50 protein-coding genes (1 of these 50 cut by a window edge) are annotated in these 57,671 nt (G+C 39.4%); 18 read left to right on the forward strand and 32 right to left on the reverse strand.

Translation table 11 applies throughout. The features are described from left to right. Positions 1-42: 42 nt before the first annotated feature. Positions 43-1,464: a deoxyribodipyrimidine photo-lyase gene (phrB, locus tag CAP51_RS14665; protein ID WP_087621505.1), complete on the forward strand. Its 1,422-nt coding sequence runs from the start codon at positions 43-45 to the stop codon at positions 1,462-1,464. 44 nt (positions 1,465-1,508) lie between these two features. On the opposite strand, the gene bioD is transcribed toward phrB, so the two are convergent. The 7 genes from bioD to CAP51_RS14700 form a co-directional block, all read right to left on the reverse strand. Beyond that, positions 1,509-2,150, reverse strand: coding sequence for a dethiobiotin synthase (gene bioD / locus CAP51_RS14670; protein WP_087621506.1), 642 nt, complete (start codon positions 2,148-2,150; stop codon positions 1,509-1,511). Positions 2,151-2,165: 15 nt separating this feature from the next. After that, positions 2,166-2,582 (reverse strand): type II toxin-antitoxin system VapC family toxin, encoded by a 417-nt coding sequence (vapC, locus tag CAP51_RS14675; RefSeq protein ID WP_087621507.1) that lies wholly within the window; start codon positions 2,580-2,582, stop codon positions 2,166-2,168. After that, positions 2,569-2,781 carry a type II toxin-antitoxin system VapB family antitoxin gene (locus CAP51_RS14680; protein ID WP_087621508.1) on the reverse strand — a complete coding sequence of 71 codons (213 nt, stop codon included), beginning with the start codon at positions 2,779-2,781 and terminating at the stop codon, positions 2,569-2,571. Before CAP51_RS14680 ends, vapC begins: the two co-directional genes overlap by 14 nt. A gap of 86 nt (positions 2,782-2,867) precedes the next feature. Next, positions 2,868-4,025 carry an 8-amino-7-oxononanoate synthase gene (locus tag CAP51_RS14685; RefSeq protein ID WP_087621509.1) on the reverse strand — a complete coding sequence of 386 codons (1,158 nt, stop codon included), beginning with the start codon at positions 4,023-4,025 and terminating at the stop codon, positions 2,868-2,870. A 294-nt stretch (positions 4,026-4,319) separates the two neighbouring features. Next, a complete protein-coding gene (locus CAP51_RS14690) occupies positions 4,320-5,162 on the reverse strand; it encodes an MBL fold metallo-hydrolase (protein WP_087621510.1) in 843 nt (280 codons plus the stop codon). Positions 5,163-5,179: 17 nt separating this feature from the next. Next, complete coding sequence (locus CAP51_RS14695; protein WP_087621511.1) at positions 5,180-5,506, reverse strand: hypothetical protein; 327 nt, start codon at positions 5,504-5,506, stop codon at positions 5,180-5,182. 14 nt (positions 5,507-5,520) lie between these two features. Further along, positions 5,521-6,051, reverse strand: a complete 531-nt coding sequence (locus CAP51_RS14700) for a sugar ABC transporter (protein ID WP_087621512.1) — start codon at positions 6,049-6,051, stop codon at positions 5,521-5,523. A 157-nt stretch (positions 6,052-6,208) separates the two neighbouring features. Between CAP51_RS14700 and CAP51_RS14705 the strand changes: the two genes are divergently transcribed. After that, on the forward strand, positions 6,209-7,117 hold the full coding sequence (locus CAP51_RS14705; RefSeq protein WP_087621513.1) for a LysR substrate-binding domain-containing protein: 909 nt from the start codon (positions 6,209-6,211) through the stop codon (positions 7,115-7,117). A gap of 129 nt (positions 7,118-7,246) precedes the next feature. Here CAP51_RS14705 and CAP51_RS14710 read toward each other — a convergent pair whose 3' ends face one another. The 4 genes from CAP51_RS14710 to bioA form a co-directional block, all read right to left on the reverse strand. Then, positions 7,247-7,942 carry a methionine ABC transporter permease gene (locus tag CAP51_RS14710; protein WP_087621514.1) on the reverse strand — a complete coding sequence of 232 codons (696 nt, stop codon included), beginning with the start codon at positions 7,940-7,942 and terminating at the stop codon, positions 7,247-7,249. Further along, positions 7,939-8,964: a methionine ABC transporter ATP-binding protein gene (locus CAP51_RS14715; protein ID WP_087621515.1), complete on the reverse strand. Its 1,026-nt coding sequence runs from the start codon at positions 8,962-8,964 to the stop codon at positions 7,939-7,941. The genes CAP51_RS14710 and CAP51_RS14715 overlap by 4 nt, the downstream gene beginning before the upstream one ends. A gap of 74 nt (positions 8,965-9,038) precedes the next feature. Beyond that, complete coding sequence (locus CAP51_RS14720) at positions 9,039-9,905, reverse strand: MetQ/NlpA family ABC transporter substrate-binding protein (RefSeq protein ID WP_087621516.1); 867 nt, start codon at positions 9,903-9,905, stop codon at positions 9,039-9,041. A gap of 362 nt (positions 9,906-10,267) precedes the next feature. Then, a complete protein-coding gene (gene bioA, locus CAP51_RS14730; protein WP_087621518.1) occupies positions 10,268-11,593 on the reverse strand; it encodes an adenosylmethionine--8-amino-7-oxononanoate transaminase in 1,326 nt (441 codons plus the stop codon). Positions 11,594-11,753: 160 nt separating this feature from the next. On the opposite strand from bioA, the gene CAP51_RS14735 reads away from it, so the two are divergent. Further along, positions 11,754-12,317 carry a peroxiredoxin gene (locus tag CAP51_RS14735; protein WP_087621519.1) on the forward strand — a complete coding sequence of 188 codons (564 nt, stop codon included), beginning with the start codon at positions 11,754-11,756 and terminating at the stop codon, positions 12,315-12,317. A gap of 55 nt (positions 12,318-12,372) precedes the next feature. Here the strand turns inward: CAP51_RS14735 and ftn are convergent, their stop codons facing one another. Then, positions 12,373-12,837 carry a heteropolymeric bacterioferritin subunit Ftn gene (ftn, locus tag CAP51_RS14740; RefSeq protein WP_087621520.1) on the reverse strand — a complete coding sequence of 155 codons (465 nt, stop codon included), beginning with the start codon at positions 12,835-12,837 and terminating at the stop codon, positions 12,373-12,375. 374 nt (positions 12,838-13,211) lie between these two features. Between ftn and CAP51_RS14745 the strand changes: the two genes are divergently transcribed. Beyond that, positions 13,212-14,264, forward strand: a complete 1,053-nt coding sequence (locus CAP51_RS14745) for an SDR family oxidoreductase (RefSeq protein WP_087621662.1) — start codon at positions 13,212-13,214, stop codon at positions 14,262-14,264. 246 nt (positions 14,265-14,510) lie between these two features. Continuing rightward, complete coding sequence (locus CAP51_RS14750) at positions 14,511-16,121, forward strand: subtype B tannase (protein ID WP_087621521.1); 1,611 nt, start codon at positions 14,511-14,513, stop codon at positions 16,119-16,121. Positions 16,122-16,183: 62 nt separating this feature from the next. Here CAP51_RS14750 and CAP51_RS14755 read toward each other — a convergent pair whose 3' ends face one another. From CAP51_RS14755 to CAP51_RS14790, 8 genes are all read right to left on the reverse strand, one after another. Beyond that, the gene (locus tag CAP51_RS14755) at positions 16,184-16,735 is read right to left on the reverse strand and encodes a DUF2799 domain-containing protein (protein ID WP_171294804.1); all 552 of its coding nucleotides are present in this window, start codon (positions 16,733-16,735) and stop codon (positions 16,184-16,186) included. Between the two features lie 10 nt (positions 16,736-16,745). Continuing rightward, positions 16,746-18,770, reverse strand: coding sequence for an NAD-dependent DNA ligase LigA (gene ligA / locus CAP51_RS14760; protein ID WP_087621523.1), 2,025 nt, complete (start codon positions 18,768-18,770; stop codon positions 16,746-16,748). Between the two features lie 521 nt (positions 18,771-19,291). Beyond that, complete coding sequence (locus CAP51_RS14765) at positions 19,292-20,992, reverse strand: flotillin family protein (protein WP_087621524.1); 1,701 nt, start codon at positions 20,990-20,992, stop codon at positions 19,292-19,294. A 55-nt stretch (positions 20,993-21,047) separates the two neighbouring features. Further along, entirely contained in the window at positions 21,048-21,701 is a 654-nt protein-coding gene (locus tag CAP51_RS14770; RefSeq protein ID WP_087621525.1) for a YqiJ family protein, read from the reverse strand. A 304-nt stretch (positions 21,702-22,005) separates the two neighbouring features. Then, the gene (locus CAP51_RS14775; RefSeq protein ID WP_087621526.1) at positions 22,006-22,740 is read right to left on the reverse strand and encodes an HAD family hydrolase; all 735 of its coding nucleotides are present in this window, start codon (positions 22,738-22,740) and stop codon (positions 22,006-22,008) included. 66 nt (positions 22,741-22,806) lie between these two features. After that, the gene (ypfJ, locus tag CAP51_RS14780; RefSeq protein ID WP_087621527.1) at positions 22,807-23,715 is read right to left on the reverse strand and encodes a KPN_02809 family neutral zinc metallopeptidase; all 909 of its coding nucleotides are present in this window, start codon (positions 23,713-23,715) and stop codon (positions 22,807-22,809) included. A 21-nt stretch (positions 23,716-23,736) separates the two neighbouring features. Continuing rightward, positions 23,737-24,681, reverse strand: coding sequence for a DUF808 domain-containing protein (locus tag CAP51_RS14785; protein ID WP_087621528.1), 945 nt, complete (start codon positions 24,679-24,681; stop codon positions 23,737-23,739). Positions 24,682-24,774: 93 nt separating this feature from the next. After that, entirely contained in the window at positions 24,775-25,182 is a 408-nt protein-coding gene (locus CAP51_RS14790) for a hypothetical protein (protein ID WP_087621529.1), read from the reverse strand. A 158-nt stretch (positions 25,183-25,340) separates the two neighbouring features. Here CAP51_RS14790 and trpS point away from each other — a divergent pair, with 158 nt between their 5' ends. Beyond that, complete coding sequence (trpS, locus tag CAP51_RS14795; protein WP_087621530.1) at positions 25,341-26,354, forward strand: tryptophan--tRNA ligase; 1,014 nt, start codon at positions 25,341-25,343, stop codon at positions 26,352-26,354. A 497-nt stretch (positions 26,355-26,851) separates the two neighbouring features. On the opposite strand, the gene mmsB is transcribed toward trpS, so the two are convergent. The 3 genes from mmsB to chvE form a co-directional block, all read right to left on the reverse strand. Next, positions 26,852-28,057 carry a multiple monosaccharide ABC transporter permease gene (mmsB, locus tag CAP51_RS14800; protein WP_171294805.1) on the reverse strand — a complete coding sequence of 402 codons (1,206 nt, stop codon included), beginning with the start codon at positions 28,055-28,057 and terminating at the stop codon, positions 26,852-26,854. Between the two features lies 1 nt (position 28,058). After that, complete coding sequence (gene mmsA, locus CAP51_RS14805; protein ID WP_087621531.1) at positions 28,059-29,588, reverse strand: multiple monosaccharide ABC transporter ATP-binding protein; 1,530 nt, start codon at positions 29,586-29,588, stop codon at positions 28,059-28,061. A 100-nt stretch (positions 29,589-29,688) separates the two neighbouring features. After that, entirely contained in the window at positions 29,689-30,753 is a 1,065-nt protein-coding gene (gene chvE, locus CAP51_RS14810) for a multiple monosaccharide ABC transporter substrate-binding protein (protein ID WP_087621532.1), read from the reverse strand. A gap of 459 nt (positions 30,754-31,212) precedes the next feature. Between chvE and iolG the strand changes: the two genes are divergently transcribed. The 3 genes from iolG to CAP51_RS14825 all read left to right on the forward strand — a co-directional run bounded on the left by iolG (position 31,213) and on the right by CAP51_RS14825 (position 34,526). Further along, the gene (gene iolG / locus CAP51_RS14815; RefSeq protein ID WP_087621533.1) at positions 31,213-32,259 is read left to right on the forward strand and encodes an inositol 2-dehydrogenase; all 1,047 of its coding nucleotides are present in this window, start codon (positions 31,213-31,215) and stop codon (positions 32,257-32,259) included. Positions 32,260-32,354: 95 nt separating this feature from the next. Continuing rightward, the gene (locus CAP51_RS14820; RefSeq protein ID WP_087621534.1) at positions 32,355-33,632 is read left to right on the forward strand and encodes an MFS transporter; all 1,278 of its coding nucleotides are present in this window, start codon (positions 32,355-32,357) and stop codon (positions 33,630-33,632) included. A 30-nt stretch (positions 33,633-33,662) separates the two neighbouring features. After that, positions 33,663-34,526 (forward strand): sugar phosphate isomerase/epimerase family protein, encoded by an 864-nt coding sequence (locus CAP51_RS14825; protein WP_087621535.1) that lies wholly within the window; start codon positions 33,663-33,665, stop codon positions 34,524-34,526. Between the two features lie 573 nt (positions 34,527-35,099). Here CAP51_RS14825 and CAP51_RS14830 read toward each other — a convergent pair. From CAP51_RS14830 to CAP51_RS14840, 3 genes are all read right to left on the reverse strand, one after another. After that, positions 35,100-36,512 (reverse strand): sugar porter family MFS transporter, encoded by a 1,413-nt coding sequence (locus CAP51_RS14830; protein WP_087621536.1) that lies wholly within the window; start codon positions 36,510-36,512, stop codon positions 35,100-35,102. Between the two features lie 164 nt (positions 36,513-36,676). Beyond that, positions 36,677-37,750 carry a Gfo/Idh/MocA family protein gene (locus CAP51_RS14835; protein ID WP_087621537.1) on the reverse strand — a complete coding sequence of 358 codons (1,074 nt, stop codon included), beginning with the start codon at positions 37,748-37,750 and terminating at the stop codon, positions 36,677-36,679. 305 nt (positions 37,751-38,055) lie between these two features. After that, positions 38,056-38,985 carry a LysR family transcriptional regulator gene (locus CAP51_RS14840; RefSeq protein ID WP_087621538.1) on the reverse strand — a complete coding sequence of 310 codons (930 nt, stop codon included), beginning with the start codon at positions 38,983-38,985 and terminating at the stop codon, positions 38,056-38,058. A gap of 118 nt (positions 38,986-39,103) precedes the next feature. Here CAP51_RS14840 and CAP51_RS14845 point away from each other — a divergent pair, with 118 nt between their 5' ends. From CAP51_RS14845 to CAP51_RS14885, 9 genes are all read left to right on the forward strand, one after another. Continuing rightward, a complete protein-coding gene (locus CAP51_RS14845; protein WP_087621539.1) occupies positions 39,104-39,985 on the forward strand; it encodes a dioxygenase family protein in 882 nt (293 codons plus the stop codon). Beyond that, positions 39,978-40,661 carry a 3-oxoacid CoA-transferase subunit A gene (locus CAP51_RS14850; protein WP_087621540.1) on the forward strand — a complete coding sequence of 228 codons (684 nt, stop codon included), beginning with the start codon at positions 39,978-39,980 and terminating at the stop codon, positions 40,659-40,661. The genes CAP51_RS14845 and CAP51_RS14850 overlap by 8 nt, the downstream gene beginning before the upstream one ends. 2 nt (positions 40,662-40,663) lie before the next feature. Then, on the forward strand, positions 40,664-41,317 hold the full coding sequence (locus CAP51_RS14855) for a 3-oxoacid CoA-transferase subunit B (RefSeq protein WP_087621541.1): 654 nt from the start codon (positions 40,664-40,666) through the stop codon (positions 41,315-41,317). A 10-nt stretch (positions 41,318-41,327) separates the two neighbouring features. Further along, positions 41,328-42,542: a 3-oxoadipyl-CoA thiolase gene (gene pcaF, locus CAP51_RS14860; RefSeq protein WP_087621542.1), complete on the forward strand. Its 1,215-nt coding sequence runs from the start codon at positions 41,328-41,330 to the stop codon at positions 42,540-42,542. Between the two features lie 332 nt (positions 42,543-42,874). After that, complete coding sequence (locus tag CAP51_RS14865) at positions 42,875-43,681, forward strand: sugar phosphate isomerase/epimerase family protein (RefSeq protein WP_140404452.1); 807 nt, start codon at positions 42,875-42,877, stop codon at positions 43,679-43,681. Positions 43,682-43,695: 14 nt separating this feature from the next. Beyond that, positions 43,696-45,072, forward strand: coding sequence for a sugar porter family MFS transporter (locus CAP51_RS14870; protein WP_087621544.1), 1,377 nt, complete (start codon positions 43,696-43,698; stop codon positions 45,070-45,072). A gap of 638 nt (positions 45,073-45,710) precedes the next feature. Continuing rightward, on the forward strand, positions 45,711-46,076 hold the full coding sequence (locus tag CAP51_RS14875; RefSeq protein WP_087621545.1) for a nuclear transport factor 2 family protein: 366 nt from the start codon (positions 45,711-45,713) through the stop codon (positions 46,074-46,076). A gap of 11 nt (positions 46,077-46,087) precedes the next feature. Further along, on the forward strand, positions 46,088-47,155 hold the full coding sequence (locus CAP51_RS14880) for a maleylacetate reductase (protein WP_087621546.1): 1,068 nt from the start codon (positions 46,088-46,090) through the stop codon (positions 47,153-47,155). A gap of 79 nt (positions 47,156-47,234) precedes the next feature. Next, complete coding sequence (locus CAP51_RS14885) at positions 47,235-48,416, forward strand: maltoporin (protein WP_087621547.1); 1,182 nt, start codon at positions 47,235-47,237, stop codon at positions 48,414-48,416. Positions 48,417-48,667: 251 nt separating this feature from the next. Here CAP51_RS14885 and CAP51_RS14890 read toward each other — a convergent pair whose 3' ends face one another. The 6 genes from CAP51_RS14890 to CAP51_RS14915 form a co-directional block, all read right to left on the reverse strand. Continuing rightward, a complete protein-coding gene (locus tag CAP51_RS14890) occupies positions 48,668-49,714 on the reverse strand; it encodes a hypothetical protein (protein WP_087621548.1) in 1,047 nt (348 codons plus the stop codon). Positions 49,715-49,808: 94 nt separating this feature from the next. Then, positions 49,809-50,699 carry a succinate--CoA ligase subunit alpha gene (gene sucD, locus CAP51_RS14895; RefSeq protein WP_087621549.1) on the reverse strand — a complete coding sequence of 297 codons (891 nt, stop codon included), beginning with the start codon at positions 50,697-50,699 and terminating at the stop codon, positions 49,809-49,811. Between the two features lie 12 nt (positions 50,700-50,711). Continuing rightward, entirely contained in the window at positions 50,712-51,878 is a 1,167-nt protein-coding gene (gene sucC, locus CAP51_RS14900; protein ID WP_087621550.1) for an ADP-forming succinate--CoA ligase subunit beta, read from the reverse strand. A 159-nt stretch (positions 51,879-52,037) separates the two neighbouring features. Beyond that, positions 52,038-53,480: a dihydrolipoyl dehydrogenase gene (lpdA, locus tag CAP51_RS14905; protein WP_087621551.1), complete on the reverse strand. Its 1,443-nt coding sequence runs from the start codon at positions 53,478-53,480 to the stop codon at positions 52,038-52,040. A 200-nt stretch (positions 53,481-53,680) separates the two neighbouring features. Further along, positions 53,681-54,910 carry a 2-oxoglutarate dehydrogenase complex dihydrolipoyllysine-residue succinyltransferase gene (odhB, locus tag CAP51_RS14910; protein ID WP_087621552.1) on the reverse strand — a complete coding sequence of 410 codons (1,230 nt, stop codon included), beginning with the start codon at positions 54,908-54,910 and terminating at the stop codon, positions 53,681-53,683. Then, positions 54,910-57,671, reverse strand: partial view of a 2-oxoglutarate dehydrogenase E1 component gene (locus CAP51_RS14915; RefSeq protein WP_213062701.1) — the 3' portion only. 79 nt of this gene lie beyond the right edge of the window; 2,762 of the gene's 2,841 nt are visible here — the last part of the coding sequence; the start codon falls outside the window, past its right edge; it ends in the stop codon at positions 54,910-54,912. Before CAP51_RS14915 ends, odhB begins: the two co-directional genes overlap by 1 nt.

Consider the following 57,671-nt stretch of genomic DNA (forward strand, 5'->3'; position numbering starts at 1 on the left):
TTGCGTTAAGATGGCAAATAAATGTTGATTGCTTGATTTTTCATGAATTTATACTGGTTTCGCAATGATTTACGCCTAAATGACAATACTGCCTTATTTCATGCCACACAGCAAGATTTGACCATCGCAGTTTTTATCATCACCCCGACACAATGGCAGCAACATGATGATGCTAGCTGTAAAGTCGATTTCTGGCTTAGACAATTACAACAGCTATCGCTGCAATTAAAGCAGCTCAACATTCCTTTATTAATCGGTCACACTGAACTTTGGCAAGAGATTCCAGATCTTCTATTGCAATTGTGTCAACAGCATCAGATTAAAAACATCTATTGGAATCAGGAATATGGCATCAATGAAATGCAGCGCGACCTTGCAGTAAAACAGCAATTACAGCACCAGCAGATCAATGTGCATGAATATTCCGACCGCACTCTATTTCCAGTCGGTTCGATTAAAAATAAAAATGGCGAATATTATAAAGTTTTTAGTGCATTCAAACAGGTATGTTATGAACGTCTGGATCAAGCGCACATTCTGCACACTTATGATCAACCTGCGCCCCAACAGCCGCTTGATATTGCCAGTGACGACATACCACAGTCGATTGCGGGTTTTGATTCAATATCGGAAAAGCGATGCCAACACTGGCCAGTCGGTGAGGATATTGCTTTATCAAAACTTGCTCACTTTGTCGAAGATCAGATCACGCATTATCAAGCTGAACGGGATTTCCCCGCCATACAGGGCACCAGTCAACTTTCGCCTTATCTTAATGCCGGCATACTCTCTATTCGGCAATGTGTACAATATATTCAACAGCATCATCAAAATCAGCTTTTTAGCTCGAATAACGGCATCAATACATGGCTGAACGAATTATTATGGCGGGAATTTTACCAACATATTTTATACGGTTTTCCGCAGGTCAGCCGACATCAGCCCTTTAAAGCTGAAACCGGTAAAATTCACTGGCGTAATGCACCGGAGGATTTACACGCCTGGCAACATGGCAAAACCGGTTTTCCTTTGATTGATGCTGCCATGCGCCAACTGCTAAACACAGGCTGGATGCATAATCGCTTACGCATGATTGTAGCGATGTTTCTCAGTAAAAATTTGTTGATTGACTGGCGACTGGGCGAACAATGGTTTATGCAGCACCTGATTGATGGCGATCTGGCTGCCAATAACGGGGGCTGGCAATGGTCTGCCTCAACAGGCACAGACAGTGTGCCCTATTTTCGTATTTTTAACCCGATTAGCCAGTCACAGAAATTTGATCCCAATGGCGATTTTATCCGGCAATGGCTGCCTGAACTGGCGCATCTGGATAGCAAAACGCTTCATGAGCCCTATCGCTATGTTAAAGCAGGTGAAGGATTAAATTATCCACAACCGATTGTCGATTTAAAACAAAGCCGACAACGTGCGCTTGATGCTTTTAAGGGGATTAAACATTAAATCCTTTGGCTGAAAAACCAAAGGATTTTACCGTCATCAAAATATTAAATACGGGCAATCTCCTGCCACAATGCATCGGGAAAATGTTTCGCCAAATAGTTTTTCAGATATTGTCGGGTATCCTCGGCAATCACGCGATCTTTGGCATCATGAAAGGCATTAAACGCCAATGCATAGAGGGAAATGCCATATTGCTTTAAAGCTGCCAGACTTAATAAGGTATGATTGATACTGCCCAAGCGTCCAGAAGTGACTAAAACCACTGGATAATGTTGTTGCGCGATATAATCAATGGTGAGGAAATCCTCGGTTAACGGCACCATTAATCCGCCTGCACCTTCCAGCAATACCACATCATAACGGGCAGCCAGTTGTTGCGTAGCCTGCTCAATGGCTTTTAAATCCAGTTGTTTTTGTTCAAGTCGAGTCGCCAAATGGGGTGATGCCGGATAGGCAAAAATTTGAGGTGCAGTTAAACCCTGCTGATCTTCCGGAAATGTATCAATCTGCATGATCTGGCGATGGCGGGCAATATCTTCGGAAAAACCCTGATTACCGGTTTGAATCAATTTCTGGGTAATCACATTGACACCCTGATCCAACAATTGCTTGGCCAGAATCCCTGTACTTATGGTTTTACCAATATCGGTATCAATGCCACTGATAAAATACACAGCATTTTCCATCACACATCTCTCTCTTTAGGATTTTGGCTCATATATTGACAAACTATCACCTATATAGGATTGATAATGCTTAAAATCCTGATCTAATGTAAAAACCTCTAATCGCTGCCGTACAGCAATAGCACAGATTAGAAAATCAATATGTGACCCTTGAATACCATGTCTACGGCATTGATTATAGAATTGTGCTGCACATTCATAATCTTGGGTAATCACGTCTATATCTTTAAAAATACTTAATTTATTTTTTAATTTTTGAAATTGTAACTCATCACGAATACCACTTAATATTTCCTGTCGTATAGCACCAATCACAACCACCTTGCCATTTAAAATAAGTTCTGATAACTCAGTAATAATATGCATGTCCGTATTTGTTTTTTGCTTTTTTCGAAAAGCCAGTGACCAAATTGAGGTATCAACTAAAATCATGAGGTCGCTGTCTCATCATTTTATAATCATAATCTTCATCTATATCTATCGTATTAAATAATTCAATAACTTCCTGTGCTTGTCTTCTCTGTACAAATTCTCTTAAAGCAAGATCAATCACTTCTTGCGCATTTGACAAATGTCCAAGCTTTATTGCTTCTGCCAGTAAATTCTGGTCTAAATCAAGATTGATACTCATGACCTTCGTTTCCTCGAAACAAATATATACGGATACAGAATAGCACATTTGGCAGATATTTTGACAAATGCAGATATCGCCCCAACTTATAAATGTGCAATAAGCGGTTCAAGTTGTGACCACGATAAATTTGCATCGAGGGAAATACGCACCCGTGCAGTCCCTTCGGCAACAGTTGGCGGACGAATTGGTAAAACATAAAATCCGGCTCGCTGCATTTGCAGGGCTTTATCCACGGCAATCTGATTTTCACCATAAATCACCGGGATAATATGACTATCAGTTGGACAAGCCAATCCTCTGTCCAACACCGCCTGTTTTAATTTCTGGCTAATTTGCAAAAGATGCTGCCGTTTATCCTGCATCTGCTGCATATAATGAAATATAAAATTTGTCCACGCCATATTCAGTGGTGGCTGGGCGGTAGAAAAAATCAGTGAGCGCATTTTATTAATTAAAAACTCACGAATAATTTCGTCACAAATCAGATAACCACCGACAGAGGCCAAGGCCTTACCAAAAGTTCCGACCAGAAAATCAATGTCGGCGATACAATTTTGCTGTTCGGCACATCCAAGACCTTTGTCACCATAAACACCAATGGCATGTGCCTCATCAACATAGAGCATGACTTTTGCGTATTTCTGTTTTAAAGCCACCAATGCGTTTAAATTGGTAATATCACCGTCCATGCTATAGACACTTTCGGTTACCACCATGATTTTTTCGATTTCGTCACGATTGGCGGCTTGAATTAAAAGCTGTTCCAGTTGCGCCAAGTCTTGATGCGCATAACGTTGTTTCTGCGCCTTACTTAATCGAATGCCATCGATAATACTGGCATGAATTAACTCATCGGAAATGATCAGAGTCTTGCTATCAGTCAAGGCGGGCAAAATACCGATATTCATATGATAGCCACTGTTCAATAACAGACTGGCCCGACCAAATGCCTGACTTAAACTGGCTTCCAGTTGTTCATATTCGGGAAAGTTTCCGGTCAATAACCGGGAAGAAGAACTGGTTAAATGACGGGTTTCAACCGGGTAGAGATCAAAAAACTGTTGCTTTAACGCTTCATTTTGCGCCAAACCCAGATAATCATTGGAACTTAGATTCAACATGGTACTGCCATTTAATATGGCATATTGCCCGTGATGCTGAATTTCCTTAAAAAAACGGAAGTTATCCTTATGCTTTAACTGTTCTAAAGTATCGGCATAGGATTGATATAAAGGATTCATTGATACTCACATCAGTCAGATTGAACGTCGGCCGTTCAGGTCAGGGCTGAAATGCTACCATAAAAAAACACCCGGCAAATTGATCATACTGCTCAAGTTATAGGGTGTTTAAATTTTTTCTCTGAAAAACAATCTAAAAAATGAGTTTCATGGTTTGGATCATTAATATCAATATTCTTCAATAAATGAATGCATTGTCAAACTCACAAAAGCAAGCATTCAGGATAAATCCTTGTAGCATCTTCTCCTCTCAATGCTTAAAACTTTTCCAAATAAAACGTCCATAACGAATTTTTAATTGTCTTGATAAACAAGGTGATACTTATGTTCGCTCAATGAAATTTGGGCAAATCCCTGTTTTTCTATATGCATTCCTGCTATCAATTGCTTATTTTGCACGACTTCTTGCAAAATCTTTTTCCGTGTACTCGCTGCCTGTTCTGGATCACAATCAAAAGAAATCGTAATAGAAGGATCTGCTAACTGAATATTTGGAAAATGAATAATATCGCCCCAAATTAAAAGACTTTTATCATCTGATTCGACATAAAATCCAGTATGGCCTGGCGTATGCCCCGCAAGCAATCTTGGACGAATCCCTTCAATGATTGGCCTGTGATCAAAAAATTTTATGGATTTTGCATAAGCGTGTAAAGTACGCCTTACCAGAGAAAAGTTGCGTTGACCTCGTTCATTTTGGTGCTTGAGTTTTTCATCATCCAACCAATAATCCATTTCTAAAGGATGCAGATAAAGATTGGCATTTTTATACCTCACTTGCCCTTCATGATCTAAAAGTCCCCCGATATGATCAGGGTGAGCATGCGTTATAAGAATAGTATCTATATCATTAGGATTAACCCCGAGTGTCATAAGATTTTCTAAAAGTAATCCTCCAGCACCATTTAAACCGCCAGTACCAGAATCAACCAGAATAATCCGTCCAGCACCACGAATAAGATAAGCATTAACGTTAATAATAACTGTTTTGACCATTCCTGCCTTATATTGAATTTTCTTTGCCTCAATCGCATTAATACCTGACAATAAGTCCAAACTTACTGTCATATCACCATCGTTTAAGACATTCACTAAGAAATGACCAATTTGAAGTGCTGAAAAAGCTTGATTACTCATCTCACAATATCCTTTCATTAATTATAAGCATGGAGCTGTGTAGAATTAAAACCAAAACAACGAATACGTGTAACCAGCCCAGTTTTTTGTAAAATGGTTTCATTAAGCTTTTGCATAAAATTTTCCATTATTTCCACCGAACGATGATTGGATAAACGATAAATTAATTCGGCATAAACTGGATACCCACAGCCTGCTTTAACAGGGATATAGTGAATATGTACCTTGTTTAGCTCTGCACCAAGGATATCAATACATAAAGTACAGCAGTTTTGTGTTATATCATTTAGATCAATAAACTGATTAAACTGATCTTCAGCAATATAGAAAGTAAGATTTGGCACTAATTTTCTCCTGTTCAATTGTTATCATTTGAACTTTGAAGCTGCTTCGTCATCGCTTCATAAAGAATGACACCTTCTTTATTTACATGAAGTTCTGCTTCTTGATGCGGTAAAATATAAGCAACTCGGTATGCAGGAAACTGATCAAGCCCAACAGCATACATCTCCATTGGCTTATAGTTTTGCTGGGTATGATTAAATTCGATGAGTCCAGTACTGAGTAAAAGTATTTCTTTTTCCATTACAGCTGGAGCAGCACCTGTAAACGCATATAAATTACGATGCCAATCCGTAATATAGGGTTGCCAAGATGAAAAATTACCCCCGCCTTTTTGCTTGTATTCTTCACTGACAATTATTTTTTCATCTTCAATCGTATGAATTGCAAGATAGGCGTGACCTCCCGATGAAATTGCTTTAAACCGCTGGGACGTAAGAAATCCCGTAACAGAAATTAAAGCCGATAGTTTTTGCCTGCTATAAAAATCATTCCATTCTTCTTCAGTATTTGGATCAGTATAAGTACATTCTACGGTATATAACATTTTAGCCTCGATCAATAACGTTAAAAGAAAATAGCTTTTTATTGAGCTTTAATCATGATAATTCTAATTTTTAGGCCTATAAATCGATAATATTTCACTATATAGTGATATTTACTCACTAATATTAAGTTTCATATATTCTGTAAAGGTAATAATTATGCGCAAGCACATTCCGAGTAGTAGCTCACTCAAAGTGTTTGAAGCTGCTGCAAGACATGGCAATTTTGCGAGGGCAGCGGAAGAACTCTCATTAACTGAAGGTGCTGTAAGTCGACAAATTGCACGACTTGAATCTTTTCTCAATCGAAAATTATTTGATCGAATTGGCAGTCGAGTAAAACTCAATCCTGTTGGTGAACACTATGCACAAAATATTCGTGAGACACTTGATCGTCTTGATAGAGAAACTCAATTTATTAAAGGTCTACCCGAAGGAAGTAAAAGTTTGAATATATCTTCTCTGCCCACATTTTCAAGTCGCTGGCTTATCCCACGTTTGGGGAGATTTAGAGATAAACATCCTGATATTACTGTAAATATCTCAGTAAAAACTGATCCTTACATTCTTGCAGAAAGTGGTTTTGATGCTGCTATTCACTTTGAACATCCAGCATGGATTGGTACACATAGACAATTTCTTTTTCAGGAAAATTTAATCCCTGTATGTAATCCCCTGATTTTGGGAAAATCAAAAGCACCTAATCAACTGACTAATATTCCATTAATCCACCGGCAACAAAATCCAGAAGCATGGGATAACTATGCTAAAGAAAATGGCATAATATTAAATTATCCTTTTCAGGGTGCACGATACGAATTGCATGAAATGGCGATTTCAGCAGCAATAGCTGGTCTGGGAGTTGCACTAGTACCCTCAATATATGTGGAAAAAGAGCTTAATGAAGGCTCACTTATTGCCCCTTGGCCAGAATCAAAAATACTCAGTAAAAAATTTTGTTTAATAAAATCAGTAGAAACGAGCAGACATGAAAGCACTTTATCCGCTTTTGAAGATTGGTTAGATACTGAAATTCATAAGTTTAATATCACCAAACACTCCACTTAAAAATTTCCTCATTTTTGATCAAGCGATGAGAGCTGAATCAAAAATGGGAAATCTTTTTATTTGACTGTGTTGTGATTTCATTGGGCAATCATAAAAAATTGCTTATACATTTCTTATAGAGCAATCCTGCTATCGCAACTTTGCCAACCATTCCCCCAGCATTTGTACTAATTGCACCAGAATCAGTAACACCACTACAGTTAGAATCACCACACTACTATCAAAACGCTGATAACCATAGGATACCGCCAGATCACCAATACCACCCGCACCGACAACACCAGCCATAGCCGTTGCACCGATCAAACTAATCGTGGCTGTAGTCAGGTTTAAAATCAGCGAACTCCGTGCTTCCGGTAAAATAAACCTGAATACGATTTGTGCTGGTGTTGCTCCCATTGCCTGTGCCGATTCAATAATTCCCTCATTAACTTCAAGCAAAGAAGTTTCAATCAAGCGTCCCATATATGGCCCGATATAAATCGTCAGCGGCACAATTGCCGCCCAAGTGCCAATCGAAGAACCAACTAAAAACTTGGTTAAGGGAATCACTGCAATCAGCAAAATAATAAACGGTAATGAACGCAGTGCATTAATCAGCGGATTTAAACCATGATAAATCACACGATTGGGTAAAATACCTTTGGGACGGGTCAATACCATGGTAATGCCCTGAATAAAGCCCCAAATACCACCAAAAATCATTGCAAAAAATACCATTTGAAAGGTTTCTTGCAAAGCCGTTACAAACTGATCCATGCTCAGTGAACTTTGCCAGAACTGTGCTGTCACTGCTGTTAACCACTGTACGATTAAATCTCTCATACTGGTTCTCCTGACTGAATCACCCGAACTTCATATGCCTGTAAAAATTCAATCGCCTGCTGAATCAATACTTCTTCCCCCAGCAATTGCACAAACATCTGACCAATCACAATGCCGTTAATTTCGGTCATATTGGCAAACAGAATATTCAGGCTGATATCAAATTGCTTGATCAATGCCTGTACCACTGGTTGCTGGGCAGACTTGCCAATAAATTGCAGACAATAAATACTGTGATGATGCTGATGTTCCAACTGAGCAAAAATATTTTGGGGTAATTGTTGCTGTAATACGGTCTGGATAAAGTTCTTTGTGGTTGGATGCTGTGGTTGGCTAAAAATCTCTACCGTCGTGCCAGTTTCAATGACTTTTCCGGCTTCCATGACTGCCACACGATCACAAATCGTTTCGATCACGTCCATTTCATGTGTAACCATTACAATGGTAATATTCTGCTCACGATTAATTTTCTTTAATAATGCCAGTACCGACTTGGTGGTTTGTGGATCGAGCGCCGAAGTCGCTTCATCACATAATAGAATTTTTGGATGATTGGCCAGCGCACGGGCGATACCGACACGTTGCTTCTGCCCACCGGATAATTCATCTGGAAATGCATCACGTTTGTGTTTTAAGTCGATAAAATCCAACAATTCTTCCAGTCGTTTTTCACGTTCAGCTTTAGGGATTCCTAGCAACTTTAACGGCATTTCAATATTTGCCGCCACAGTCTTGCTTTGTAACAGATTAAAATGCTGAAAAATCATCCCAATATTGGCACGTTCATGGCGCAGTGCAGCAGCATCAAGTTGTGTCAGATCCTGACCATTGATGATTACCTGCCCGGCTGTCGGTCTTTCCAGTAGATTGATCAACCGAACCAAGGTACTTTTCCCGGCACCGCTATAACCAATAATGCCAAAAATACAGCCTTCTGGAATGTCCAAATTCACCTGATCCAGTGCATGTAAGGTCTGGCCTTTCAGCTGATAATCTTTAGATATATTTTTAAATTGAATCATATCGCTTGAACTGTTGAAAAAAGAAGAAACAGCTAAAGCTTCCCTCTAGCTGTTTCAGTTATAGAATTATAGAACTAGTTGGTGCCTGTAAGATAGCTTACTGGTTCATTTACATCGACCTTGGTACCGCCAAAATGTTCATCAACATATTTTTTCACAGCATCGGTATGATATAAACCACCCAGTTTTTGTAATGTCGGATCATTCTGACGCGATTCGGCAGCCGCCAGTACATTGACATTCAATTTGGTACTTTGATCAATCGGCTCATAATATACTGCATCTTTGAGGACGTTCAAACCGCCTTCCATTGCCAATGTATTACCCAGCACAATCGCATCAACATCATCTTTAACACGAACTGCGGTAGCCATCTGAATCGGCTTAATCACCAATTTTTTGGCATTGGCAGTAATATCGGCAGGTGTGCCTTTTACAGGGTCAAAACCGTCTTTTAGGCTAAGTAAACCAGCACTTTGTAGTAACAACAAGGCGCGGGATTCATTCGCACCATCATTGGGAATGGCAATGGTTGCCCCTTGTGGAAACTGATCAATGGCTTTGTATTTGCTGGAATAAATCCCCATTGGTTCAAGATAAGTGGTAGACACAGGTGCTATTTTGTCTTTATTGGCAGCGTTATATGCAACCAGATATGCATACGACTGGAATGCATTGGCATCAACTTCTTTATTGGCTGCCGCAGTATTCATGGCAACATAATCGGTAAAGTTTTTCACTTCCAGCTTGATGCCAGCTTCTTTGGTTTCTGGCAAAGTTGCAATATAACGCCAGATATCGGCATCCGAACCAGTAGATGCCAGTACCACAGTTTGTAGTCCATCTGTGGTTGCCTTGTCTTGTGTCGCTGTTTCCGGTTGTTTGCCACATGCTGTCAGCAATACCGATGCACTTAAGAAAAGACCAATTAGTTTTTTCATAGGATTACCTTAAAATGGAATTCTTGTTTAATTGTTTGACACACTAAACATGAGAAAGAAAATGGTTTATAAAAATGGGCTTAGCACCACAATTTTCAAATCAAAACGAAAATATGAGGTCCTAAAAATGTCGCCATCATAGCAATAAATATAAATCTGTTATAGTGGAGAATCTTTTCCGACAATTTTGTCACAAGTGTTTTTGTGGCCTTATGTATATAAATCACCCAAAACAGCTGATCTTGCAGAGAAAATCAGTGTTTTAGATATTATTTTGATGATTTTTAGCGCCATCTTTATCAATTTTTCTGCGATTAACAGCAGGATTTATTATAAATTCTCAATGCCGCTAAGTGCCTTATTTAATCGGTCAGTGCAATAGAACGTACAATTTTTTTCACTGCCGATAATAAAATGTCTAATTCCTGTGCATCAATAATATAGGGAGGCATGATATACACCAGTTTCCCAAACGGACGAATCCAGATACCCAGTGTCAGACACTGCTGCTGAATCTCTGCCATATCCACGGACTGACGCATTTCGACCACACCGATCGCACCCAGTACCCGCACATCCGCCACCTGTGGCAAAGCAGCAAGTTCACTTAAGGAAGATTGAATCTGCGCCTGAATCTGCATGATTTTGCCTTGCCAGTCCTGTGCCCGTAAGACCTGAATCGACTTTAACGCCACTGCACATGCCAGTGGATTGGCCATAAAGGTCGGACCATGCATAAATGCGCCAGGTACACCCTGACTAATGGTTTCAGCTACATGATCAGTGGTTAGTGTGGCAGATAATGTCATATAACCACCAGTTAAGGCTTTACCGATGCACATGATATCTGCTTCGATACCGGCATGTTCACAGGCAAACATTTTACCGGTACGACCAAAACCGGTCGCGATTTCATCCAGAATAAGTAAAACCTGATACCGTTTGCACAGCGCAGCCACTTGCCGTAAATATTCGGGATGATACATACGCATACCACCAGCACCCTGTACAATCGGCTCAACAATAAACGCAGCAATAGACTGATGATGCTGTTTAAGAATCTGTTCTACGGGTTCAATATCCTGTGGCAGCCATTCACCATCAAAACGCGATTGCGGCGCTGGGACAAAAAAGCGTTGTGGCAAGCTACTCCCAAAAATATGATGCATGCCTGTGACAGGATCGCACACCGACATCGCATTCCATGTATCGCCATGATAGCCAGAGCGTGTGGTAATAAAATTGGTTTTCTTATTTTTGTCTGGTGTAAATCCATTGTTTGTTGAACTGTTCTTTGCTGACCCTGATTTTGATGACCAAAACTGCACTGCCATTTTTAAGGCCACTTCAACAGCAACCGATCCTGAATCGGCATAAAAAATCTTGCTCAGATGTTGCGGCACAATCTCCAATAATTGCTTGCCTAAATCAATTGCAGGTTGATGCGTCAGACCACCAAACATGACATGCGCCATAGATTTTAATTGATGCTCAATTGCCTGATTTAACTGCGGATGATTATAGCCATGAATCACACACCACCACGACGACATCCCATCTATCAGGCGTTCACCGCTATCTAGTTCAAGATATACACCCTGTGCAGACTTGACTTTAAACGTCGGTAAAGGGTCAATCATGGAAGTATAAGGATGCCAAAGATGCTGATGGTCAAAAGGGTCGTGCATAATAAATCGATCAAAAACAGAATCGCGATAGTTTTACATATTTAAGCCCGCAGTCCTATGGCAAAATGACCTGTTGTATCTCAACGAATAATTTTTATAATTTGAGAAATTATTTCTGCTATGATGAGAATAATTCCGATTTAAACCTATGGTTCCAACAATGATAAAAAATATATGTTGTGCAATTTCAATCGCCGTGCTGTCAATAACGACCAGTTCCAGTTTCGCCGAAAACTCCCTTCTTAAACCCAGTCAGGAAGGGCAGAAACAATGGGTGGGACAACTCGCGCCGGCCTTCAAATTACAGGATCAAAACCAGAAATGGCATGAACTAAAAGACTATAAAGGCAAATGGGTGGTTTTATACTTTTATCCTAAGGATAATTCGCCAGGTTGTACCCAAGAAGCCAAACAATTTAAAGAACTTTATCCGCAATTTTTAAAATCCAATGCAGTGGTATTAGGCGCAAGTTTGGATGATGTCAAATCTCATCAGGTATTTTCTGAAAAATTGGGTCTACCCTTTCCCATTCTTGCAGATTCAGATCACCAGCTCGCAGAAAAACTCGGTATCGTCCGAAATCTGGGGATTGCCAAAGTTGCCAAACGTGAAAGTTTCTTAATCGATCCGCAAGGTGTGGTGGTTTATCATTATAGTAGTGTTAATACCCAGACTCATGCTGATGAAGTACTGAAAGATATTCAAAAATTACAGAAAAAGTAAAAATACACAGCAAAGAAAAAGGTCGGCAATTGCCGACCTTTTCATCTCATCACGATTACATTTGTGACTGAATATAGTTTTGTAAACCAACTTTCTCAATCAAGCCTAACTGTTTTTCCAGCCAGTACGTATGATCTTCTTCGGTATCAGACAATTGCTGACGCAGCATATCACGGCTAATAAAATCGCCATTTTCTTCACACAATTTAATGCCTTTTGCCAGTTTTTCACGCACGTGATATTCAAGGGCAAGGTCTGCTTTTAAACAGGACACGACATCTGTACCGACATTAATGTCTTCACGATTCATATTCGGTGTACCTTCAAGAAATAATACACGACGAATAATCGCATCGGCATGTGCAGCTTCTTCCTGCATTTCATGATCAATACGTTCGTAAATTTTTGGTAAACCCCAGTCTTCATACATACGGGAATGGATCAAATATTGATCGCGAGCAGCCAGTTCGCCACCGATCAACATATTAAGATAGTCTATGACTGCTGGATTGCCTTTCATAATATTGCTCCTCAATTTTCAAGTATTATGCACTATTCGATGATAATTTAAAAGCCAAAAATGTATTTAAATGTTTGATTTATAATAATTAAAAATGAGAAACAAACGCATTTACACTTTATCTCCATGTTGTATTTAAATACTATCTTTTCGTTAAGCTGTTGAATTTATATTCAATAATATGCGTTCTGAAGAGCGAATTTTTTCAATCCTTTCCTCGGCTTTAGCACTATTTACAAATATTAGCATCTCAAATTCAATATTCCTTGTCAGACGACAGTTTCCTACGCACAATAGAAACCATGATCAATATTTTAGTTTGTATTATTTCTTGTTGCTTTCTCGATTAAAAAGGAAATTCAAATATGACAATTGTGGATCAATCCAAGCCTATTCTGGTCACAGGTGCAACAGGCTATGTCGCAGGATGGATCATTGCCAATCTGTTAAATCAGGGCTATACCATCCATGCCACAGTGCGTAATCCCGAAAATAGAAAAAGTATTGAACACTTAATTGATATTGCTGCGCGATCTTCAGGTGCTATTCATTTTTTTAAGGCCAATTTACTACAGCCACAAGATTTTGATGCAGCCATGCACGGCTGTGAAATTGTCATTCATACTGCTTCGCCTTTTGTGGTGAGCAATTATAAAGATGCGGTAAAAGATATTATTGAGCCGGCAATTCAGGGGACCAAAAATGTTCTGGAATCGGCAAACCGGACAGAAAGCGTCAAGCGAGTTGTATTAACCTCAAGTATTGCGGCAACTTATGGTGATGCCATCGAAATTTTAGGCAAAACCAATCATTGTTTTGATGAAAATGACTGGAATAACACGAGCAATAAAGACCACCAGCCTTATCCTTATTCCAAAGTTGCAGCTGAACGTGAAGCCTGGAAAATGCAATCAGAACAAAGTCGATGGAATCTGGTTTGTATTAACCCTGCACTGGTGATGGGACCCTCTTTAACTGCCAATACACAATCAGGTAGTGTTGAGGTTTTACAGCAGTTTGGTGATGGCACGACACTGGCAGGTGTACCGCCAATGTGGAATGGTATTGTTGATGTTCGAGATGTGGCCGATGCCCATATTGCCGCCGCATTTACACCGGATGCCCGTGGCCGTTATATCATCAGCGGTGGTACATTAAGCCTGTTAGAAATGGGGAAAATCTTAAAATCTCATTTTGGTGGTCGCTATCCGTTTCCACGTTTTGAAGTACCTAAAGCATTATTTACCTTGGTTGCGCCTTTGTTTGGATTAACTCGGCAATTTGTCAAACTGAATATGGGCTATCCTATTTATTTTAATAACAAACGTAGTATCGATGAGTTAGGGATTCAGTATCGTGATATTCATCAAAGTGTGATTGAGCATTTTCAGCAATTAATTGATGATGGTATTGTGAAAAAACGCTAATTCTTTTTCCCTTTCCAATACAAATACAGCGATGCCTTGGCGCTCGCTGTATCGTTTCAACATTTATTTTAAACTTTATTCTATCGATAAAAATCCTCAAACAAATAATGGTCAAACGGATAACCTGCACATTCTCTTCATCATTCAAGGAATTTAACAATACTTTGCCTACATTTTTATTTTGTAAGTTAAATTATGATTAACAAAACTTGATCTATTCTTTTAACGTTTTTATCGGGGCATAGAATGACGCACGCAAAAAAATCCCTCTTGATGCTCAGTTTACTGGGTAGCGGTTTATTCACTGGCTGTAATACCACTTCACTCCAGCAAAGTTCTAATCTATCTTCCTCTACTGTAAGCAAATACTCTCTTGATTTTAATCCACAAAATTATAGTGTCCAGTCTGTTGAAGTTGATGGAAAAAAGATTGCTGTCCGTGCTTATGAAAATATTGTGTATGTTGCAAACCCTGTAGATACCGATTATCAAATCATGAACATTTATATTCCCGAAGATTATTTTCATGATAAAAGTATCGGGGCATATAATGCGGCAACTGCACCGATCTTTTTTCCTAATCAGGTCGGTGGCTATATGCCTGGCAAACCTGCAACACTCAATGGCCGTGGTGGAATGGGCGGTGGCATGCCACCAATGTCCTCTCGCGACAACACAGCAGGCCAGACCAATACACAAACAAATAGATCAGGTTCACAGACAAATAGTGTTGCAACCGCATTATCACGAGGTTATATCGTCGCTTCGGCAGGCGCTCGTGGACGTACTACACAAAATGCTCAGGGCATCTATACAGGTAAGGCGCCCGCTGCCATTGTAGATCTTAAGGCAGCGGTCAGTTATTTACATTTTAATGATGCCCGTATGCCGGGCGATGCCAATAAAATCATTTCAAATGGAACCAGTGCAGGTGGTGCATTATCTGCGTTACTGGGTGCTACCGGAGATCATCCGGAATATCGTCCATATCTCACAGCATTGGGTGCAGCACCTGCATCAAATGCCATTTTTGCAGTATCGGCCTATTGTCCAATCAGTAATCTGGATCATGCCGACAGTGCCTATGAATGGCAATTTAAAGGAATCAATACCTATAAAAATATTAAAATGTCCATGCTGGACTATAATGTCCAACGTCAAACAAGCGATGGCACACTTACTTCCGACCAGATTCAATATTCACAGCTCTTGGCACAGACTTTTCCTGCTTATCTCAATGGTCTAAAACTACATGATACACATCAGCAATTATTACAACTAGATACACAGGGTGAAGGTAGCTTCAAAAATTACGTCAAACAATTTGTAATTAATTCTGCCCAAAAAGCACTGGCTCAAGGTACCGATCTATCCGTTTTTAGCTGGTTAACAGTTAAGGATGGTAAAGTCGTTGATCTTGATTTCGATCAATATCTGCATTATCTGGGACGTATGAAAACACCGGGTGCATTTGATGGTAGAGATTTAAGTACAGGTGAAAATCAGTTGTTTGGTACAGAAAAAATTGATAAACAGCATTTTACTGATTTTGCACAAACACATAATAATGCTGCCAATGCGACCCAGGCAGATGCCCAAATAGTAAAACTAATGAATCCTAATCCTTATATTGGTCTGGCACAATCCAATACAGCCAGTCATTGGCGTATCCGTCATGGCAGTAAAGACAGTGATACATCACTTGCTATACCGGTAATTTTGGCGACGCTACTGGAAAATAAAGGTTATGACGTAGATTTTGCTCTGGCATGGGATAAACCACACAGTGGAGATTACGACTTAACCGAATTATTTAGCTGGATGGATCAGATTAGCCAACAAACTTCTAAAAAATAATAATGATTGATCATCAGAGGATAAAATATTTGTCCTCTGATCATTTATAACGTGACAATACATTAACGAAAACTATTTTTCAGTGCTTCCAGCTGAACTTGTGCCTGTTTCAATTCATCATAGTATCTTTCCAGCTCACGAGATTTGGAAATACGATCCTGCATCAGTTTTTCTTTTTTGGCTTTATCGTCTTCTTTAATCAATTGATCATCCAGACGATCAATATCCTGTTTGGTATATTTGATACTTTGCTGGGTTTGATAATAATTGGAAGCCACCTGATGATAGGGTTTTACCTTGGTATAATTCGGCTCAGGACAGGCACTAATACTGCCACTACCCGTTAAAGATAAATTAAAAATATTTTCTGGCTGACAATATTGTTGAATACTTTGGGCATATGCTTGCTGATATTGCTGAATTTTTGTAGCAGAAATATTCACCCCTTGTTTGCTACAACTGTCTTGACGTGATTCAGCACGACTCGTATATCCTTTTAAGGCATCCTGTGAACCCAACGCTGCCCAATTGGCTGTTTGACACTCACTGGCCGTCATGGTCTGACAGGCCGATAAAAGCAATGGACTGATCAAAAGCAATATAGTTTTTTTCATATATGTTCCCCTATTGATATTGTGCGATAAATTGTAAAAATTGATCTTCATTCATTACGGTTATACCCAGTTTTTCTGCTTTGTCGAGTTTACTACCTGCTTTTTCTCCAGCCACCACACATTTGGTTTTGGAAGACACACTACCGCTGACACGAGCCCCTAAAGCCTGTAAACGTTGCGTCGCTTCATCACGCCCCATACTTGCCAGTGTACCGGTTACCACCCAGCTTTCACCATTTAACGGTTGACGGGTCGGTGCCTGCGGTGCTTCCCAGTGAATCCCAGCTTCCCTCAAGCGTTGGATGACTTCCAGATTATGTTCGGCGTGAAAAAAGTCATAAATCCATTCGGCAGTAATGTCACCGACATCTGGTGTTTTCTTTAATTGTTCCAGATCGGCAGCCATTAATGCGTCTAGTGATTGAAATGTATTGGCCAGCATTTTTGCTGTGGTTTCACCTACCCCGCGAATCCCCAAAGCATAAATAAAACGGTGTAATTGGGTTTCCTTACTCTGCTCAATGGCATTAAGTAAATTCTGCACCGATTTTTCACCCATTTTTTCAATGGTCAAAAGCTGTGCCTGATGCTGATGTAACTGGTAAATATCAGCCACATTTCCCAATAAATTCAGATGTAATAATGATTCTACCCAGCGATCACCCAGACCTTCAATATCCATTGCCTTACGTGCAACAAAATGCCGAATCGCCTCAATACGTTGTGCCGAACAATATAAGCCACCGGAACAACGCGCCAACGCTTCCCCTTCCGGCATAACCACAGGCGAATCACAGACCGGACAGGTTGCAGGTAATTGCACCATTGCACTGTGTTCGGGACGAAATTCCGGCCAGACTTTTTCAACTTTTGGAATGACGTCACCAGTACGATAAACACTGACAGTATCCCCAATACGCACGTCCAGACGATGAATTTCACCGATATTATGCAAAGTTACATTGGACACCGTTACCCCACCGACAAATACCGGTTTTAAACGTGCTACAGGCGTAACAATACCGGTACGCCCCACTTGCCATTCAATATTTTCCACAATGGTTAAGGCAGCCTGTGCAGGGAATTTATAGGCAGTTGCCCAGCGTGGTTCGCGACTTAAAAAACCCAGTTGTTTTTGTTGTTGTAAACTATCAACCTTGATCACCATACCATCAATTTCAACCGATAAACTGGCACGTTCTTGCATGATGTCCTGATAACATTGCTCCACTTCTTCAATGCTATCCACTAGCCATTGTCGTTCGGCAATTTCAAAACCAAGGCGAGTCAACCAATGCAAACTTTCTGACATGGAATTTAAACCATGATGTGGCTGACATTGGGCAATGCCATAGGCATAGAATGCCAGTGGTCGACTGGCTGCAATTTTCGGATCAAGCTGACGTAGACTACCTGCTGCGGCATTTCTTGGATTAGCAAAAGTTTTTTCACCTTTTTCCTCGGCAAGTCGGTTGAGTTTTTCAAAACCTGATTTGGGCATTAATACTTCGCCACGTACTTCCAGTAATTCCGGTACTGCCACACCTGCACCAAATAAATGTAAAGGCAGGTTACGAATGGTTTTGACATTCTGGGTAATATCTTCACCCGTTTCACCATCACCACGAGTCACGCCTCGCACCAAAACCCCATGTTCATACAGTAAAGAAATCGCCAAACCGTCCAATTTTAATTCAACATCATATTGTACTTTTTGATTGGGTAAACGTTCTTGCACCCGCTTATCAAATGCTTCCAGTTCCTGAAAATTAAATACATTACCTAGCGATAACATCGGTACAGTATGAATCACCGTGGTAAATTTTGTCAGTGCTTCACCACCTACTTTTTGTGTCGGCGAATCACTCTGAACCCATTCTGGATATTGTTCTTCTAAATGTTTAAGCTGATGAAACAATTGATCATATTCGGCATCACTAATGCTCGGATTGTCCATGACATAGTAAGCATGGTTATGTTTGGCCAAGATTTGAATGAGTTGACGCATTTGCGCCACGACGTGTTCTTGCTTCATCAATCCAACAATCCAGTTTTTAGTTATGCGTATTTAAACATATTGTTCATAAAAAATTAATTTACATCATAAAAATTAAATTAACCGTAATGAGATGGATCAAAGTGACTATCAATGCAAATAAGAATGAAATACTCAACTTACTTTTGATAGAAATCGAAGATTGTATATGTCTAAAAATTATTATATTTATAGAAATAAATAAAAATATAAAATACAATTTTACTGAATGCTTCTCAAAATAACCTAAAAACAATGAAAATATTACATAAAATCCAAATCCTCCAACGATAGAAAAAATAATATTTTTATTTGAGATATTAATTTCGACATTCAGATATTTATTAATTAAACTCTTAATAACTCTGCAAATACACACTAAATAAAGAATATATATAAAAAGGAATCCTATTGATATCAATGCAATTAAACCAAAAGGAGGAGCAACGGTCATATTCAGATCTCTATCTTAAATAAATATTTAAAAAAAAGCCTCACGACGAGGCTTCTTATTTTACCGGTTATTTATCAGCTTTTGGCTTTAACCCTTGAGTCAAACCATTAATATCACCACCCTGTAAACCCAGTTCATTCATTAAACTATCAATTAACGGGGCTTGAGAACGATAACGCAACGCACTATTTACCACCTGATCGGATAATGATGCATTGTTATTGCCAATTTCACTATTTTCAGCCGATGCTGTCGTTCCGGCAAAACCATTTAAACCATTGACCTGTAAAATTTTGATGTCATCAATATTTTCCATCGGTTTAACACTTTCACGAATAATGTCAGGTAAATGTTTGAGCAATGCCAGACGTACCTGCATTTCCACCTGTTCGGCAGACAAGACATTGGCTGCTTCATTGACTGCCCGTGTCCCTTCGGCATCTACCTGATATTGTTTCTCCAATGCTTGTGCTAACAAGACTTTGGCATCAGCTTCACCTTTGGCGTTTAAGCGTACTTTTTCTGCTTCGGCTTCGGCAGCAATACGCACTGCTTCGGCTTCATCGGCTGCTGCTTTTTTACCGGCATCGGCAGCCACAGTAATCGCAATCGCATCTTTTTCCGCAGATTGTTTCGCTGCTACCAGTTCAACCGCTTTTTGTCGTTCTGCCCGTTGTGTTTCCCGTACAGTAATCACTTCTTCTTCGGCTTTAACGGCTTCGGCACGGGCTTTATCTGCCTGAGCTTTGGCTTCCGATTCGGCACGGGACTTTTCCGCAATGGCAATGGCACGGTCCTGCTCAGCCAATTCAATGGTTTTTTTCTGCTCTACCGTCGCACGTTCAATTGCCTGTGATTTTTGAATATTTTCATTTTCCACATCACGGGCTGCGGCAATGCGTCTTAACTCGACCTCACGTTCAGCAGCAATGCGGGCTTCCTCTGCCTCACGTTTTTTAGCTGATTCCTGTGAAGCGATTTCTGCCATTTGTTCGGCTTTACGAATCGCCACTTCACGTTCTTGCTGCATTTTTGCATATTCTTCTTCACGAGAAATTTGCAAACGTGCTTGTTCTGCTTCAAGGTTTTTAGCACGAATGGCAAGATCGGCATCCTGCTCGATGTCATTACGTTTTTTACGACGATCTTCGATGGTTTCAGTCAGTTTAGTTAAACCTTCGGCATCAAACGCATTTTGTGGATTAAAAAATTTGAAACTAGTTTGATCCAAACCGGTGAGAGATACTGTTTCCAATTCCAGACCATTTTTGGATAAATCTTCAGACACCACTTGTTGAACTTTTTGTACAAAATCCACCCGTTTTTCGTGTAATTCTTCCATTGCCATTTCCGCAGCAACAGCACGTAAAGAATCGACAAATTTCCCTTCGACCAGATCTTTTAATTCCTGTGGTGACATGGTTTTTTGCCCCAATGTCTGTGCTGCGGTCGCAATAGATTCTGCGGTCGGTTTCACCCGCACATAGAATTCTGCCATCACATCAACCCGCATACGATCACGGGTAATCAATGCCTGATCGGCAGCACGGCGTACTTCCAGACGCAAAGTATTCATATTAACAGGAATAATTTCATGCAAAATCGGCAGAACCAATGCCCCCCCGTTTAAAATCACTTTTTCGCCGCCAAAACCTGTACGAACAAAAGATACTTCCTTACTCGAACGACGATATAGTCGTGCCAGAATCACCCCAAGAATAATCAGTCCAAGTAATATCGCACCAGCCAAAATCAATATTTCAATCATTTGCTATAATCCCAATTCAACATTGTTGTTAAAATTTTGCAATCCTTATACCGGATTAAACCTGATCCTTTAAGATTGCTTTAAAAATTGTGTTGTGTTTCGATACCAATAAAATTTCATGGCCCTGTTTAAGCACCTGATCCTGATCCGGTTCGACCATAATATAATGTGTTTGTCCAAACTGGTCTTTTAGTTTGGCCTGTGCAGGATAACCCTGACGTGCTTCACCAATCACGATTTGCGCGACAGAACCGATCAATTCGTCACTATAAATGGCAGTGGTAAAATCTTTCGGTAAGATGCGATAAAGTCCCATCGAGACATAACGTACGATCGGCAACACCAGAAAAAATACCACGATACCAGCCAACCATGCCACTAAATATTGGTTAAAAATCACCAGCCAAATATGCTGTAAAATAAGCCCAGCAACACCATATGAGGCTAAAAACACCACCAGCCACATCAATACTGGTACACGACCAATATAGAGCCAAGTCAAAAACTGTACAAAAGCACCAGTGGAGGTGGCATCAAGATGAATGTCGGGTATGGCATGATCAGCCAGACTTTCAGGTAAAAGTTGATCTAGCCAGTCGCTAATACCGCCCACAAATAAATTAATAATTTCAAGAATGCCTAACATCAGCATGATGGTTAAGGCAACGGAAAACCAGAGATTTGCAGGTTGTGTAATGAATTCCCACATCAGAGGCCCTCTTTATAAATGAACTATAGTATTCATTAAATTGTTATAAATAAATGTAATAAAATCAAAATTCTAAAAACAACATTAATGATTTATTTTAAGTTATTTTATAACACAAATCATTCTCAATAACTAGGCTTTGTTGGGATTTAGAATTGATTTGGCAATATAAAGCCAATGCAAGTTTAATCGGGAAAACCATAACAAGCAGTGGCTTTGGAGGAAGAATAAGGCGCCTTTTATAATAGGAAAATGATCATTTTAATTATTTTTATCGTTAAAAAATGAATGGATTTTTTTAATATTACTCACGATCACCTTGGTCATACCCATAGGCAGCGTTAAATTCAATATGCTGTAAAATTTCATCGAGGGATTGGATCAAAACCACTTGATCATCTTCCTGATCATGAAATCCTTCCAGCATCAATGCGTGCATGCCTGCCCGACGGGCACCAAAAATATCATTCACCGGATGATCACCAATAAACAGGCATTGTTGCGGTAAAACCTGTAAATTATTTGCAACATATTGAAAAATTTCAGGTGATGGTTTTTTAATGCCAACAGATTCCGAACTAACAATCATATCAAAATAATGTTGTATGCCTAAACCTTCGATAATTTTAAGCCGTGTGGCATGACCGCCATTAGAAACAATTGCCAGTTTAAAACCCTGTGATTTTAATTGTTGTAAGACCTGCTCTGCACCAGCCATTAATACCGCACACAAGCCAAATTGAGTAAACCACAATTCAGCCAACTCATCTAAATCCGGTTTTCGTTGCCAATGCAATTCCTGAATTAAAGCATACGCAACCGAATGACCAATGGTTTTATGGGTTAATAACTCAACGTCGGGATAACCGCCTTGATCTATACGATGAATAATTTTTTCGATCACATCAATATCAATCTGTACCAAGTCGGTCTGATAAACCTGAGAAAAATATTCACTAAAGCGCCGGATACTTTTCCCCCGATGAGTCAAGGTATTATCCAGATCAAATAATATGGCACGTAACTGGTGTTTAAGCATTGTTTTGGCTCAGTGTATCCGGTCAAAGAGATATTTTACAATCTGTTGCCCATCGTAAAAAATTGATTAAAGCTGTTGAGCGCTAAAGGTATCACACTGATTGATATCGCCCGACTGATAGCCACGCTCAAACCAACGCTGGCGCTGTGCACTGGTCCCGTGGGTAAAGCTGTCTGGTACAACTGCACCTCGTGCTTTACGTTGCAAATAATCATCGCCAATTTTCTCTGCGGCATCCATGGCTTCGGCAATATCACCCTGTTCTAAGAACTGGGTACGTTGCTGGTTATGATTCGCCCAGAGTCCGGCAAAACAATCGGCCTGTAATTCCTGACGCACAGAAAGTTGATTGCCCTGTGCCTGACTAGCACTGGCACGTGCCTGATTGACCTGTTGAGAAATACCCAATAAGGTTTGTACATGATGGCCCACTTCATGTGCAATCACATAAGCCAAAGCAAAATCCCCAGCCTGATCGTTACGGGAAAGCTCCGAACTATTCTTATCGCCAGTAATCCCCATCTGGCTACGCATTTCTTTAAAAAATGAAGTGTCGATATATACTTTCTGATCTGCCGGGCAATAAAACGGCCCCATGGCAGATTGTCCTGTGCCACAACCTGTAGGCGTTGCATTATTGTATAAAACCAAACCGGGATTTACATATGTTTCGCCATGTTGCTTAAAGATATCCGCCCAAGTATCTTCAGTATCGGCTAAAATAGTTGCCACAAATTGTCTGGCTTCCTGTTGTTCCGCAGTTTCATTTTCAGGGGCTGTCTGTGATTGACTGCTGGTCTGCTGTGTCACTTGCTGCGTGGCCTGATAAGCCTGTTGTGGATCGACACCAAAGAATTTCCAGGCCACAAAAGCGACCACCAGTCCAATGATACTAATGCCACCACCGACTTTTGCACCGCCACCACCGCGACGATCCTCAATATTGTTACTTTCCCGACGACCTTTCCAGCGCATACCGACACCTTATCTACACAGTTAATGTGATTGTTGTTTTTTAGAAAAAACTTTTGTCAACAAACCAACAACGATTACAACAATTAATCCCGCAATTGCCCCAATGGCAAAATTAATCAGCGTAGGCGTAAATGCCCCAACAATACTTCCTACCGCTGGCAAATGCTCGGAATAATCCACTGCATCTTCTGTCATATGATGTAAAAAAGGTACAGCGTGACTAATAATACCACCACCAACCAAAAACATGGCAATCGTGCCGACAATTGACAGAGTTTTCATCAAAATTGGCGCAAAGCCTAACAACCCACGACCAAAAGCCGCCTGCATACCCTGTTTGGTTTCATTCAGATAAAGACCGATATCATCAATTTTAACAATCAATGCCACCAGCCCATAAACCCCGATCGTCATAATAATTGCAATCAAGGACAATACACTGAGTTTGGTCAGAAAAGGCGCTGTAATCGAAAGGGTTCCCAAGGTAATCACGACAATTTCAGCAGATAAAATAAAATCTGTACGCACGGCACCTTTTACTTTTTCTTTTTCAAATTGCTTTAATGAGGCTTCATCATGGACCAGTTGTTGCTGCGCGACTTGGACATCCTGCTTTGCCTGTGGATTCTTTTTATGCTGGATAGTATGAATAATTTTTTCCATGCCTTCATAACACAAAAACAATCCACCGATCACCAGTAAAGGATTAATTAAAGCGGGTGCAATCCAGCTAATAAATAAAGCCAATGGCACCAGAATCAACTTATTCACAAATGAGCCTTTTGCGACACTCCAGACAATTGGCAATTCACGTTCGGCTCGGACACCACTGACCTGTTGTGCATTAAGCGCCAGATCATCGCCCAATACCCCTGCGGTTTTTTTGGCAGCCATTTTACTCATCACGGCAATGTCATCCAGCACCGTTGCAATATCATCCAACAACAGCAATAAACTACTTGCCATAATCTTATATCCTGATTGTATTTGTCGTTATTGTAATTTCAAAAATGAGGCAGCAGATAGCTTTTTTGTCAATAAATACATTCTTTTGGTATGTTAATCTGCATCATAACGCCCCTGATGAATGATCACGGCATTCCGTGGTGGAGGTGGTGCAGTATAGAGTGGATATTGTGGCAAATATTCTGTGGTTTTTTTATAGGTTCCACCATAAGGTAAATAAACTTCCTCACTACTCTGATAATGATACTGCGATTGAGGAGCAATATAGACCTGAACATTCGGTGTAACTACAGCAACTTGAGGCCGCTGTGAAGGCAAAGGGTGTCTGGGCGGATAAGAATAGATTGGTACCTGATTGGGATACCGATCATCAGGTACGGCATAATAAGGTTGGGCAGCTGTTTTTTTCGGTTCGTTATAAACCGATTTATAAGTCACAGGTGCACTTAAGGCAATACCAGCTAGCGATAGTAATACGACAGTTAGTATGATTCTTTTCATTATTCTATCCTTATTTTGACCATTGGCTCCCTCTAAAGTGTAACCCAATCCATAATTTTTGCCATTTTTACTTTTGTTGCGTAAGAATAACTAGGCTTTCTAGTCAACTCTAATTACAATGCCAACATATTTATTATATATCGAAAACGGGAGTCGTCATGAATCAAGCTGTAGAACGTCCAATCATTTTAACGGGAGATCGTCCAACCGGACAATTACACCTGGGACACTTTGCAGGTTCATTACGTACTCGTGTCGGATTACAGGATTCACATCAACAATATTTATTACTGGCAGATACACAGGCATTGACCGACAATGCCGATAATCCCGAAAAAGTACAACGTAATATTATCGAGGTTGCACTGGATTATCTCGCAGTCGGAATTGATCCCAATAAAACCACCATTTGTATTCAGTCCTGCTTACCAGCCCTGTTTGAGCTGACCAGCTACTATATGAATTTTGTCACGGTTGCCCGTCTGGAACGTAACCCAACCATCAAATCCGAAATTCAAATGCGTGGTTTTGAACGGGATATTCCTGCCGGATTCCTTTGTTATCCGGTTTCCCAAGCCGCAGACATCACTGCCTTTAAAGCCACCATCGTTCCTGTCGGCGAAGACCAGATTCCGATGATTGAGCAAACCAATGAAGTGGTGCGCCGTGTTAATCGTCAGATTGGTCAAAACATTTTGCCTGAATGTCAGGCACTGTTATCGAATGTTGGGCGCTTACCCGGCTTTGATGGCAAAGCTAAAATGTCCAAATCTTTAGGCAATACCATTGTGTTAAATGCAACAGATAAAGACATCAAAAAAGCAGTCAATGCCATGTATACCGATCCCAACCATTTACGCATCGAAGATCCGGGTCAGGTTGAAGGCAATGTGGTATTTACCTATCTGGATGCATTTGATCCGAATAAAGAAGAAGTTGCAGAATTAAAAGCCCATTATCGTCGTGGTGGCTTGGGTGATGGTACAGTGAAAAAACGTCTAGAAGCAGTACTGAAAGAATTGATCGAACCTATTCGTGAACGTCGCAATGAACTGGCCCAAGATCCGACCTATGTCATGGATGTCCTACGTGATGGTACCGATAAATGCCGCCAGATTACCCAGCAAACACTGGATGAAGTGAAAGCAGGTTTAGGGTTGTTTCGGTTTTAATGTTGCAATGCGTTAATTACGTAACAGAACAGGTAGTTTAATCACAATAATTACCTGTTTTAACATTCGATTACGTGTTTACCAAAGTAATATTTTAAGTCATACCACATAATGCTTTTAACAAGTTAAGCAAAGACTTAATTTATACCCCAAGCAAGTTATTATGGCGCAATGATCACCCCAATCATTGCGTTTTTTTTATGCTGAATTCTAAGGATCGGGTTTCTTTCTTTGCATCACATATGTTTAAACGCATTGACAGAACAAATATACACGTCGCAATTAAGCCAAAATTTATTTATAACAACAGCAACAAATCCTAGAAATGAACAAAGCCTAACTTAGCCAAAACGAATGCTCTACGTATAATGCGATTCAAAACAAGAATAGAGACTGTACAATGATGATTCGGTCAACAATTTATTGCTTTTTTAATAGAAAATTTAACTAATGAATAAAGCCTTTGAGATAGTAACACCACCTCAAAGGCCATAAACTTAACTCTTATTTTTAGTATATACGTCGATCAATACTGCACCAAGTAATACCAATCCTTTAATTACTTGCTGATAATCAACACCAATCCCCAAGATCGACATGCCATTGTTCATTACCCCCATGATAAATGCACCAATCACTACAGCAAAAACTTTGCCTACACCACCGGATGCAGAAGCACCGCCAATAAAACATGCAGCAATTACATCTAATTCAAAACCGTAACCACCAGATGGTGTGGCACTATTCAAACGAGCAGCAAACAGCAGTCCGGCAAATGCAGCCAAAATACCCATATTCACAAAGGAAAAGAAAATAACACGTTCGGTATTGATCCCTGAGAGCTTGGCTGCTTTTGCATTACCACCAACTGCATAAATACGGCGGCCTATCGTTGTCCTATTCATGATAAAGGTATAGAAGGCAACCAAAATACCCATAATAATCAATACAGTTGGCATACCACGAGAAGATGCTAACAAATAAGAGAACACGATAATAATAGCACTCAGTATCAAGTTCTTTAATATAAAAAACACCTTTGAACTATTATCAATACCATGCAGTACTGCTTGTTTACGCTGACGTAATTCGATCACAAAAAAAGCCACACTGACGACAATACCTAATAAAAGTGAAGTCAAATGTAAGCCTTCAATACCAAAGAAATCAGGAATAAACCCTGTACTAATAATGGTGAAACCATCTTCAAATGGTCCAACCGATTGCCCATCAAGAGAAATCAGTGTTAATCCCCTAAACACCAACATCCCTGCCAAAGTCACAATAAATGATGGCACTGCCCAATATGCTACCCAATATCCTTGAATCGCACCTATTACAGCGCCAGCAAGAATACATAAAATCATGGCTGGGATGAAAGACATCTCATGGGTCACCATTAAAGTGGCAGCCAAAGCCCCGGTAAATCCAACCACAGAACCAACAGAAAGGTCAATTTGTCCACATACAATCACCATCAGCATACCAAGTGCCATAATGACAATATAACCATTTTGTAATATTAAATTTGTCAGGTTTAACGGTTGTAATAAAACATTATTTGTAGCAACCTGAAAAAAAGCCACAATAAGAATAAGGGCACATAACAGTCCATATTCTCGTAGTCCATGTGCCAGTAGATTTGAGTTAAATTTTTTGCTTCTAGAGCGACTCGCAGGATTGGAAATGTCCATATTGCTCATTTTAGTTCCCTCCATTTTTCATAATAGATCGCATAATGGCTTCCTGACTGGCATCTTTTGCCAGAAACTCCCCAACAATCTTTCCTTCATTCATGACGTAGATCCGATCACACATCCCGAGTAGCTCTGGCATCTCCGAAGAGATCATGACAATACATTTACCCTCTTGTGCTACCTGATCAATGATCGTATAAATTTCGTACTTTGCACCCACATCAACACCACGTGTAGGTTCATCCAGAATGAGAACATCCGGTGCAGTAAATAACCATTTGCTAATCACAACTTTCTGCTGATTGCCACCTGACAAATTACCCGTATGTTGCTCTACATCCGCACTTCTAATTCGCAGCTTATTGCGAAATTCTTTTGCAATATTGCTCTCTTGATGTTCATTCACTACCGAATGCTTGGAAATACCTGCCAAATTGGCTAAAGAGGTATTTTTTTTAATACTTTCATCAAGTAATAACCCATAACCTTTTCTATCCTCAGTGACATAGGCCAAACCACTATGAATTGCCTTTCGGACAGTTGATACATCGACGATCTGGTTATGAATGGAAACAGTGCCACGGATATTTTTGCCATAGGATTTACCAAAAATACTCATTGCCAGCTCAGTTCGGCCTGAACCCATAAGCCCGGCAATTCCAACAATTTCACCCTTGGCCGCGTAAATATTGATGCCTTTGATGACTTCACGTGTCGCATGATTGGGATGATCGACTTGCCAATCTTTAACTTCAAATAAAACTTCGCCAATCTTTGGGGTACGTTTCGGATAACGGTCTTCCATTGCACGACCAACCATCGCTTTAATAATCCGGTCTTCACTGACTTCTTCTTCTCGACAATTCAAATAATCGACGGAAGCACCATCACGTATAATCGTAATACTATCGGCAACTCTGGATATTTCATTAAGCTTATGCGAGATAATGATTGATGTAACACCTTGCGACTTCAGCTCTAATAACAGCGTGAGCAAGCGGTCGCTATCATTGTCATTCAAACTGGCTGTTGGTTCATCCAGAATCAACAGTTTGACTTCTTTTGATAATGCTTTTGCAATTTCAACCAGTTGTTGTTTACCTACACCAAGATCGGCGATTAAAGTATCAGGCGAGTCAGATAAACCAACCTTGGCAAGAACTTGTTTGGTTTTCTTATAAGAACTATTCCAGTCAATCACCCCTGCTCTGGATTGTTCATTTCCAAGAAATATATTTTCGGTAATAGATAGCATTGGTACAAGAGCAAGCTCCTGATGAATAATGATTATTCCCTTTTGTTCACTGTCATGAATATTAGAAAATTTTTGCTCTTGACCCTGATATAAAATTTGCCCCTCAAAAGAACCATGGGGGTAAACTCCACTCAAAACTTTCATTAATGTCGATTTACCAGCACCATTTTCACCACAAATTGCGTGGATTTCTCCCGTTTTGACCACCATGTCGACATGGCTTAGTGCCTGAACATGTCCAAAACACTTTTGAATGCCACGCATTTCAAGTATTGTTTCCATACAGTAACCCTCTGCTGATCAGTGCTCTGACCAGCATTTATCCATCTTAAGCGCCGTGATTGCTTTGTGAAGAACCTTTGGTCAATGATGACCAAGTCACTTATTTCAGTTGAGTTGCTTTATAATACCCAGATGTTACAAGTACCGCATTCCAGTTACTTTTATCGACTAGAACTGGTTTGACTAAATATGTGGCGACGATCTTGGAGCCATTGTTATAAGATTTAGTATCATTTACAGGAACAGGTTTATTTTTAATAATCGCATCGACCATTTCAGCTGCGGCTTTAGCCAATAAACGTGTATCTTTAAAGACAGTAGATGTCTGATCTCCACGGATAATGGCTTTGATATTGGCAATCTGCGCATCCTGACCTGTGATTACCGGCATGGGTTGATTCGGTCTGCCATAACCTACGCCTTTGAGAGAGGAAATAATACCCGTTGCAAGATTATCGTTCGGGGCTAAAACAGCATTCAAACGAGCACTACCATAAAAAGCACTCAGCAGATTATCCATACGTGCCTGTGCTGTAGCACCTTCCCAACGTAAGGTTGCTACTTTGGCAAGTGCGGTTTGCTTACTGCGTACCACAAGTTTGCCGTTTGCAATATATGGATTCAGAACCGACATCGCACCTGCATTGAACATATGGGCATTATTATCATCAAGAGACCCCGCAAAAAGTTCAATATTAAATGGACCTTTACCCGCATCTAGTCCCAGTTTTTTTACGATAGAAGTGCCCTGAAGTACACCCACATGAAAATTATCAAAAGTTGCATAATAATCAACATCTTTAGTTTTCATAATCAATTTGTCATATGAAATTACTGTAATGCCTCTTTGCTTGGCCTTACGCAATACATTCGATACGGTTGTCCCATCCACCGGACTCACAATCAGTACTTTAACACCGGCGGTGATCATGTTTTCAATCTGAGAAATTTGTGTTGGCACATCATAGGTTGAATATTGTAAATCGGTCTTATAGCCCTTGGCTTTTAAGTTAGTAACGATATTATTACCATCCATGATCCAGCGCGCTTCTGTTTTCGTCGGCAAGGCAATACCTATAAGCTCGCCTGCGGCATAACTACAGTTTGCAAATGCTGCCAAGACAATCGCAGCGACAGATGTGGTTAGCGTTCTATACATTTTCATTGTAAATTTCCTTTAGCTTTAAGCGTAATTCGCATATCTAGATACTTTTGAACTCCATTCAAAATAGATATGACTGCTACAAAAATTGATTGTCTCGCGTGCCCGAGCGGACTTTTAATGCCGTTCTCCTTTCTTTTTACAACGTTCCTGTCGTATTTGTCCGTTCATCGGTATTTATCCAATAATCAATTACTGGGTATGATTCTTATTTCATTGACTTGGAGTATAGGAGCATCAAAATTGGAAAAAAATGTCAAAATAGAAAATGTCTTTTGCAATATCTGAAAAAATAAAAATTTGTCTTTTGGCAATAAAAATGTTAAAGCCGCAAACATTGTTAATTTCAAAAATGAAAAAGTGTTTTTAAAAATAGCTGTTTTTTTTCAAAATCCGCTTGTATACCCTAATCATCAACAAGGATATTTGCATGATTACCTATTTTCTAAAAGGACGTAAGAAATGTTAAAAGTTGCTATTTTAGGCGCAGGACGTATTGCCCAAATTCATTCTAAAAGTGCTTTTTTAAATTCCCAATGTGAACTCAAACTGATTGCTGACCCATGGAAAGAAGGTGTAGACAAGCTTGCCAATGAACTGCATTGTGAAGCTTGCTATGACTATTATGAAGCGATTGACCGGGATGATGTTGATGCGATTGTCATCGCAACGGCAACAGATTTACATATTGATTTAATGCTACATGCAGTAAAACGTAAAAAGCCTGTTTTATGTGAAAAGCCTATCGATTTGGATTTCCAACGCTCGATCACTGCGGTAAAAGAGATTCAAAGTCATGATGGTAAAGTCATGTTAGCCTTTAATCGTCGCTTTGATGAGGACACCATCGCAATTAAGGAAGCGATTTTAAATAACGAAATTGGAGAAATTCGTCAGGTCATCATTACCAGCCGTGATCCTGGCATGCAGCCCGTTGAATATTTAAAAACCTCGGGTGGTATCTTCAAGGATATGACCATCCACGATTTCGATACTGCACGTTATATTCTCGGTGAAGAACCCATTGAAATTTTTGCTACAGCAAGTCGATTAGTTGATGAAGAACTTGCCAGCATTAATGATTATGATACTTGCAGTATCACGTTGAAAACCCAATCTGGAAAACAATGTATCATCAATAACTGTCGTGAGGCGGTTTACGGCTATGATCAGCGTATTGAAGTTTTAGGTTCTCAAGGTCTGTTAAAAACCCAAAACCATCGCCCCACTACCCTTAAAAAATATACACTGGATTTCACAGGTGCGCAAAAACCATTATTAAATTTCTTTTTGCAACGCTATATCAGTTCATACCGCAAGGAATTTGATGTCTTTGTATCGTGCCTTGTCGAAGGTAATGAATTTCCAACCAACTTGTTTGATGGCTTACAAGCCCTTTATTTAGCAGTATGTGCTATCGCCTCTACCGAGAGTAACAAGGCGATTGCCGTCAATCCCGAAGGTCCCAAAGAATCACTTACAGATGACATCGGATTATTTCTCTTATAAGAGATTAATCCCCCCCCTTTCTATTCTGATAGAGAAACGAGGAACATGTTAAAAATGTTCCTGCTGGATGGCTAACGACTTAAAAGGAAACCGCAATGGATGCGAGTTTAAACGATATAGCGACTACCCGGATCGCTAAGAAGAAAATAATCTCATTTAAAACAGCTGTGATTTTCGTCATTGCCTGTAACTTTATTTGGGCATTTTCTCATACCCTATTGGATGTCTTGAATAAACACTTTCAGGATAAATTTAGCATTTCTCATGGTCAATCTGCTTTTATCCAAACTGCATATTTAAGTGCCTATTTTATTTCTGCCATTCCTGTTGGCTTCTTAATGAAAAAATATGGCTATAGAAACTCCATTATTGTCGGTTTAACCCTCTTTGCAGTGGGGTGTATGGGCTTCGTTCCTGCTACACAAGTTGGCACGTTCTCTGCGTTTCTTACAGCAATCTTTATATTAGCCACAGGTTTAGCCTGTTTAGAAATTGTATGCCTTTTATATGCATCCAAATTGGGTGATCCCTCGGGCGCAGCTCGTCGTTTAACCCTCACCCAAGCTTTTGGTGGTCTCGGTGGCATGTGTGGTCCGATTGTGGGCGGTGCAGTATTCTTTATCCCGGTAATGCATATTTCAGGTTTTACAGTTGAACCGGCAACGATGACCTATGCTGTCATTTCACTGCTGATTTTTGCCTTGGTCAGTTATATTCTCACCTTAAGATTCCCTGAGCAAAGTCATACTGACACATCTACAACTGCCCATAATGATAATGTTTTTGAACATTTACCATTTTCAAAGAACAAAAACCTGCATAAAGGTATGATTGGAAAATTCTGTTATACCGGCGCACATTTCGGAATTGGTGCATTTTTCATTAACTTCGCACTTGAACATTGGCATGGCCTTACACCAAGCAAAGCAGCTTACTTTTTATCACTTGCCATGTTCTTCTACATGATGGGACGTTTTGCCGGTATCATCGTCATGAAATATGTTGATCCACGCAAACTCCAAATCTTTAATAGTCTCGTTTGTGCTTTGGGATGTGCTTATATTGCACTTGGCTATGACTATTCCTCTGTAGTCGTACTGATTGGCTTGTTCTTCTTTAAATCCACCCTCTATCCAACTGTATTCGCAATGGGTGTTCGTGGTATGGGCGAAAAATCACAAATGGCAGCCTCCCTCATGATTACCATGTTTGTAGGTGGTGCCATCTTACCTCTCGTCATGGGTTATATCTCGGATATGTCGAATATGGCCACTGCCTTTATTGTACCTGTGATCTGTTATCTACTGATCTGTTACTGTGCAATCACTCAAGATTTAACAGGTTATGATCCCAAACAAACCGCTTCTCATTAATTCAATCTAGATTTCATTAAGGAAAATACCATGAATAAACCGGATTTACTTGCAGCATATTGGACCTTGGCAGGCAATGTTTACCCTGGTGCACCAATAGAAATTAGTCCATTTTCTTTACAGGAACGCGTAGAGGCTGCTTCCAAGGCCGGCTGGAAAGGTATTGGTCTGGTTCTCAGTGATCTTTTGGCGACTTTGGAGAAAAATACACTAGCAGATATTCGCCAGCTCTTTAAAGACAATGATATTAAATATTTTGAACTTGAAATCCTATTAGACTGGTATCTGGATGGCGAAGGCCGTAAAGTATCCGACTATGAACGTTCCAAAATGATTGAACTGGGTGCTGAACTCGGGATGTGTAATCTAAAAATTGGCGCAAGACCGTTTGAAAACTCGCCAAATTCATTAGATAAATTGGCTGGAGAATTTTCAAAAATATGTAAAGAAGTTGCTCAGGTGAATGCCAATGTTGCTTTGGAAATCATGCCTTTTTCACGTCTTGCCACCTTGGAAGATGGTTTAAAAGTTGTTGATACTGGTGATGCAAATGGTGGCTTATGTTTAGACATCTGGCATCTTGCCCGTGGCAATATCGACTTTGAAAAAATTAGTATGGTTCCAGCCCATTTAATTAAATCTGTTGAGCTCAATGATGCAGCAGAGGACATTCAGGGTGACTTATTCAATGATTCTACACATCATCGTAAACTATGTGGTCAAGGATCTTTTGATATTCCTCTATTTTTAAATGAAATTAAAAAAGCTGGTTTTAATCAGCCATATTATGGTGTTGAATTAATTTCACAAGATCACCGTATTCTTTCACTTGAACAGATGGCCAAAGATGCCTACGACCATACCATTCAAGCCTTTAATCCAGTAGTCGCCTAATAATAAACTAAAGTCCGAATTGTTAAGAGATATAATGATTCGGACTTATTCATAAAAAATTAAATTATAAAACCTTATCTCATTTCATTTAAAATATACAAATTAACACATTAAATTCAATCTATATCTTAATAAAGATTAACGTTATGCTTCTAATAATAAAATAATAATTTAAATGTCATATAAAATTTGTAAAGCCTTTAACTTTTTTCTCAACAGATTAACCCTCAACAATATTAAAAAATCATTGAATTCGATAATTTTAGGAAATCATTCTGTATTTATTTACTTTATGCTCTAATGTGCTTATGTTACTCATCAATAATGCAATCTTATTAATTGATGAAGTTAACTTATTTTTATCGATCAAATTTTCAAATAAAATATAACTATACTGAATATACAAATGAATCAACATAAATACGTATTTTACTTTTCACCAATCTAGAAACTTGCACTAGCACTAACATTCACCATACTCAACAAGAAAGCTATGCACAAAAAACCGGGCGAATAGATAACCCGGTTTCAAATAAAATGTATTGTTACGCTATTTCAGGGACAAATATCTCTTTATTTTTTATACCCGATATTTCGTAATCGCTCACCTTTCATCAGATTTCTTTCCAAAGATTCCAAACTAACATTTTTAGTTTCCGGCACAAAAAAGTAGACAAAAAATAGGAATATAAAATTCAATACAGCTAAGGCAATAAAGATATTTACAATACCAAAAATATCATTCAAATATAAGAAATAGGTGGCGACAAGAAAGTTCATTACCCAGTTGGCAAATGTAGAGCAACTCACACCAAACTCACGACCTTGTAAAGGTTGAATCTCTGCACAGAGTGTCCATACAATTGGACCAGCAGAGAGACCAAAACCGATAATAAATATAATAATACCCGCCAAACCAAATGATGCGATTTCTTGTGCAAGCCCTAATGTTAAGAGTAATAGTCCTAAAACAATGATCGATAAGCCGCTATATAGCATGGGCTTACGTCCAAACTTATCAATAATAAAAATAGAAATAAATGTCGTCACAACAAAGAAAATACCTACAATCATTGTTGAAAATAATTGTGCCGATGTACCACTAAAGCCAGCGAGAGCAAATATTTTAGGCGCAAAAATTAAAACAATATTAATTCCTGTGAGCTGTTGAATCACTTGCAATGAAATACCCAGAAAAACCGTTTTCCTAAAGAATTTATTATTTAAGAAAAGTTTAAATCCTTTATGGCTATTTTCTGTGGTTATATTATTTTTAATTTCCTCTAACTCTTGTTTTGCAACCTCTGGGCAAACTCTAAGTTTTGTTAAAACTGAAAGTGCCTCATCATTTCGCCCAACAGAAACCAACCATCTTGGGCTCTTGGGAACAAGTAATGCACCAATAAGCAACAAGGTTCCGGGAATAAACAGAATAGAGAACATCACTCTCCAGCTGTCCAGAAAGTTCAGTACCCAATTCGATAAAAATGCAGCAAAAATACCAAAACTTAACATAAACTGAAATGTTGAAATTGCTCGACCACGAAACTTTTCTGGTGATATTTCTGACACATAAAGCGGTGCAGCAAAAGTTAAAATCCCGACAGAAAGTCCGAGGAAAATACGACCAATGACCAGAAGCAGGACTGTACTGGTAAACACACTTAAAACTGTCCCAATTAAAAAAGCAATTGAAGAAATTACGAGCGCTCGGCGTCTACCGACCAATCTGGAAATAGGAGCTGCAACAATTGCACCAATAATTGCACCAAACATCAAAGAACCAACCACCCATCCTTCCATTAATGAGGAAAGTTGAAACTCTTGTGTAATGAGGGGTAATGCACCAGAAACCACACCCACTTCCATGCCATAAGCAAAACCAGCAATTGCAGATATTAATAAAGCATACATCATTGCAACACGTATACTTTTAGCACTATTAATAATATGATTCGTCGCCATAGTATTTTCAAGTTGATCCATTTTATATCCTTTCCATAACAAACATACCTGTATGGATTCATTATGAAGAATTTAAAATGGTGAGAATACCGCAGATTAAGAAAAACACTTTTTCGATAATCTTTAAATAAAATAAAAAACCTCCACATAATAAATATGTGAAGGTTTATAATTAAAAGTTAAGATTAAAGAGCTATTTCTGTTCCATTTTGAGCAGCAGATTCAAATAACTTTGCCAACAAAATAGAAATATTATGTGCTTGAGTTGCAGGTACCTGAGAAGGCTTTTGATTTAAATAAGAATCAAGGAAAGCATTTAATTCACGATCAAAGTAAATTGGATTACCAATTTCTGCAATTTCTGGTGAATATTCTGTCTTTTTAGTCGCCCAAATCTCAGGGAAACTTGTTTCATGCCACTCAGTCCAGCCTTGTGTTGTGCCATCAACTTTACCGGTTTGATAAAGTTTATATGATGCCGGCAAAGAACGAGATGACATAATACCTTCTGTGCCGTAAGCAGTCATATCCCAACTTTCAGTCCAAGGCAATACATCCCATGACATGAAATCAACCACAACGATTTTGTCATCATAAGTGAGAATTGCCCCAGCAGCATCTTCCCGTGACTCATCACCTTTGAAATTTTCGAATTTGGTGATACGGGCATTAACCGATTTAGGCATCCCAAAATGATAAAGTACTCGGTCAAATAAATGACAACCAATGACAAAAAACGCACCACCTAAATCTCCAGGTTGCCGCATATGTGCCGTTTCAGCTTCATTATGAGAACATCCAGCATGCGCACGAACCTGTAAAACTTTTCCGATTTTGCCGTGTGTTAAGCAATCTTGCATTGCATTGATTGAAGGTGCAAAACGCCAACAATAACCAACCTGCACAAAACCATTATACTTTTCTACAGCGTCTACAATGCGTTGCGTATCCTGAACGCCACGCCCAGCAGGTTTTTCTACAAGCACAGCCTTGCCCTTTTCCAGCGCTGCAATCGTCAGATCCGCCATTTCATAACTTTTGGAATGGACTAAAATGATGTCAATGTCAGGATTATTCAGAATTTCATCTTTCGTCGATGCTGTGAGACTTAATGCCTCACAAAAAGGCTGTAAAAGTTCACTGTGATCTGCTGCACCGTAAATTTCAATATCATCACGTCGTTGTAATGCTTTTACTCGACCAGAAGTATGAGGATGAGTAATCCCTAATAGGGCAACTTTAAGCTTGGCTTTGGGCATGATAGAACTCCTGTAAAATACTTTCCGATTTTTTAATGCTGTTAAAACTAACTTTTTCTTTTATGGGGATAAAGTTCTTTTTGGGAAAATATTATTTCATGTATGAAATAATATTTTCCCAAACGTCGTGAATATCATCATATGAATTCGACTGTAAGCAATGCAAAAGTACATCATCTTTATTCCTGAATGATGTTTTAAAGCAACAATAAGCCTCAATAACAGGTAATTCTGCAAACCAAACAAGCTAAAAATGTAATGGTTTGCCCTGCTAAAATTTCAGAATTTCATATCAATATTTTGAATTAATTTACAGACTGAATACTACTCCAGTAGCGCTCATATTCATTTAACTTAAAATCTTCAATAAGAAAATCTATAAATAAACGATTTTTAATTGGCATAAATTGCCGACTTTGAAATGCAATATTGATTGTTAGTTCAGGTAGGCTCCAATCGGTTAAAATTGGAATTAATCGACCTTCAACAATATCCTGATAAATAATATAAAGTGGCTGAATTAAAATACCTGCACCGCTCAATGCTGCGGCTCTTACAATCTGACCATCATTGGTTTCTAAAATCGGATCGATAGTAAAATTAAAAACTTCTTCATCTCTGGTGAAGTTTAAAACTCTAGGATTATTTGCATGGCTATAAAGTAAAATATCATGATCTTTTAATTCTTCAATCGCCTTAGGTTTGCCTCTTTTTTTAATATAATCATATGAAGCAGCAAGAATTCTGCGTGTACTGGCCAATTTTTTTATGGTGATATTTGAGTCAGGTTCAAACTCTCGTGTACGAATTGCCAAATCAATATTACTATCAATGATGTCGTAATAACGGTTTGCTCCAACAAGATTGATTTTAATTTTAGGATAAAGTTTATTAAATCTTGATATCAAGGGCGCCAGATGCATGATTGCAAAGGAAATAGATGATGTAATGGTCACCGTCCCTTCCGGCTCAACAGCAGCGGAACTGATAGAAGACTCGGCTTGATCTATTTCAGCCAATAAATCCTTGCATTTTTTATAATATTCCAATCCAATATTAGTCAGTGCTAAACGTCGCGTACTTCTTTCAATCAGTCGAACATTCAAACGACTTTCGAGGGCAGCAATATGCCGTGTGGCGGCTGCATTTGAAATCTCTAATGACTCAGCGGCCTTATTAAGTGTACCAAGCTCTGCAACTGCGACAAAAAGCTCCATGCTGGTCAATCGATCCATCGTTTATTCTCCTATTATTCCTAAAATGAAATAAAGATTTTCCTTGGTGACATTTTATTTCAAATTACATCAGCTTAGCATGACAAAAATAGGAATATGGCATTTTTATGGAAAAAATATGAAAAACTTAGACGAAAGAACGATTACCCAAGCAGTGATAGAACGCAACTCATCTTCTGGTAATGAAAGATTGAAAGATGTGATGCATTCTCTAGTCCAACATCTCCATTCATTCGCAAGAGAAATTGAATTAACAGAAGAAGAATGGGAAATTGGCATCAAGTTTTTAACAGATGTGGGTCAAATTTGTAGTCCAACTCGTCAGGAATTTATTCTACTCTCCGATACCTTAGGTTTATCCACCTTAGTAATTGCACAGAATCACAAAAAACCAGTAGGGTGTACAGAAGCAACTGTTTTTGGTCCATTCCATGTCCAAAATGCACCTCGCCTTCCTCTAGGTAGCAATATGAGTATCGGTGTAAAAGGTACACCCTGGTTTGTCAATGGACAAGTGCGGGGAATCGATGGGAAAGTCATCCCTTATGCAGAAATTGAAGTATGGCAAGCGGATGATGATGGTTTTTATGATGTCCAGAAAGAGGGCCTCAATGAATATCAAGGCCGGGCTATTTTTACAGCAGACCAGGAAGGTAAATATTATTTTGAAACAATCGTGCCAGAAGCCTACCCTATTCCGCACGATGGACCAGTTGGAAAAATGCTTGAAGCTTTAAATCGTCATCCATGGCGACCAGCTCACTTGCATTTTATGATCAGTGCGCCGGGTTATGAGCGTTTGGTTACCCATGTCTTTAAAGAATCTGGCGAATACTTAGATTCAGATGCAGTATTTGGTGTACGATCCTCTCTCATTGCTGAATGGACCTATCATGAGAATGGTACAGATCAAAATGGACAATTCCATGCTACACCTTTTTATACGCTGGATTTTGATTTTATTCTGAACCATAAAAAGGAAGCTGTACGTCATGATTAATAAGATTACCACCGCAATAACAGAAACACTGTCCCAGATAAAAGATGGATCAACCATCATGATAGGTGGCTTTGGTACAGCAGGACAACCCGCTGAACTGATCGATGGTTTAATCGAATTGGGTGTCAAGGATCTGGTGATCATTAATAATAATGCCGGTAATGGCGACTATGGTCTGGCCAAACTGTTAAAAACCGGTGCGGTCCGTAAAATCATTTGTTCTTTTCCACGTCAATCCGATTCCTGGGTATTCGATGAACTCTATCATGCCGGCAAAATTGAGCTTGAATTAGTACCACAAGGCAATCTGGCCTGCCGTATTCAGGCTGCCGGTATGGGTTTGGGTGCAGTATTTACCCCAACCGGCTTTGGTACATTATTGGCTGAAGGCAAGGAAACCCGTCATATTGATGGCAAAGATTATGTACTGGAATATCCGATCAAAGCAGACTTTGCCCTGATCAAGGCACAACAGGGTGATCGCTGGGGCAATCTGGTTTACCGTAAATCGGCACGGAATTTTGGTCCGATTATGGCGATGGCTGCTGATATCACCATTGCTCAGGTTTCAGAAGTGGTAAAACTGGGAGCACTTGATCCGGAGCATATCATCACCCCGGGTATTTTTGTACAACATGTGGTGGCTGTGGGTACATCACAAGGTCAAGGAGCATAAAAATGAGCTATACCAAACTGACCCGTGATCAAATTGCTGAGCGTGTGGCACAAGATATTCCCGATGGTGCTTATGTCAATCTCGGTATTGGTTTACCCACCAAAATTGCCAGTTATTTACCGTCCGATAAAGATGTGTTTTTACATTCCGAAAATGGTTTGCTGGCTTTTGGTCCACCACCTGCCAAAGGTGAGGAAGATCCGGAATTGATCAATGCCGGAAAAGAGTTTGTCACCATGTTACAAGGTGGTTGTTTTTTCCATCATGGTGATTCCTTTGCCATGATGCGCGGTGGACACTTGGATATCGCAGTATTAGGTGCATTCCAGATTGCTGAAAATGGTGATCTGGCCAACTGGCATACTGGAGCCAAAGACGCCATTCCTGCGGTTGGTGGTGCCATGGATCTGGCTGTGGGGGCCAAGAAAGTGTTTATTACTACTGATCATGTCACCAAAAAAGGTGAAGCCAAAATTGTTAAGGAACTCAGCTATCCGGCAACAGGTCTAAAATGCGTGGATCGTATCTATACTGATTTGTGTGTGATTGATGTGACAAGTGATGGCTTAAAAGTGATTGAGAAGGTTGAAGGATTAAGCTTTAACGAATTACAGTCATTGACTGGTGCAACACTAATTGATGCAACACAGGGTTAAGGAAAACAGCATGTCTACATTAAAAAATGCCTATATCGTCGATGCCATCCGTACCCCATTTGGTCGTTATGCTGGTGGACTTGCGCCAGTACGTGCCGATGATCTGGGTGCCATTCCAATTCAGGCATTGATTGCGCGTAATCCACAAGTCAATTGGCAACAGGTGGATGATGTCATTTATGGTTGTGCCAATCAGGCGGGTGAAGACAATCGTAATGTTGGACGCATGTCGGCTTTACTGGCAGGTTTACCATATCAGGTACCAGCAACCACCATTAATCGTTTATGTGGGTCATCACTGGATGCTATCGCGATTGCTGCTCGTGCCATCAAGGCAGGTGAAGCAGATTTAATGATTGCTGGTGGTGTTGAAAGCATGAGCCGTGCGCCTTATGTGATGGGTAAATCAGACAGTGCTTATGGACGTAGCCAGAAGATTGAAGACACCACCATGGGTTGGCGTTTTATCAATCCAAAGCTGAAAGAATTGTATGGTGTAGATACCATGCCACAAACTGCTGAAAATGTAGCAGAGCAATTTCAGATTAATCGTGCCGATCAAGACCTGTTTGCCTTAAACAGTCAACAACGCACGGCGGCAGCACAGGCCAAAGGTTATTTTAAACAAGAAATTATCCCGGTCACGATTGCACAGCGTAAAGGCGATGCCATCGTAATTGACACTGATGAGCATCCACGCACTTCAACGACACTGGAAGGTTTAAGCAAACTCAAAGGTGTGGTTAAAGCTGACGGTACAGTGACTGCGGGTAATGCATCAGGGATTAATGATGGTGCAGCAGCAGTCTTGATTGCGTCTGATCAGGCGGTGCAAGATTATGGTTTAACCCCTAGAGCGCGGATTGTTGCGGCAACAACAGTGGGTGTAGAACCCCGGATTATGGGATTTGCGCCAGCGCCTGCAATCAAAAAGTTATTAAAACAGGCTAATCTGACCCTGGATCAGATGGATGTGATTGAGCTGAATGAAGCGTTTGCAGCACAGGCTTTGGCAGTGACTCGTAATTTAGGATTGGCAGATGATGATATACGTATCAATCCCAATGGTGGTGCCATTGCATTGGGTCATCCATTAGGTGCCTCAGGTGCCAGACTGGTCATTACAGCCTTAAACCAACTGGAACAAACGGGTGGGAAATATGGTTTGTGTTCGATGTGTATTGGGGTAGGTCAAGGTATTGCATTGATTATTGAAAAACTATAACCCTTAAGATATTTTTAGAAAATGGATTATTTTTAATCCATTTTTTATTTCATCAGCTTAATATTAATAATTATTACTTTATTAAAAAATTACTGACTATTTATTTTTAAAAATTTATTTAAGATAATAAATTTGAAATTCTGAATTTAAAAAATAGGATGGTATTTAAAAATAAAACATATTAAATAATTACCCTATTACTTCTTTGTAATTTTTTTAATATTTAAGGATAAATATTTATGTGTAATAAATTAGTGATGCCATTTTCGAATGTTTTACATTTAAATTTTCGAGATAAATTAAAGGTAATGAATATCGCGGAGTTTAACTCCATGTCTATACAGCCACAGGAAATCAAAAAAATTATGGCTGAAGAAAAAATTAAAATTACAGATATCAAAAAAATTGCTGCTGATTATGGTGTAACCATCACTAGGCTAGATCCACTATGCACATGGGTTCCAAAATGGGAAACCAAAAATTTCGGTTCATCTTTTAACGATGGGCATTCCACTACACCTCAAGAATTCTTTGAAATAGCGACAGCACTTGAAGTACAAATTATGAGCTTAAATGCAACCTTTCCAGAAGGAACGTATAGTACAGAACAATTATCTGAATTCTTTTATACCATTGATTCTATGGCAAATGATCATGGCATATTATGTGGACTGGAAGCTATTCCAATGTGGGGTGTTAAAACCATTGCACAAGCATGGGATATTGTAAATGGATCCGGATCTAAAATGGGAGGAATTGTAATTGATACTTTGCATTTTGTTCGAGGAAATTCTACCTTGGAAATGTTGGATAAAATTCCTTCTAATAGATTTCATAATATTCAAATATGTGATGGACCATTAAATTTACCTGAAAATAAAACTTTAGAAGATGAATGTTTTTCCAGAATGTGGCCTGGAGATGGAGAGTTTCCTTTAATTGAAATTTTAAAATATCTTAAAGAAAGAAAAGTTTTACGTGAAGTATGTGCAGAAGTCTTTTCATATACAAATAAGAATAAATCTCTTGAAGAAATTGCAACTTTATCTCGAGAGAAAGTAGAAAATCTTTTTACAAAAGCAGGGATTTCCTATTCAGATCTACAATCTAATTTGACCATTAAGAACTTTAATCAATAAAAAGGAATTTCAACATGGGTAAATATATTAACTTTTTTCGGCAGAATATCGCTGTATTTTATGCTATTTTAATTGCTTCTGTTGCCGGATTTTCTTTTGGTATGGAAAATGGCATTGTTTCCGGTGCTTTAAGTTCCTTAAAAAAAGAATTCCTTTTATCAAGTTTTATGGAAGGATGGGTTGTAGGCTCCCTGATGGTAGGTGCCATTATTGGAACAATCATTTCTGCCCCCATTGCAACCAAAATTGGAAGACGTAAAACGCTTATTTTTTCCGCGTTATGCTTTTTAATATCCGTATCCATCACAATTTTTACCTGGAATGTTCTTGGCCTTATTATCGGTCGTATGCTCTTAGGTTTTTCGGTGGGTATGTTAACTTTTTCTGCCCCATTATATATTTCTGAAATTGCTCCAGAAAAATATCGAGGCCGTGCAATCTCTACTTTTCAGTTCATGATTAGCTTTGGTGTATTTTTTTCGTATTTTTCCAACTGGAGTCTACATTTTTTTGAAAGCTGGCGATTGATGTATTCAGCATTATATATACCGGGCATATTATTATTAATTGGTTCATTAATTGTACCAAAGAGTCCTAGATGGTTAATTGCGCATGGGAATTATACAGAAGCCTTTAACATTCTATGTAAATTGGGGCACACCAAAACATCAGCAAAAAATGAATTGGATCAAATAAAAGAAACCATCGCTTCTACAAAAGTTAATCAAGGATTACAACTATTTCTAAATAATAAATATTTTAGGAAATCTGTATTTCTTGGTGTTTCTTTACAAACTATTCAACAACTGACAGGTGTTAATATTATCCTGATTTTCGGTCCAAAAATATTTGAGCTTGCTGGATTTAATAGTGATTCTTCTCAATTATTTTCTACTTTAATTATCGGGCTTTTTTTCCTTTTATCTACTTTTATGGCAATCTTTCTTGTAGATAGATTAGGTCGAAAACCTTTGTTATATATTGGATTTATCACTATCATTCTTGGCTTAGCATTTCTGAGCATAGGAATTTTATACTTAATACCTATTGTGAGTATTATCAGTATAATTATATTTATCGTAGGATTTGGTACATCCGCCGGTCCTGTTATCTGGACCTTATGTTCGGAAATACAACCATCTCATGGTCGAGAATTTGGTGTTAGCTGCTCCACCCTTTCCAACTGGGCTGTAAATTCTTTAATTGCAACCTATTTCCTTGTACTTAATGATATTTTTGGTATTGTTAATATACTTAACTTTTTAGTCTTGTTAAATATCTTTTTCTTACTTATTTTTTACTTCTTTGTACCAGAAACAAAAAATATTTCTCTAGAAACGATTGAAAGCAATTTACTCAAAGGGAAAAAACTTAGAAATATTGGTTTATAGCCCTGATGAATTAAATTTTTTGTATAAATAAGCAAATTTCGATTCTATTTATTAGAATCGAAATACCTCACATCAAATTTTTAAAATTATTTATGTTCAAATACTTATGGACTTAACCAGCCCTTTGTAAAATATCGTCTGATTCAATTGTAGTAATTCCAATATATGCATTTCCGACTAGAAAGTATAACCATATACTACATGATCTTTTAATGTATGAAAGAAGCTTGCAGTTACTGCATTATCCCAGCTACCCCTCTCCATAATATACTTTTAATACAATTACTTGTCAGAAGGAATCCCCTAAAATCATGACAGTAGTGTGAACAGAAGAAGCATTATTACGCAAGTGAATGAACTATGACATTTGTTGGATAACCCTGATAAGCTCTATATAATTAAATGTATCACACACCCGCTGCCATTCTATTTTAACGTGGATAAACTCGTATTTTAAAATTAATAATTTCAAAAATAAAAATACATTAAATTATATTAATTTAATGTAAAAACAGAGATAAAAACCTCATTCCATAAGATTCTTTCATCTATGAAAATATATTTTTCCGAATAGAGGTTTTTTATTTTCCTACAAAAGTTAGGATTAACTATCTTATTTTTTATGAAATTCTTATGCTATGGACGATATATTAATACAAGAACTGGAAGAAGAGCGTTTTCGATCTATTGTCGAAAAGCGCTATGAAGATTTTGCCAAGCTTGCTCATCCAGAAATGATCTATACCCATACCACGGGTATTACTGATACCAAAGATTCATATCTCAACAAATTATTTGCAGGTCATTACGATTACAAATGGATTAAGCATCCCATTTCAAAAATCCAGATTGTCGGTGACATTGCTCTGGTTTTTGGAGAAATGCATTCCAATTTAATTGCAGGAAATGTAGAGAAAAGTTTAAAAAATAAGTCTCTCGCTGTATGGAAAAAAGAAAATAACGATTGGTTATTTTATGCATATCAACCCACACCATTACCGTAAGGAAACAGCTCATGAACAACGAATTTATTTATGATATTCCACAAAGCCGCGTCATTTTCGGTGCTGGTTCTCTACATAAACTTAGAGAAGAGATTGAACGCTTAGGTGCAAAAAAAGCACTGATCTTATGTACCCCGGAACAGGTAAAATTGGCAGAAAAAATTTCAGATTTACTCGGTGATGCCTCAGTAGGGATCTTTCCAAAAGCAGTGATGCACGTACCGCTTGAATCTGCACAAGAAGCGCGAAAAGTCGCAAAAGAATTAGGTGCAGATTGTGCTGTTGCTGTAGGTGGAGGCTCTACAACCGGTTTGGGTAAAGCCATCGCTTTGGAATATGATCTTCCTATTTTAGCAATTCCAACAACTTATGCAGGTTCTGAAATGACACCTGTGTATGGCATTACAGAAAATGGCATTAAAAAAACAGGAAAAGATCCTCGCGTTTTACCCAAAACTGTTATTTATGATCCCGAATTAACCCTTACATTGCCATTAGAAATGTCAATTACCAGTGGGATCAATGCCATTGCACATGCTGCCGAAGGTTTGTATGCACAAAATGGTAATCCAATAATGTCGCTTCTTGCAGAAGAAGGTATTCGGGCATTGGCAGAAGGGCTAAAGAAATTAAAAGTAGATACACACAATATTGAAGCAAGGAGCCTGTGTTTATATGGTGCCTGGTTATGTGGATATGTCCTCGGGAATGTGGGCATGGCAATCCATCATAAACTCTGTCATACATTAGGCGGCAGTTTCAACCTTCCGCATGCGCCAACCCATACCGTTATATTAGCGCATGCCATTGCTTACAATGAAAAAGCCGCGCCCGAAGCAATGTCACGCATTAAACGTGCATTAGGTGTAACTGAAGGAACAGCTGCACAAGCGATTTTCCAACTGATTAGCGAATTAGATGCACCAAAATCATTGTCATCGTTAGGTTTAACACAGGCAGATTTGGACAAAGCCACTGATATTGCCCTCTCCAATCCATATTGGAATCCAGAACCTATCGAAAAGAACGCCATTCGTCATTTATTGCAAAATGCTTTTGAAGGGATATCACCTCATTAACGAGAACAACCGTTTAATATCGCCTATCTATACCTTATTTTAGATAGGTTCATTTTTTTCAAAAAAGGATCTTTTGAAGATGAAAAAACTTTCATTATTTTTAGCTACCACAGTCATCACCACGTCCCAAATTACCATTGGCGCTGAAATTCATGGTTATTTCCGAACGGGAATGGGCACCACAGACAATGGTCAGACGCAAGAATGCTTTCAATTAACCGGCGCACCCTCTAAATATCGTCTAGGCAATGAATGTGAACAATATGGTGAACTATTTGCATCACAAAATTTATTGCAGTTATCTGATGACTCTAAAATCAATATCAATGGAATGGCGCAATTCTATAACCAGTATGGACAAACCTTAAGCTTTAATGGTGAGAATGGCTATACCCGTATGAGCCAAATCTACCTAGACTGGACAAATGTTTCCTTTTTAAATGGTGGAAATTTTTGGACAGGAAGAAGATATTACAATCGTAATGATAGCCATATATCTGACTTTTTTTATTGGAATCAAAGCGGCACCGGCTTTGGTATAGACCATTATCAACTAGAAAAATTTGCCTTGAGCTACGTCTTTTCACGAAAAGATAACCTCTTTCAGGAAGATTATGTTAATCGACATGACCTCACAATGAGTGATTTAGCCATCAATGATCGTAACAAGTTAAATATCGGCTTATCATATATTGATGATGAAAACAGTGGGTGGGCGTTAACGCTACAGAATATTACTGCCGATGTATTGAATGGTAAGAATACACTCGCTCTCCAATACGGTGAAGGTCCTGGTACTGGTTTAGGCTATACAGGTAATACAGACTTAAATCGTAACAATACATCGTTTAGATTTGTAGAAGTACTGGACTGGGAAAGTGAAAATAAAAAATTCAATGGTCAAGCCCAGTTCATCTATCAAAAAAATATCCTACAAGAATCGCCCAATAATGACTGGTTATCTCTCGGTTCAAGAACAGCCTATGTCGTAAGTGACCATTTTAAAATTTCAACAGAAGTTGGTTTTGACCAAATTAAAACCGACCACGAAAAAAGAAACATGACTAAATTAACGCTTGCACCAACCTGGTCAATGAAAGGAACAGGTTTTTATGATCGACCAGAGCTTCGTGTTTATTATACCTATGCGTTCTGGAACGATGCTGAGCAACAATTAAGAGATCAAGTTAATCCTGACAATGATTTTTATCGGATATCTCATGGTTCCAATTTTGGTCTTCAACTGGAATATGGTTGGTAAATTTTTTGTTTTTTCTAGATTCTAATCCTGTGTCAGAGTATGACATCTAGGTGTCATACTGTTTTAATACACATCATATCAACAATACAATCACTGTTTATTCATTTCTTTAATCTGAAATAAGAGCTCAACTATAGAAGACTCTACGACAAACGCATGAATAATATCCCTTATATTGATCTAAAAAGATATAAACCCTATGTGTGAAATGACAGGAAAACAGAACATCATCAAATGACTGCCCCATCATATTACTCTAGATCATTCTCCTCACGCTCTTTATGGCTTTTAAATAATTGTCTATACTTATTTAAATTTTTATATTTTTCAAATCCTTGTTGGATAAGCTCAATAAAATCCTGCTGTGCTTCTGGTGAAGTAAAATAATAACGTTGTTTAACCAGACAAATCAAATCAATTGCAGAAGGTAAATAATGAAAATAAGCCATGATATAAGCCATGCTTTGTTGCGATTTACCCAATAACCAAAATAAGAATGCAATCCTGATTAACACAAGCTGTTCCACCTCAGGCTCATCCAATTGCAAGAGCATGGTATTTAACGCAGTATGCTGATCAAGATAATCTAAAAAATATTCGATTTCACTATAATTCTTAATTGGTCGAGCCAGATCAATTTTTTGATAAATATAAACACCAACTAGATTTTTTAATTGAATATGGATAGAAGCATCCTGATTAACATTAAACTGATTTAATATCCGATAAAAAACTTCCGCCGAAAATTGTGCCTGATATTTCTCAATTCTCATTAAAATCAAGGTAATTTCAGCCTGAAAAATATACTGCCTGCTTTCATCATCTAGTTGCAGGTGCTGTTCAAAAGTCTTAATTTTTTGCAAAAAATGTTGTGCTTTAAATTGATCTTTATGCTTTAAACTGTCAGCCTTAAACCAGTATGCATAAATAATTGCTCGACAAACTGTATCATCCTGCTGATCTAATGTCCGGGCATACTCTATCATTTCATTGTGAGCATCATTTAATTGAATATGCATCCAATGATTTTGATTTTTTTTAAGCTGCACATACATCGCATTGAGGACCATAATACGAATCACAGCCTGTGTATGTTTTTTATATTTATAAATAAAATTTTGGATTGATCGATCAAATTTGACAGGTTCACTTTCTTGCTGCGTCTGTCGCCATTGGGCTTGTGCAACCAGATACTGTACTTCCGCATGTTGGATTGAAAAATACTTAAGGATAAAGAGCTGAAGATCTTTCGCTGTTTTAAATTCTTCTCGTATCAGATCTAACTCATGTTCTTGCATAAATATTTAGTCACAAAACCAGATTGAAATATAATATTCATCACAGTTTATAATAAAAAACCCTCATAAAGAGGGTTTTTCAAAAAATATTTTATTAGGCTAAACCTTTTCCCTGAAGCACTTGCAACATGGTTGAACCTAACTCAGCAGGACTACGTGTATAAGCAATACCTGCTTTTTCAAAGGCAGCAAATTTTTCTTCTGCTGTACCCTTACCGCCGGAAATAATCGCTCCAGCATGTCCCATACGCTTGCCTTTTGGCGCAGTTACCCCTGCAATATAACCTACGACAGGTTTGGTGACATTGGATTGAATATACTCAGCAGCTTCTTCTTCGGCAGAACCACCAATTTCACCAATCAAAATGATGGCGTCGGTATCTGGATCTTCCTGAAATAATTTCAGTGCATCAATCTGATTCATGCCGGGAATTGGATCACCACCAATCCCAATACAAGTAGACTGCCCTAAACCAAGCTTGGTGGTTTGTGCCACTGCTTCATAGGTCAATGTACCGGAACGTGAAATAATACCAATTCGACCCGGGGTATGGATATGTCCCGGCATAATACCGATTTTACATTCGCCCGGCGTAATAACACCCGGACAATTCGGCCCCACCAGACGTGTCCCATTCCCATTGGTTTCCAGATAACGCTTAGCTTTTAGCATATCTAGTGTTGGGACACCTTCGGTAATCACGACAATCAGGCTCACTCCGGAATCCACTGCTTCAATAATTGAATCAAGCACAAAAGGTGCAGGTACATAAATTACCGAGGCATCAGCATGCGTTTCACGTACAGCATCTTTCATGGTATTAAATACGGGTAAATCCAAATGTGTCGTTCCGCCCTTACCCGGTGTTACACCACCAACAACTTTGGTGCCATATTCCAGCGCCTGTGCAGAATGGAAAGTACCATTTTTACCGGTAAAGCCCTGTACCAATACTCGTGTGTCTTTATTAATTAATACGCTCATGACTGATACTCCTTAAGCTTTTACAGCAGCAACAATTTTTTCTGCTGCATCGGCAAGACCATTGGCAGAAGTTAATTTCAAACCTGATTCATCGAGGATTTTTGCACCCAGTTCTGCATTGTTGCCTTCAAGACGAACAACCACAGGCACAGATACGTTAACCTCTTGAACCGCTGCAATAATGGCTTCAGCAATCATGTCACAACGTACAATACCACCAAAGATATTAATCAATACACCTTGGACAGAGGTATCTGCCAAAATGAGTTTAAAAGCTTCAATCACACGTTCTTTGGTGGCCCCACCGCCAACATCAAGGAAGTTTGCAGGTTGTCCACCATAGAGTTTGATGATGTCCATAGTCGCCATGGCAAGACCGGCACCATTGACCATACAGCCAATATTACCTTCCAAAGCAACATAATTTAACTCATGTTCAGATGCTTTTAATTCGCGTTCATTTTCTTGTGATTTATCACGTTCTGCGGCAAGTGCTGGCAACCGATAGAGTGCATTGGAATCAATGCCTACTTTGGCATCTACTGCAAGAATGTCGCCATTTTCACGTACCGATAACGGATTAATTTCAAATAATGCAAAATCATTGTCAACAAATGCCTGATAGGCACCTGTTATCAATTTTACAAACTGACCGATTTGTTTATCTTTTAATCCCAGTGCAAACGCAACTTCGCGCGCCTGAAAAGGTTGTAAGCCAACCAACGGATCTACTGTAGTCTTAATAATTTTTTCTGGTGTTTCTTCGGCAACTTTTTCAATCTCAACACCCCCTTCCGTAGATGACATAAATGTCACACGACGACTAGAGCGATCTACTACTGCACCAAGATATAATTCACGCTCAACAGGATAAACATCCTGACAAACCAGTACACTATTTACAGGTTGACCATTGGCATCGGTTTGATACGTAACAAGACGTGTGCCAATTAAATCTTTGGCAACCTGAGCAGCTTCTTCTTTTGATTTTACAACTTTTACACCACCAGCTTTACCGCGACCACCGGCATGAACTTGGGCTTTAATAACAGCAAATTTTCCGCCCAGCTCTTCAAAGGCTGCTGCGGCTTCATCTGGCGTTGTTGCAAGGAGTCCGTCTTGGACAGGAAATCCATACTTCTTTAACAGCGCTTTTGCTTGATATTCATGTAGATTCATTGTTTTTCCTTAACCGTTGTGCATTCTGATTTTTCACGCTAGCCAATCTATCTAATCCCAACCATAGATCTTTGTCTAGACTTTTACACTTTGTTATTACATTAAAGTGACAATCCCTTCATTGCAAAAGGATTGTCTTTACAAGTTTTATCTCAAAACTTATTTTTTACGCTTTCTTTGGATTGCATGAATCGCACGACCGTCAACAGCAAGTGCGGCTTCGTGTACAACCTCTGAATAGGTTGGATGTCCAAAAGTCATCAATTGTAAATCTTCAATTGAAGAGACAAATTCCATGGCAATCATACCCTGATGCACGATATCTGATGCATTCGGGCCAATCACATGCATACCCAGCAAACGATCAGTTTTTTCATCAGCAACGAATTTTACAAATCCAGCTGTTTCAGCAGAACCCGCTGCCAAAGCACGACCATTAACAGCAAATGGGAATTGACCTGCTTTAACGGTATAGCCTTTTTCAGTGGCGGCTTCTTCGCTTAAACCCACCCATGCAGCTTCCGGATGAGTATAAATAACGCTGATAATCGTATCATAGTTGACTTGTGCAGCATGACCGTGGATGCGTTCAACTGCCATCACACCTTCTTCCATAGCTTTATGTGCAAGCATTGGACCGCGAACCAAGTCACCAATCGCATATACACCATCTACAGAAGTCAGGCATTGATCATTGACTTCAACAAAACCACGTTCGGTCAATTTAATACCGGAATCTTCGGCAAGCAAACCTTCTGCATAAGGTTTACGACCAACACAGACGATGACTTTGTCAAATACTTGCTCTTTGTCTTCACCAGCTTGATTATATTTAATGGTGACTTCACGACCATTAATTTCAGTAGCAGAAACTTTGGCACCAATACGAATATCCAGACCTTGTTTGGTCAGAATTTTCTGGAATTCTTTGGACAGTGCTTTATCAGCCATTGGCAAGAATGCATCCAGTGCTTCGAATACAACAACTTCACTGCCTAAACGACGCCAAACTGAACCCAGCTCAAGACCGATCACACCCGCACCAATCACACCTAGACGTTTTGGTACTTCAGGGAATTTTAATGCACCAGTCGAATCTACGATCAAGTCTTCATCAACGGGAGCAACAGGAATATTTACAGGAACAGAACCAGATGCAAGGATCACATATTTTGGCTCAAGAACCTGAACATCACCTTCAAATGGTGTGAATTCTACTTTTTTACCAGCCAGTAATTTACCTGAACCCTGTAACCACTCAATGCCATTGCCTTTAAGTAGGCCAGCAACACCACCCGTTAATTGATCAACGACTTTATCTTTACGTGCCAATAAAGTATCCAGATCAAACTTAACTTCACCCGTGCTAATACCGTGTTCGGCTAAATCATGGGTAGTTGCTTCGTAACGATGGGAAGAATCAAGTAGGGCTTTTGAAGGAATACATCCGACATTCAGGCATGTACCGCCTAAAGAAGGTTTACCATTGTGAATACGTTTTTCAATACAAGCGACTTTGAAACCCAATTGTGCAGCACGAATCGCTGCTTCATAACCACCAGGTCCGCCACCGATCACAACCAGATCAAACTGTTGAGACATTATTTTCTCTCCATTTTTTAATCTTCTCCCGAGGATAAGAAATATAATTTGCAAATCCGCAAGCCCTTGAGTTTACAAGGACTTGCACAATTGCGAGGCAATGCCTCTCATGTTCAGGAGAGATTTTGTAGCATACGATACAATCGTATGCCTTAGTATTTAACGACCCTATTTTGATAAAGGGATTTTATTCAAACCAATTAAAGATCAAGCAATAGTGATGCTGGCTCTTCCAGTAATTCCTTGATCGTCACCAAGAAACCAACCGCTTCTTTACCATCAATTAAACGGTGGTCATAAGACAATGCAAGATACATCATTGGTAAAATTTCAACCTGACCATTGACTGCCATTGGGCGATCCTGAATTTTGTGCATACCCAGAATAGCAGTTTGTGGTGGGTTGATAATTGGTGTAGACAATAATGAACCGAAAGTACCACCATTGGTAATGGTAAATGTACCACCTGTCATGTCTTCAAGGCTCAATTTACCTTCGCGGGCCTTGGCAGCATAAGCACCGATACCACCTTCGATTTCTGCATAGCTCATACGATCAGTATCACGCAGTACAGGAACAACCAGACCACGATCTGAAGATACCGCTACACCAACATCATAGAAACCGTGATAAACGATATCATCACCATCGATAGATGCATTCACTGCTGGATAACGTTTTAATGCTTCTGTCGCTGCTTTAATAAAGAACGACATAAAGCCAAGACGCGCACCATGACGTTTTTCAAAACGATCTTTATATTGTTTGCGAAGTTCCATGATTGGTTTCATGTTAACTTCGTTAAAGGTTGTCAGCATTGCAGTTTCTTGTGTAGCAGACAGGAGACGTTCTGCAACACGTTTACGCAGACGTGTCATTGGTACACGTTTTTCAACACGCTCACCAACAGCCACACTTAATGGTGTTACTGCAGGTTTAGCTTGATGATTTACGACATCTTGTTTGGTAATACGACCACCACGACCTGTACCATCTACACTCGCTGCATCAAGACCTTTTTCAGTCAATGCTTTACGAACTGCTGGTGCCTGATCCTGAACACTCTCTTGTGGCTGACTACGCTCAACAACAGGTGCAGCACCTGCTTCAGTTTTTTCTACAGCTTCTTCAACATGCGCTGTATCATTCACCGCTTGTGTGCTGTCCGCACCAGATGCAGCCTGACCCGCAGCACCTGCTTCAAAATCTGCAATCACTTCAGCAGAAAGTACTGTATCACCTTCATTTTTGATAATTTTGCTAATCACGCCATCAGCAGGAGCAACAACTTCCAATACAACTTTGTCAGTTTCGATATCACAGATGACTTCATCACGTGATACAGCCTCCCCAACTTGTTTGTGCCAAGCTGCAATTGTTCCATCGGCGACCGACTCTGGAAATACCGGTGCTTTAATTTCAGTTGCCATTATTGATTATCTCCTGTTACTTCAACCTGTACGCCCAATGCATCTTGTACAAGTTGAGCCTGTTGTTTTGCGTGCAAATAAGGTGAACCACATGCAGGTGCAGCTGATGCTTCACGTCCTGCATAACTAATGCTAATGTTTCTACCCAACGGTAAAATTTCTTCATAAAGACGCGGTGCAATGAACAACCAGGCGCCCTGATTTTTCGGCTCTTCCTGTGCCCAAACCACATCTTTAATGTTTGGATAAGTTTCGATGATCGCATTCAAGACATCGGCTGGATATGGATACAATTGTTCAACACGGATAATTGCAACATTGTCCAAACCTAACTCACGACGTTTTTCTAGCAAATCGTAATAGACCTTACCACCACATATCACCAGACGATTGACATCCGCTTTATTGAGCTGATCAATCTCATCAATCACAGTCTGGAATGTACCTTCTGCCAATTCTGTCAGTGTCGATGTTGCCAGTTTATGACGTAACAATGATTTTGGTGACATCACAATCATCGGCTTACGAATCGGACGAACCACCTGACGGCGTAAAGCATGGAAGATTTGTGCTGGAGTAGTTGGTGTAAGCACTTGCATATTGTCTTCGGCACAAAGTTGCAAGAAACGTTCCAGACGTGCAGAAGAATGTTCTGGACCCTGACCTTCATACCCATGTGGTAACAACATAGTTAAACCACAAACACGTTCCCATTTGGTTTCACCAGAAGCAATAAACTGGTCAATTACAACCTGAGCACAGTTAGCAAAGTCACCAAATTGCGCTTCCCAGATGATCAGACTTTTTGGAACTGTCGTTGCATAACCATATTCAAATGCCAGTACTGCTTCTTCTGACAATAAAGAATCCCACACCACAAAACGCGGTTGATTTTCTTTGACATGACATAATGGAATATAAACAGAACCATCAACCTGATTATGCAATTTTGCATGACGATGCGAGAATGTACCACGCCCTACATCTTCACCAGTGATACGAACCAGATAACCTTCATCCAGAATGGTTGCATATGCTAATGTTTCAGCAGCACCCCAATTCAATGGCATTTCACCTGTTTGCATTTTAAAGCGATCATCAATCACTTTTGCAACCTGACGCTGCATTTTGAAACCTTCTGGAAGTTTCGCCATGTTTTGACCAAGTTCTTTTAAACGCTCGATATTAAAGGTTGTATCCCAGACATCGGTATAGTCATGGCCTAAATATGGCGTCCAGTCGACAAATAATGCTTTATTTGGTTCACGTACCAAGGCATTGGCAACATGTTTGCCTGCTTCAAGGTCGGCACGATAATCTTCAACCAACCGATCTGCGGTTGCACGATCAATAATATTTTCAGCAATCAACTTATCAGCATACAAAGTACGTGTAGTTGGTTGTTTGGCGATTTGTTGGTACATGATTGGCTGAGTTGCTGCTGGCTCATCAGCTTCGTTATGACCACGACGACGATAACAGAACAAGTCCAGAATCACGTCTTTACGGAAGGTATGACGGAAATCATGTGCCAATTGAGTAGCAAAAATCACTGCTTCAGGATCATCACCATTGACATGGAAAATCGGTGCCTGAATCATTTTTGCAACATCGGTACAGTATTCGGTTGAACGGGCATCACGAGGATCAGATGTGGTAAAACCGACTTGGTTATTCACGATGATATGAACTGTACCACCTACAGTATAGCCACGGGTTTGTGACATTTGGAAGGTTTCCATATTCACACCTTGGCCTGCAAATGCAGCATCACCATGAACGATTAATGGCAATACATCATCACCACCAATATCTTTACGACGTACCTGACGTGCGCGAACCGAGCCTTCTACTACTGGTCCGACAATTTCAAGATGCGACGGGTTAAATGCCAATGCCAGATGTACTTCGCCACCTGGTGTCATCACATTTGATGAAAAACCTTGGTGATATTTCACGTCACCAGAACCTTTTTTGGTTAAAGTTTTTCCTTCAAACTCACCGAACAAATCTTGTGGGTTTTTACCCATGATGTTGACCAACAAATTGAGACGGCCACGATGTGGCATACCAATCACAACTTCTTTACAGCCAACAGCACCAGCACGCTGGATCAGCTCATTCACCATCGGAATAAAGGACTCACCACCCTCTACACCAAAGCGTTTTGCACCAACGTATTTATTACCCAGATATTTTTCCAGACCTTCGGCAGCAGTCAAACGCTCCAGAACATGTTTTTTCTGATCAACAGAAAAATTAAATTTTCCTTTTGTACCTTCCAGACGTTGTTGAATCCAGCGTTTTTCCTTGGTGTCAACGATGTGCATATATTCTGCACCAATGGAACCACAATAAGTTGCTTCCATATCAGCGACCATTTCACCCAAGGTCGCTTCGCTTTTACCAATTGCCAAATTACCAGTATTAAACACTGTATCCAGATCGGATTTTGATAAGCCATGTGCTTCCAATGCCAGATCTGGCACATCTTCACGTTTGGCCAAACCTAATGGATCCAGTTTTGCTTTTTGATGACCACGATTACGATAGGCGGCAATCAACTGCAATACGGCAATTTGACGTCTTTCGTGTTCTGTACTGACCTCACCTTGCTGCATTGGCATAGCACGTCCAGAATTACGAGCAAGTAATAGAAATTGCTCACGGACATTACTATGGGGCTGATCTCCCTTAGGAAACCGATCAAAGTACTGACGCCAATCTTCACCGACTGAATCTGGCGCAGTTAAATAATTTT

The organism is Acinetobacter populi (assembly GCF_002174125.1).
Classification (GTDB): Bacteria; Pseudomonadota; Gammaproteobacteria; order Pseudomonadales; family Moraxellaceae; genus Acinetobacter; species Acinetobacter populi.

Coding starts and splice junctions, on each gene's coding strand:
- CAP51_RS14845 (WP_087621539.1), top strand. CDS start 39,104: ATGAAAAACTTAGACGAAAGAACGATTACCCAAGCAGTGATAGAACGC.
- CAP51_RS14830 (WP_087621536.1), bottom strand. CDS start 36,512: ATGGATCAACTTGAAAATACTATGGCGACGAATCATATTATTAATAGT.
- CAP51_RS14850 (WP_087621540.1), top strand. CDS start 39,978: ATGATTAATAAGATTACCACCGCAATAACAGAAACACTGTCCCAGATA.
- iolG (WP_087621533.1), top strand. CDS start 31,213: ATGTTAAAAGTTGCTATTTTAGGCGCAGGACGTATTGCCCAAATTCAT.
- CAP51_RS14775 (WP_087621526.1), bottom strand. CDS start 22,740: ATGCTTAAACACCAGTTACGTGCCATATTATTTGATCTGGATAATACC.
- mmsB (WP_171294805.1), bottom strand. CDS start 28,057: ATGAGCAATATGGACATTTCCAATCCTGCGAGTCGCTCTAGAAGCAAA.
- vapC (WP_087621507.1), bottom strand. CDS start 2,582: ATGATTTTAGTTGATACCTCAATTTGGTCACTGGCTTTTCGAAAAAAG.
- bioA (WP_087621518.1), bottom strand. CDS start 11,593: ATGCACGACCCTTTTGACCATCAGCATCTTTGGCATCCTTATACTTCC.
- ypfJ (WP_087621527.1), bottom strand. CDS start 23,715: ATGCGCTGGAAAGGTCGTCGGGAAAGTAACAATATTGAGGATCGTCGC.
- sucC (WP_087621550.1), bottom strand. CDS start 51,878: ATGAATCTACATGAATATCAAGCAAAAGCGCTGTTAAAGAAGTATGGA.
- sucD (WP_087621549.1), bottom strand. CDS start 50,699: ATGAGCGTATTAATTAATAAAGACACACGAGTATTGGTACAGGGCTTT.
- odhB (WP_087621552.1), bottom strand. CDS start 54,910: ATGGCAACTGAAATTAAAGCACCGGTATTTCCAGAGTCGGTCGCCGAT.
- bioD (WP_087621506.1), bottom strand. CDS start 2,150: ATGGAAAATGCTGTGTATTTTATCAGTGGCATTGATACCGATATTGGT.
- CAP51_RS14700 (WP_087621512.1), bottom strand. CDS start 6,051: ATGTTATATACCGTAGAATGTACTTATACTGATCCAAATACTGAAGAA.
- CAP51_RS14820 (WP_087621534.1), top strand. CDS start 32,355: ATGGATGCGAGTTTAAACGATATAGCGACTACCCGGATCGCTAAGAAG.
- CAP51_RS14855 (WP_087621541.1), top strand. CDS start 40,664: ATGAGCTATACCAAACTGACCCGTGATCAAATTGCTGAGCGTGTGGCA.
- trpS (WP_087621530.1), top strand. CDS start 25,341: ATGAATCAAGCTGTAGAACGTCCAATCATTTTAACGGGAGATCGTCCA.
- lpdA (WP_087621551.1), bottom strand. CDS start 53,480: ATGTCTCAACAGTTTGATCTGGTTGTGATCGGTGGCGGACCTGGTGGT.
- CAP51_RS14790 (WP_087621529.1), bottom strand. CDS start 25,182: ATGAAAAGAATCATACTAACTGTCGTATTACTATCGCTAGCTGGTATT.
- CAP51_RS14720 (WP_087621516.1), bottom strand. CDS start 9,905: ATGAAAAAACTAATTGGTCTTTTCTTAAGTGCATCGGTATTGCTGACA.
- pcaF (WP_087621542.1), top strand. CDS start 41,328: ATGTCTACATTAAAAAATGCCTATATCGTCGATGCCATCCGTACCCCA.
- CAP51_RS14765 (WP_087621524.1), bottom strand. CDS start 20,992: ATGATTGAAATATTGATTTTGGCTGGTGCGATATTACTTGGACTGATT.
- CAP51_RS14680 (WP_087621508.1), bottom strand. CDS start 2,781: ATGAGTATCAATCTTGATTTAGACCAGAATTTACTGGCAGAAGCAATA.
- CAP51_RS14840 (WP_087621538.1), bottom strand. CDS start 38,985: ATGGATCGATTGACCAGCATGGAGCTTTTTGTCGCAGTTGCAGAGCTT.
- phrB (WP_087621505.1), top strand. CDS start 43: ATGAATTTATACTGGTTTCGCAATGATTTACGCCTAAATGACAATACT.
- CAP51_RS14885 (WP_087621547.1), top strand. CDS start 47,235: ATGAAAAAACTTTCATTATTTTTAGCTACCACAGTCATCACCACGTCC.
- CAP51_RS14705 (WP_087621513.1), top strand. CDS start 6,209: ATGCGCAAGCACATTCCGAGTAGTAGCTCACTCAAAGTGTTTGAAGCT.
- CAP51_RS14770 (WP_087621525.1), bottom strand. CDS start 21,701: ATGTGGGAATTCATTACACAACCTGCAAATCTCTGGTTTTCCGTTGCC.
- mmsA (WP_087621531.1), bottom strand. CDS start 29,588: ATGGAAACAATACTTGAAATGCGTGGCATTCAAAAGTGTTTTGGACAT.
- CAP51_RS14875 (WP_087621545.1), top strand. CDS start 45,711: ATGGACGATATATTAATACAAGAACTGGAAGAAGAGCGTTTTCGATCT.
- CAP51_RS14825 (WP_087621535.1), top strand. CDS start 33,663: ATGAATAAACCGGATTTACTTGCAGCATATTGGACCTTGGCAGGCAAT.
- CAP51_RS14865 (WP_140404452.1), top strand. CDS start 42,875: ATGTCTATACAGCCACAGGAAATCAAAAAAATTATGGCTGAAGAAAAA.
- CAP51_RS14785 (WP_087621528.1), bottom strand. CDS start 24,681: ATGGCAAGTAGTTTATTGCTGTTGTTGGATGATATTGCAACGGTGCTG.
- CAP51_RS14890 (WP_087621548.1), bottom strand. CDS start 49,714: ATGCAAGAACATGAGTTAGATCTGATACGAGAAGAATTTAAAACAGCG.
- chvE (WP_087621532.1), bottom strand. CDS start 30,753: ATGAAAATGTATAGAACGCTAACCACATCTGTCGCTGCGATTGTCTTG.
- CAP51_RS14735 (WP_087621519.1), top strand. CDS start 11,754: ATGATAAAAAATATATGTTGTGCAATTTCAATCGCCGTGCTGTCAATA.
- CAP51_RS14870 (WP_087621544.1), top strand. CDS start 43,696: ATGGGTAAATATATTAACTTTTTTCGGCAGAATATCGCTGTATTTTAT.
- CAP51_RS14710 (WP_087621514.1), bottom strand. CDS start 7,942: ATGAGAGATTTAATCGTACAGTGGTTAACAGCAGTGACAGCACAGTTC.
- CAP51_RS14685 (WP_087621509.1), bottom strand. CDS start 4,025: ATGAATCCTTTATATCAATCCTATGCCGATACTTTAGAACAGTTAAAG.
- CAP51_RS14755 (WP_171294804.1), bottom strand. CDS start 16,735: ATGAAAAAAACTATATTGCTTTTGATCAGTCCATTGCTTTTATCGGCC.
- CAP51_RS14880 (WP_087621546.1), top strand. CDS start 46,088: ATGAACAACGAATTTATTTATGATATTCCACAAAGCCGCGTCATTTTC.
- CAP51_RS14835 (WP_087621537.1), bottom strand. CDS start 37,750: ATGCCCAAAGCCAAGCTTAAAGTTGCCCTATTAGGGATTACTCATCCT.
- ftn (WP_087621520.1), bottom strand. CDS start 12,837: ATGAAAGGCAATCCAGCAGTCATAGACTATCTTAATATGTTGATCGGT.
- CAP51_RS14690 (WP_087621510.1), bottom strand. CDS start 5,162: ATGAGTAATCAAGCTTTTTCAGCACTTCAAATTGGTCATTTCTTAGTG.
- CAP51_RS14750 (WP_087621521.1), top strand. CDS start 14,511: ATGACGCACGCAAAAAAATCCCTCTTGATGCTCAGTTTACTGGGTAGC.
- CAP51_RS14715 (WP_087621515.1), bottom strand. CDS start 8,964: ATGATTCAATTTAAAAATATATCTAAAGATTATCAGCTGAAAGGCCAG.
- ligA (WP_087621523.1), bottom strand. CDS start 18,770: ATGAAGCAAGAACACGTCGTGGCGCAAATGCGTCAACTCATTCAAATC.